The organism is Alicycliphilus denitrificans K601, assembly GCF_000204645.1.
Lineage (GTDB): Bacteria > Pseudomonadota > Gammaproteobacteria > Burkholderiales > Burkholderiaceae_C > Alicycliphilus > Alicycliphilus denitrificans.
Genome location: NC_015422.1, coordinates 56,636 through 109,550, shown reverse-complemented (window position 1 = coordinate 109,550; position 52,915 = coordinate 56,636). Strand labels below are relative to the sequence as shown.

At 69.5% G+C, this 52,915-nt stretch carries 59 protein-coding genes and 1 pseudogene (2 of these 60 cut by a window edge); 21 read left to right on the top strand and 39 right to left on the bottom strand.

The window, feature by feature from the left end:
* A protein-coding gene (locus ALIDE2_RS00520) for a hypothetical protein (RefSeq protein WP_013517036.1) crosses the window boundary here: on the bottom strand, positions 1-138 show its beginning. Its footprint begins 303 nt before the window's first position; only the first 138 of its 441 coding nucleotides appear in the window; the start codon lies at positions 136-138; its stop codon lies off the left edge, out of view.
* Between the two features lie 125 nt (positions 139-263).
* Here ALIDE2_RS00520 and ALIDE2_RS00515 point away from each other — a divergent pair, with 125 nt between their 5' ends.
* The 3 genes from ALIDE2_RS00515 to ALIDE2_RS00505 all read left to right on the top strand — a co-directional run bounded on the left by ALIDE2_RS00515 (position 264) and on the right by ALIDE2_RS00505 (position 2,634).
* Positions 264-1,235, top strand: a complete 972-nt coding sequence (locus ALIDE2_RS00515) for a LysR family transcriptional regulator (RefSeq protein ID WP_013517035.1) — start codon at positions 264-266, stop codon at positions 1,233-1,235.
* A 26-nt stretch (positions 1,236-1,261) separates the two neighbouring features.
* Positions 1,262-2,110, top strand: a complete 849-nt coding sequence (locus ALIDE2_RS00510) for a metallophosphoesterase (protein WP_013721160.1) — start codon at positions 1,262-1,264, stop codon at positions 2,108-2,110.
* Positions 2,111-2,211: 101 nt separating this feature from the next.
* Entirely contained in the window at positions 2,212-2,634 is a 423-nt protein-coding gene (locus ALIDE2_RS00505; protein ID WP_013517033.1) for a universal stress protein, read from the top strand.
* Here the strand turns inward: ALIDE2_RS00505 and ALIDE2_RS00500 are convergent.
* On the bottom strand, positions 2,582-3,238 hold the full coding sequence (locus tag ALIDE2_RS00500; protein ID WP_373279413.1) for a TetR/AcrR family transcriptional regulator: 657 nt from the start codon (positions 3,236-3,238) through the stop codon (positions 2,582-2,584). The genes ALIDE2_RS00505 and ALIDE2_RS00500 overlap by 53 nt on opposite strands.
* 82 nt (positions 3,239-3,320) lie before the next feature.
* The gene (locus ALIDE2_RS00495; protein WP_013517031.1) at positions 3,321-4,097 is read right to left on the bottom strand and encodes an alpha/beta fold hydrolase; all 777 of its coding nucleotides are present in this window, start codon (positions 4,095-4,097) and stop codon (positions 3,321-3,323) included.
* Between the two features lie 106 nt (positions 4,098-4,203).
* Between ALIDE2_RS00495 and ALIDE2_RS00490 the strand changes: the two genes are divergently transcribed.
* Positions 4,204-4,743 (top strand): flavin reductase family protein, encoded by a 540-nt coding sequence (locus tag ALIDE2_RS00490; RefSeq protein ID WP_013721159.1) that lies wholly within the window; start codon positions 4,204-4,206, stop codon positions 4,741-4,743.
* A gap of 17 nt (positions 4,744-4,760) precedes the next feature.
* Here the strand turns inward: ALIDE2_RS00490 and ALIDE2_RS00485 are convergent, their stop codons facing one another.
* On the bottom strand, positions 4,761-5,924 hold the full coding sequence (locus ALIDE2_RS00485) for a mandelate racemase/muconate lactonizing enzyme family protein (RefSeq protein ID WP_013721158.1): 1,164 nt from the start codon (positions 5,922-5,924) through the stop codon (positions 4,761-4,763).
* 27 nt (positions 5,925-5,951) lie between these two features.
* Positions 5,952-6,929 carry a Bug family tripartite tricarboxylate transporter substrate binding protein gene (locus ALIDE2_RS00480; RefSeq protein WP_013721157.1) on the bottom strand — a complete coding sequence of 326 codons (978 nt, stop codon included), beginning with the start codon at positions 6,927-6,929 and terminating at the stop codon, positions 5,952-5,954.
* Positions 6,930-7,042: 113 nt separating this feature from the next.
* Here ALIDE2_RS00480 and ALIDE2_RS00475 point away from each other — a divergent pair, with 113 nt between their 5' ends.
* Entirely contained in the window at positions 7,043-7,981 is a 939-nt protein-coding gene (locus tag ALIDE2_RS00475; RefSeq protein WP_013721156.1) for a LysR family transcriptional regulator, read from the top strand.
* Between the two features lie 10 nt (positions 7,982-7,991).
* On the opposite strand, the gene minE is transcribed toward ALIDE2_RS00475, so the two are convergent.
* The 13 genes and pseudogenes from minE to ALIDE2_RS00420 form a co-directional block, all read right to left on the bottom strand.
* The gene (minE, locus tag ALIDE2_RS00470; RefSeq protein ID WP_013517026.1) at positions 7,992-8,261 is read right to left on the bottom strand and encodes a cell division topological specificity factor MinE; all 270 of its coding nucleotides are present in this window, start codon (positions 8,259-8,261) and stop codon (positions 7,992-7,994) included.
* A gap of 6 nt (positions 8,262-8,267) precedes the next feature.
* On the bottom strand, positions 8,268-9,083 hold the full coding sequence (gene minD / locus ALIDE2_RS00465; RefSeq protein ID WP_013721155.1) for a septum site-determining protein MinD: 816 nt from the start codon (positions 9,081-9,083) through the stop codon (positions 8,268-8,270).
* A gap of 54 nt (positions 9,084-9,137) precedes the next feature.
* Positions 9,138-9,917: a septum site-determining protein MinC gene (gene minC, locus ALIDE2_RS00460; RefSeq protein ID WP_013721154.1), complete on the bottom strand. Its 780-nt coding sequence runs from the start codon at positions 9,915-9,917 to the stop codon at positions 9,138-9,140.
* A gap of 167 nt (positions 9,918-10,084) precedes the next feature.
* Entirely contained in the window at positions 10,085-10,300 is a 216-nt protein-coding gene (locus ALIDE2_RS00455; RefSeq protein WP_013721153.1) for a hypothetical protein, read from the bottom strand.
* Positions 10,297-10,752 (bottom strand): PepSY domain-containing protein, encoded by a 456-nt coding sequence (locus ALIDE2_RS24155; protein ID WP_238530078.1) that lies wholly within the window; start codon positions 10,750-10,752, stop codon positions 10,297-10,299. The genes ALIDE2_RS00455 and ALIDE2_RS24155 overlap by 4 nt, the downstream gene beginning before the upstream one ends.
* A gap of 121 nt (positions 10,753-10,873) precedes the next feature.
* Complete coding sequence (locus ALIDE2_RS25340; RefSeq protein WP_202945489.1) at positions 10,874-11,539, bottom strand: TonB-dependent receptor domain-containing protein; 666 nt, start codon at positions 11,537-11,539, stop codon at positions 10,874-10,876.
* A gap of 181 nt (positions 11,540-11,720) precedes the next feature.
* Positions 11,721-12,077 (bottom strand): hypothetical protein, encoded by a 357-nt coding sequence (locus tag ALIDE2_RS25375; RefSeq protein WP_049791307.1) that lies wholly within the window; start codon positions 12,075-12,077, stop codon positions 11,721-11,723.
* A 271-nt stretch (positions 12,078-12,348) separates the two neighbouring features.
* Positions 12,349-12,423: pseudogene (locus ALIDE2_RS25370) on the bottom strand (hypothetical protein); the annotation flags it as partial.
* A gap of 322 nt (positions 12,424-12,745) precedes the next feature.
* Positions 12,746-13,369, bottom strand: a complete 624-nt coding sequence (pssA, locus tag ALIDE2_RS00440) for a CDP-diacylglycerol--serine O-phosphatidyltransferase (RefSeq protein WP_013721152.1) — start codon at positions 13,367-13,369, stop codon at positions 12,746-12,748.
* 29 nt (positions 13,370-13,398) lie between these two features.
* Positions 13,399-14,187 (bottom strand): crotonase/enoyl-CoA hydratase family protein, encoded by a 789-nt coding sequence (locus tag ALIDE2_RS00435; RefSeq protein WP_013721151.1) that lies wholly within the window; start codon positions 14,185-14,187, stop codon positions 13,399-13,401.
* A 105-nt stretch (positions 14,188-14,292) separates the two neighbouring features.
* Entirely contained in the window at positions 14,293-15,318 is a 1,026-nt protein-coding gene (locus ALIDE2_RS00430) for an acyl-CoA dehydrogenase family protein (RefSeq protein WP_013721150.1), read from the bottom strand.
* 19 nt (positions 15,319-15,337) lie between these two features.
* The gene (locus ALIDE2_RS00425; RefSeq protein ID WP_013721149.1) at positions 15,338-16,495 is read right to left on the bottom strand and encodes an acyl-CoA dehydrogenase family protein; all 1,158 of its coding nucleotides are present in this window, start codon (positions 16,493-16,495) and stop codon (positions 15,338-15,340) included.
* A gap of 25 nt (positions 16,496-16,520) precedes the next feature.
* Positions 16,521-17,507 carry a Bug family tripartite tricarboxylate transporter substrate binding protein gene (locus tag ALIDE2_RS00420; RefSeq protein ID WP_013721148.1) on the bottom strand — a complete coding sequence of 329 codons (987 nt, stop codon included), beginning with the start codon at positions 17,505-17,507 and terminating at the stop codon, positions 16,521-16,523.
* Positions 17,508-17,622: 115 nt separating this feature from the next.
* On the opposite strand from ALIDE2_RS00420, the gene ALIDE2_RS00415 reads away from it, so the two are divergent.
* Positions 17,623-18,552: a LysR family transcriptional regulator gene (locus ALIDE2_RS00415; RefSeq protein ID WP_013517015.1), complete on the top strand. Its 930-nt coding sequence runs from the start codon at positions 17,623-17,625 to the stop codon at positions 18,550-18,552.
* A gap of 31 nt (positions 18,553-18,583) precedes the next feature.
* Here ALIDE2_RS00415 and ALIDE2_RS00410 read toward each other — a convergent pair whose 3' ends face one another.
* Complete coding sequence (locus ALIDE2_RS00410; protein WP_013517014.1) at positions 18,584-20,659, bottom strand: acetoacetate--CoA ligase; 2,076 nt, start codon at positions 20,657-20,659, stop codon at positions 18,584-18,586.
* A 169-nt stretch (positions 20,660-20,828) separates the two neighbouring features.
* Between ALIDE2_RS00410 and ubiM the strand changes: the two genes are divergently transcribed.
* Positions 20,829-22,097 (top strand): 5-demethoxyubiquinol-8 5-hydroxylase UbiM, encoded by a 1,269-nt coding sequence (gene ubiM, locus ALIDE2_RS00405; RefSeq protein WP_013517013.1) that lies wholly within the window; start codon positions 20,829-20,831, stop codon positions 22,095-22,097.
* Between the two features lie 126 nt (positions 22,098-22,223).
* On the opposite strand, the gene ALIDE2_RS00400 is transcribed toward ubiM, so the two are convergent.
* Positions 22,224-22,934 (bottom strand): FkbM family methyltransferase, encoded by a 711-nt coding sequence (locus tag ALIDE2_RS00400; RefSeq protein WP_013517012.1) that lies wholly within the window; start codon positions 22,932-22,934, stop codon positions 22,224-22,226.
* Positions 22,935-23,085: 151 nt separating this feature from the next.
* Between ALIDE2_RS00400 and ALIDE2_RS00395 the strand changes: the two genes are divergently transcribed.
* Entirely contained in the window at positions 23,086-24,372 is a 1,287-nt protein-coding gene (locus ALIDE2_RS00395; protein ID WP_013517011.1) for a solute carrier family 23 protein, read from the top strand.
* Positions 24,373-24,378: 6 nt separating this feature from the next.
* Here the strand turns inward: ALIDE2_RS00395 and ALIDE2_RS00390 are convergent, their stop codons facing one another.
* The 6 genes from ALIDE2_RS00390 to ALIDE2_RS00365 form a co-directional block, all read right to left on the bottom strand.
* Positions 24,379-24,894 carry a carboxymuconolactone decarboxylase family protein gene (locus tag ALIDE2_RS00390; RefSeq protein WP_013517010.1) on the bottom strand — a complete coding sequence of 172 codons (516 nt, stop codon included), beginning with the start codon at positions 24,892-24,894 and terminating at the stop codon, positions 24,379-24,381.
* Between the two features lie 31 nt (positions 24,895-24,925).
* Positions 24,926-25,687, bottom strand: a complete 762-nt coding sequence (locus ALIDE2_RS00385; RefSeq protein WP_013517009.1) for an SDR family NAD(P)-dependent oxidoreductase — start codon at positions 25,685-25,687, stop codon at positions 24,926-24,928.
* A gap of 1 nt (position 25,688) precedes the next feature.
* Positions 25,689-26,495, bottom strand: coding sequence for an SDR family NAD(P)-dependent oxidoreductase (locus ALIDE2_RS00380; RefSeq protein WP_013517008.1), 807 nt, complete (start codon positions 26,493-26,495; stop codon positions 25,689-25,691).
* A gap of 48 nt (positions 26,496-26,543) precedes the next feature.
* The gene (locus tag ALIDE2_RS00375) at positions 26,544-27,554 is read right to left on the bottom strand and encodes a tripartite tricarboxylate transporter substrate binding protein (protein ID WP_013517007.1); all 1,011 of its coding nucleotides are present in this window, start codon (positions 27,552-27,554) and stop codon (positions 26,544-26,546) included.
* Positions 27,555-27,678: 124 nt separating this feature from the next.
* Positions 27,679-28,593: a LysR family transcriptional regulator gene (locus ALIDE2_RS00370; protein ID WP_013721147.1), complete on the bottom strand. Its 915-nt coding sequence runs from the start codon at positions 28,591-28,593 to the stop codon at positions 27,679-27,681.
* A gap of 54 nt (positions 28,594-28,647) precedes the next feature.
* Positions 28,648-29,370 (bottom strand): TFIIB-type zinc ribbon-containing protein, encoded by a 723-nt coding sequence (locus tag ALIDE2_RS00365; RefSeq protein WP_013721146.1) that lies wholly within the window; start codon positions 29,368-29,370, stop codon positions 28,648-28,650.
* Between the two features lie 157 nt (positions 29,371-29,527).
* Between ALIDE2_RS00365 and ALIDE2_RS00360 the strand changes: the two genes are divergently transcribed.
* Together ALIDE2_RS00360 and ALIDE2_RS00355 are read left to right on the top strand one after the other, a co-directional pair.
* Positions 29,528-31,048: an acetyl-CoA hydrolase/transferase family protein gene (locus ALIDE2_RS00360; protein WP_258007444.1), complete on the top strand. Its 1,521-nt coding sequence runs from the start codon at positions 29,528-29,530 to the stop codon at positions 31,046-31,048.
* An 82-nt stretch (positions 31,049-31,130) separates the two neighbouring features.
* On the top strand, positions 31,131-31,553 hold the full coding sequence (locus ALIDE2_RS00355; protein WP_013517003.1) for a hotdog fold thioesterase: 423 nt from the start codon (positions 31,131-31,133) through the stop codon (positions 31,551-31,553).
* Between the two features lie 60 nt (positions 31,554-31,613).
* Here the strand turns inward: ALIDE2_RS00355 and ALIDE2_RS00350 are convergent, their stop codons facing one another.
* Positions 31,614-32,189, bottom strand: a complete 576-nt coding sequence (locus tag ALIDE2_RS00350) for a cob(I)yrinic acid a,c-diamide adenosyltransferase (protein ID WP_013517002.1) — start codon at positions 32,187-32,189, stop codon at positions 31,614-31,616.
* Between the two features lie 157 nt (positions 32,190-32,346).
* Here ALIDE2_RS00350 and ALIDE2_RS25365 point away from each other — a divergent pair, with 157 nt between their 5' ends.
* The 3 genes from ALIDE2_RS25365 to ALIDE2_RS00335 all read left to right on the top strand — a co-directional run bounded on the left by ALIDE2_RS25365 (position 32,347) and on the right by ALIDE2_RS00335 (position 35,109).
* A complete protein-coding gene (locus ALIDE2_RS25365; RefSeq protein WP_013721145.1) occupies positions 32,347-32,583 on the top strand; it encodes a hypothetical protein in 237 nt (78 codons plus the stop codon).
* 93 nt (positions 32,584-32,676) lie between these two features.
* Positions 32,677-34,101 (top strand): FAD-binding oxidoreductase, encoded by a 1,425-nt coding sequence (locus ALIDE2_RS00340; protein ID WP_013516987.1) that lies wholly within the window; start codon positions 32,677-32,679, stop codon positions 34,099-34,101.
* 198 nt (positions 34,102-34,299) lie between these two features.
* Positions 34,300-35,109, top strand: coding sequence for a mechanosensitive ion channel family protein (locus ALIDE2_RS00335; RefSeq protein WP_013516985.1), 810 nt, complete (start codon positions 34,300-34,302; stop codon positions 35,107-35,109).
* A gap of 1 nt (position 35,110) precedes the next feature.
* Here ALIDE2_RS00335 and ALIDE2_RS00330 read toward each other — a convergent pair whose 3' ends face one another.
* On the bottom strand, positions 35,111-36,376 hold the full coding sequence (locus ALIDE2_RS00330) for an MFS transporter (RefSeq protein ID WP_013516984.1): 1,266 nt from the start codon (positions 36,374-36,376) through the stop codon (positions 35,111-35,113).
* A 59-nt stretch (positions 36,377-36,435) separates the two neighbouring features.
* On the opposite strand from ALIDE2_RS00330, the gene ALIDE2_RS00325 reads away from it, so the two are divergent.
* Positions 36,436-37,341 (top strand): AraC family transcriptional regulator, encoded by a 906-nt coding sequence (locus ALIDE2_RS00325; RefSeq protein WP_013516983.1) that lies wholly within the window; start codon positions 36,436-36,438, stop codon positions 37,339-37,341.
* A gap of 79 nt (positions 37,342-37,420) precedes the next feature.
* On the opposite strand, the gene ALIDE2_RS00320 is transcribed toward ALIDE2_RS00325, so the two are convergent.
* From ALIDE2_RS00320 to mnmG, 9 genes are all read right to left on the bottom strand, one after another.
* The gene (locus ALIDE2_RS00320; RefSeq protein ID WP_013721143.1) at positions 37,421-38,461 is read right to left on the bottom strand and encodes a peptidoglycan-binding domain-containing protein; all 1,041 of its coding nucleotides are present in this window, start codon (positions 38,459-38,461) and stop codon (positions 37,421-37,423) included.
* 59 nt (positions 38,462-38,520) lie between these two features.
* Complete coding sequence (locus ALIDE2_RS00315; protein ID WP_013721142.1) at positions 38,521-39,300, bottom strand: class I SAM-dependent methyltransferase; 780 nt, start codon at positions 39,298-39,300, stop codon at positions 38,521-38,523.
* Positions 39,301-39,324: 24 nt separating this feature from the next.
* Complete coding sequence (locus ALIDE2_RS00310; RefSeq protein WP_013516980.1) at positions 39,325-40,242, bottom strand: ParB/RepB/Spo0J family partition protein; 918 nt, start codon at positions 40,240-40,242, stop codon at positions 39,325-39,327.
* Positions 40,243-40,247: 5 nt separating this feature from the next.
* Entirely contained in the window at positions 40,248-40,790 is a 543-nt protein-coding gene (locus ALIDE2_RS00305; protein WP_013721141.1) for an RBBP9/YdeN family alpha/beta hydrolase, read from the bottom strand.
* An 84-nt stretch (positions 40,791-40,874) separates the two neighbouring features.
* Entirely contained in the window at positions 40,875-41,645 is a 771-nt protein-coding gene (locus ALIDE2_RS00300) for a ParA family protein (RefSeq protein ID WP_013516978.1), read from the bottom strand.
* 8 nt (positions 41,646-41,653) lie between these two features.
* On the bottom strand, positions 41,654-42,268 hold the full coding sequence (locus tag ALIDE2_RS00295) for a LysE family translocator (RefSeq protein ID WP_013721140.1): 615 nt from the start codon (positions 42,266-42,268) through the stop codon (positions 41,654-41,656).
* A gap of 36 nt (positions 42,269-42,304) precedes the next feature.
* Positions 42,305-42,952 (bottom strand): 16S rRNA (guanine(527)-N(7))-methyltransferase RsmG, encoded by a 648-nt coding sequence (gene rsmG / locus ALIDE2_RS00290; RefSeq protein WP_013516976.1) that lies wholly within the window; start codon positions 42,950-42,952, stop codon positions 42,305-42,307.
* Positions 42,945-43,184, bottom strand: coding sequence for a hypothetical protein (locus tag ALIDE2_RS00285; protein ID WP_013516975.1), 240 nt, complete (start codon positions 43,182-43,184; stop codon positions 42,945-42,947). The genes rsmG and ALIDE2_RS00285 overlap by 8 nt, the downstream gene beginning before the upstream one ends.
* Positions 43,168-45,147 (bottom strand): tRNA uridine-5-carboxymethylaminomethyl(34) synthesis enzyme MnmG, encoded by a 1,980-nt coding sequence (gene mnmG, locus ALIDE2_RS00280; protein ID WP_013516974.1) that lies wholly within the window; start codon positions 45,145-45,147, stop codon positions 43,168-43,170. The genes ALIDE2_RS00285 and mnmG overlap by 17 nt, the downstream gene beginning before the upstream one ends.
* 131 nt (positions 45,148-45,278) lie before the next feature.
* Between mnmG and ALIDE2_RS00275 the strand changes: the two genes are divergently transcribed.
* The 4 genes from ALIDE2_RS00275 to ALIDE2_RS00260 all read left to right on the top strand — a co-directional run bounded on the left by ALIDE2_RS00275 (position 45,279) and on the right by ALIDE2_RS00260 (position 47,979).
* Positions 45,279-45,857: an NADPH-dependent FMN reductase gene (locus ALIDE2_RS00275; RefSeq protein ID WP_013516973.1), complete on the top strand. Its 579-nt coding sequence runs from the start codon at positions 45,279-45,281 to the stop codon at positions 45,855-45,857.
* 6 nt (positions 45,858-45,863) lie between these two features.
* Positions 45,864-46,160, top strand: a complete 297-nt coding sequence (locus tag ALIDE2_RS00270) for a YkgJ family cysteine cluster protein (RefSeq protein WP_013721138.1) — start codon at positions 45,864-45,866, stop codon at positions 46,158-46,160.
* A gap of 32 nt (positions 46,161-46,192) precedes the next feature.
* Positions 46,193-46,801 (top strand): glutathione transferase GstA, encoded by a 609-nt coding sequence (gstA, locus tag ALIDE2_RS00265; protein ID WP_013516971.1) that lies wholly within the window; start codon positions 46,193-46,195, stop codon positions 46,799-46,801.
* A gap of 62 nt (positions 46,802-46,863) precedes the next feature.
* Complete coding sequence (locus ALIDE2_RS00260) at positions 46,864-47,979, top strand: alkene reductase (protein ID WP_013516970.1); 1,116 nt, start codon at positions 46,864-46,866, stop codon at positions 47,977-47,979.
* 25 nt (positions 47,980-48,004) lie between these two features.
* Here the strand turns inward: ALIDE2_RS00260 and ALIDE2_RS00255 are convergent, their stop codons facing one another.
* The gene (locus ALIDE2_RS00255) at positions 48,005-49,432 is read right to left on the bottom strand and encodes a sensor histidine kinase (RefSeq protein WP_013721137.1); all 1,428 of its coding nucleotides are present in this window, start codon (positions 49,430-49,432) and stop codon (positions 48,005-48,007) included.
* Entirely contained in the window at positions 49,429-50,154 is a 726-nt protein-coding gene (locus tag ALIDE2_RS00250; RefSeq protein ID WP_013516968.1) for a response regulator transcription factor, read from the bottom strand. The genes ALIDE2_RS00255 and ALIDE2_RS00250 overlap by 4 nt, the downstream gene beginning before the upstream one ends.
* 87 nt (positions 50,155-50,241) lie before the next feature.
* Between ALIDE2_RS00250 and ALIDE2_RS00245 the strand changes: the two genes are divergently transcribed.
* The 3 genes in view from ALIDE2_RS00245 to ALIDE2_RS00235 are tightly spaced (at most 31 nt apart) and all read left to right on the top strand, a layout consistent with a single transcriptional unit that may run on beyond the window.
* Positions 50,242-51,528: a TolC family protein gene (locus ALIDE2_RS00245; protein ID WP_238530076.1), complete on the top strand. Its 1,287-nt coding sequence runs from the start codon at positions 50,242-50,244 to the stop codon at positions 51,526-51,528.
* 31 nt (positions 51,529-51,559) lie between these two features.
* Positions 51,560-52,801, top strand: a complete 1,242-nt coding sequence (locus ALIDE2_RS00240) for an efflux RND transporter periplasmic adaptor subunit (protein WP_013721136.1) — start codon at positions 51,560-51,562, stop codon at positions 52,799-52,801.
* Positions 52,798-52,915, top strand: partial view of an efflux RND transporter permease subunit gene (locus ALIDE2_RS00235; protein ID WP_013721135.1) — the start only. It continues 2,978 nt past the right edge of the window; only the first 118 of its 3,096 coding nucleotides appear in the window; the start codon lies at positions 52,798-52,800; its stop codon lies beyond the right edge, outside the window. The genes ALIDE2_RS00240 and ALIDE2_RS00235 overlap by 4 nt, the downstream gene beginning before the upstream one ends.

The window sequence follows — 52,915 nt, the reverse complement described above, 5'->3', positions numbered from 1 at the left end:
GGCCGCGAGCAGCAGGGAGGCTCCGTTGCGCGTCGGGTCGAAGCGGGTCGCGCTCCGGCGTAAATGGCTCACGGCGCCCTCGATGCGCGCCACGCCCTGATGCTGGCTGGGAAACTCGATAACAGCAAATTTCGTCATGATGTAAAACCTCGGTGCCGCTTGCGGCAAAACTGCCTGGCAACGGGAGAATACTAGGGTTAACCCTATATCATGTCCAATTAATATTTGTGATTGCCAACATTCATGTTCGTTATGGTTAGGACATGCCCTCGCTGAACTTCCGTACGCTGGACCTGAATCTGCTGCGCGTCTTCGACGAGGTCATGGCCGAGCGCAATCTCACGCGCGCGGCCGAGAAGCTGGCCATCACCCAGCCGGCGGTGAGCAATGCACTGCGCCGCCTTCGCGAGGCCGTGGGGGACGAGCTGCTCGTGCGCAGCGGCCATGGCGTGGAGCCCACGCCGCGGGCCCTGGCGCTGTGGCCCGCGGTGCGCCAGGCCCTGGGGCAGTTGCAGGAATCGCTGGCCCCCGGCGGCTTCGAGCCGGCCTCGGCCCAGGCCACGTTCGTGCTGGCCATGGCCGACGCCACCGGCGCCACCCTGATCCCGCCGCTCATCGAAATCACGGAGCGCGAGGCGCCCGGCATCTCGCTGCGCGTCATACCCCTGACCACGCGCGACCCGCGCCGCCTGCTCGACGACGGGACCATCGACATGGCCGTGGGCTATTTCCCGGCCGTGCTGGCCGACCTCACGGCCCGCGCCCAGGCCGACAACGTGGTGGCCCATGAGAGCGTGCGCCTGTACGCCAGCCAGTACGTGTGCGTGATGCGCGCCGGCCATCCGCTGGCGGATGCGCCGCTCTCGCTGGACCAGTACTGTGCCGCGCACCACCTGCTCGTGAGCTTCTCCGGCAAGCCCTACGGCTTCATCGACGAGGCGCTCGCCGCCCTGGGGCGCGAGCGGCGCATCGTGCTCACGGTGAACCAGTTCTTCACCGCCGGCCGCGTGGTGGCCACCACCGACCTGCTCACCGTGCTGCCGCTGCACTTCGTGGGCCTGGCCGACGTGGGCGGCGACCTGGTCTGGCGCCCGCTGCCCATGCCGCTGCCCACCGTGCACGTGGATGCGCTGTGGCACCGCCGGCGCCTATACGACCCGGCCCACCGCTGGCTGCGCGAGACCATCGCGCGCGCGGCCCGCAACACGCCGACACCCATCACGCTCCGCGACTGAATGCGATCCACACGCCACGCCAAGCCATGAAGCTGCAGCTGTTGTCCGACCTGCACCTCGAAGTCCACCCCCATTTCAGCCCCAGCCCCGCGCCCGGCGCCGACGTGCTGGTGCTGGCGGGCGACATAGGCTCGTACCAGCCCGGCTCGCAGCTCGCCGACGGCGACTTCGGCCTGGCGCGCTTCTCGCCGCTGCCGCAATACGCCGGCTGGCCCACGCCGGTGGTCTTCGTGCCGGGGAACCACGAGTATGACGGGCAGGACTTCGACACCGCGCACACGCGCCTGCGCCGCACCTGCGACCGCCTCGGGCTGATCTGGCTGGAGCGCGAGAGCGTGGTTCTGCAGGGCGTGCGCCTGGTAGGCACCACGCTGTGGAGCGACTTCGACGCGCTGGCCGGGCATGGCGCCGACGACGCCTCCCAGGGCCAGCGGCTCAAGCTGCGCGAGAAGGCCTTCCGCGCCGCCGACTTCTATCTGCGCAAGACCGGCGGCACGCGCCACGGCGAGCCGTTCCTGGCGGCGCAGCTGCGCGAGCAGGCGCTGGTGTGCCAGGCCTGGCTGCGCGAGGCCCTGGCCCGGCCATTCGACGGCGCGACAGTAGCAGTCACTCACTTCGCTCCCAGCCTGTGCAGCGCCGACCCGCGCTACGGCATGACGCCCGGCACCGCGGGCTTCTGCAATGCCCTGGACGACTGCCTGCCCCACGCCCGGCTGTGGCTGCACGGCCATCTGCACGCCCCAAGCGACTACTTGGCCAGCGGCACGCATGCCGACGGCAACTCCTGGAGCTGCCGCGTAGTGGCCAACCCGCTGGGCTATGCGCGCAAGGGCGAGCAGGCCGCATTCCAGTCCCACTGCGTGCTCACCGTATGATGCGCGGGGTCGCGAGACCCATTGGCGCGCGGCATGACAAAGGTCAAGACAACAGGTGCAGGCGCAGATTAGTCTGACAACCCGTTTACGGAGTACTACGAATGAACATCCTGCTTGCTGTCGACGGCAGCACTTACACCAAAAAGATGCTGGCCTACCTGGCCGCGCACGACGAGATGCTTGGCAGCTCGCATACGTACACGGCCATTACGGTGCAGCCACCGCTGCCCCCGCGCGCGCGCGCCGCACTGGGCAAGGAAACGGTGGACAGCTACTACGCCGACGAGGGCGAGAAGGTGCTCTCACCCGTGGTCAAGTTCATGGGCCGCCATGGCGTGCAGCCCAAGACCATGATCAAGGTCGGCCCGGCCGGCGAGACCATCGCCAAGGTGGCCGAATCGGGCAAGTACGACCTCGTCGTCATGGGCACGCACGGCCACGGCTCGCTGGGCAAGCTGGTCATGGGCTCGGTCAGCACCCAGGTGCTGGCCAACTGCACCGTTCCGGTGCTGCTGGTGCGCTGACCAAGCCACCGAGGCAGGTGGCGACGGCCCAGTCGAGGATCTGGGCGTCACCATGGCCACGCTCGCGCAGCATGGCCAGCATGGGGTCGGTCGAGCGCGCAAGCAGTGCGCACAGGATCACCTCGGGCGGCAGCTCGCGCCGCAGCTGCGCGGCGGCCTGGGCCTCGGCGATCCAGCCCAGGATGCGCGCATGCACCTCCTCCATGGACGCCCGGTAGGCATCGCAGGTACGCAGCGCCTGGGCCAGCGCGGAGTTGCGGCTGGGCAGCAGCGGCGTCTCGTCACCCAGCTGCAGCTCGAGCAGCCAGCGCAGCAGGGCCTGCAGGCGCTGCAGCGCCTGCAGGCCCTCGGGCAATTCGTCCAGGAAACGCTGCAGGCGCCCTACCACATGCACCATGGCGGCCGCGCATAGGTCGTCCTTGCCCGCGAAATGCTTGTACAGGCTGGCCTTGGCGATGCCCACTGCGCAGGCCACCTCGTCCACGGTCATGGTCTCGAAGCCCTTTTCGCCGAGCAGCCGGCAAGCGGCCTCGACGATGGCATCCTCGCGCGCGCGGTGCATCTGCTCCTTGAAGGAGGGCCTGGGCTGCGACAGCGTGTTCATGAAAGCCATGTTAGCCAGACTGGGATAACCCCAAAACCCCTGCGCCGCGGCAGACCATCCCGCGCCCCGGGATGGCTTCAATTCAATGGAGCCGGGCTGGCATGGCCAGGAATTCCAGCAGCGCGCCCTCGAAGCCATCGGGGTCTTCGAGCTGCGGCCAATGGCCCACGCCGGGCAGCAGCACGGCGCGCGCATCGGGCAGCACATGGGCCAGGGCCAGCAGCGCCTCGGGCGGGGTGCAGCGGTCCTGCTCGCCACCGATGAGCAGCGTGGGCACATGCAGCCGCGCCAGGTCCGGCGCGCGGCGCGCAAAGACGGTGAGCGCCTGCAGCGCGCGGCGGTAGGTGGCCGCATACACGCGGCCCATGGCGTGGCGCGCCAGCTGCAGCCCCTCGGGCAGGGCATCGGCGCCGGCGTCGCGCGCCACCAGGTCGGCCAGCCGGGCCATGTCCATGCCCTGCTCCAACGCCGCAAGGCGCGGCGCCACCCAGGCGGCGGTGGCCGCTGCATCGAGCGCCGGGCCGCCCGCGCACAGCACCAGCCGCCGCACCCGCATAGGGGCGCGCAGCGCGATCTCCAGCGCCAGCATGGCCCCGAAGCCGTGGCCGACCAGCGTGGCCTCGCCGCACCGCAGCGCGTCCAGCAGCAGCAGGCAGCGCTGGGCCAGTCCCTTGAAGCCGTAGGGCTCTACCGGCGCGCTGCGGCCATAACCCGGCATATCCCAGGCGACGGCGCGGTAGCCGGCGCTGGCCAGGGTTTCGAGCTGGGGCGCGAAGCTCAGGTGATCGCCGTCGGCGTCGTGCAGCAGCAGCACGGTGGGGCCGGAGCCCAGGAGGGAAAAGCCTGGCAGCAAAGACATGGTGCGAAGAAAGGAGAGCGCCGGCGGCGCTGCAAGCCGCAGCCTGCCGGTCGATAATAAGCTCCTCCACCGCCCGCCCCCGCGCACCACATGCGCCGCGCCCCTAGTGAACAGCACCCATCACCCCAGCCCTCCCGCCTTTTCGCCACGCGAATTCCGCGATGCACTGGGCATGTTCGCCACGGGCGTAACCATCGTCACGACGCGCGGCGCGGGCGGCGAACTGGTCGGCATGACGGTGAATTCGTTCAACTCGGTCTCGCTTGATCCACCGCTGGTGCTGTGGAGCCTGGCGCACAAGGCCTCTTCGCTGCAGGCCTTCGCCAGCGCGACGCACTACGCGATCAATGTGCTGACGGTGGAGCAGCGCGCCCTGGCCGAGCGCTTCGCCACGCGCGGCATCGACCGCTGGGCGGGCGTGGCGCACCACCCCGGCCTGCACGACATGCCGGTGATCGAAGGCGTGGCGGCGGTGTTCGAATGCACCAACCGCAGCCAGTACGCAGAGGGCGACCACACGATCTTCGTGGGACGCGTGGAGCGCTGCACGCACCTGCGCGGTGCGTCGCCGCTGCTCTACCACGGGGGGATGTTCTATACCGAGCATGCGCTGGGGCAGCTGGCAGACACCGTCATAGGCCCCTAGCCTCGCCCCCGGTACGGTTACTGATCGACGACGAAGCCGTCGAAATGCGGCCGCATCGAGATCGGCTTGACCAGCGGCGGGCGGATCTTCTGGGCATCCGGCAATAGATTCATGCCCAGGCCCGGGCCTGTCGGGATATCGACGAAGCCCGCATCGGGCAAGGGCACCTGATCGACGATGTCGCTGCCCAAGTGTTCGGGGCGCGATTCGAAGATGCCGGCCTCGAAGCCCGTTGCGTATTCCTGGATGGCGAAGTTCGGGATCGCGGCATCGAGCTGCAGGCAGGCGGCCAGGCCGATCGGCGACAGCGGGTTGTGCGGCACGACCTGCACATGGTGGGCCTCGGCGAGGGCCGCGACTTTCTTGGCTCCGGTGATGCCGCCGCACAGGCACAGGTCCACCCGCGCATATTCGACGCCGCCGCGCGCCATCAGCGTCTGGAACTCGTAGAGATTGGCGAAACGCTCGCCCGTGGCGATCGGAATGCCGATCTTCTCGGCGACGCGTGCCATGCCGTCCGGACCTTCGGGGCGGATCGGATCCTCGATGAACATGGGATGGGTGTCTTCGATGCCGCGGGCGAAGACAATAGCCTCGGCCGGGGTGAGCCGGCGGTGGATCTCGATCAGCAGATCGACGCGATCGCCCACAACCTCGCGCATGCGCCGGGTGTTGTCGATCGCGTCGCGCATCTTCTTGATGTGCGTCTTGAAATAGACCTGATCGTTCCCTTCGTCGAGGAAGGGGTTGAGGTGGCCGAAGGCGTTGAAGCCCGCCTCCATCTTGGCCTGGCATTCCACGAGCATCTTCTCGATGCTGTTCTCGTAGATATGGCCGTAGATACGCGCCTTGGTGCGCGCGGCGCCGCCGAGCAGTTCGTAGATGGGCACGTTGAGCGCCTTGCCCTTGATGTCCCAGAGGGCGATGTCGATGGCCGAGATGGCGGCGTTTTCCGCCAGGCCCGTGAAATAGCTGAAACGATGCATCACGTTCCAGTGGTGCTCGATGGCGAAGGCGTCCTTGCCTTCCAGATACTCCGCGAAGCGGCGGATGCAAACGCCCGCCGCCTCGATATGGCCCCAGGTGCCCGCCTCGCCATAGCCCACGGTACCGTCGTCCGTGGTGATGCGAACGAACATGAATTGCCCCACGTGCAGGGGTTCCACCTTGCGAATCTTCATGGATCTGCTTCTTGCGTTGGTAAAAAATCAGTCCAGCCGGATCTGCGCCTTGCGCACCAATTCGCCCCAGCGGCGCGCTTCGGTATTCACGTGCCGCGCGGCCTCGGCCGGCGTCATCGACACGGGCTCGGCGCCGGCGGCCAGGAGCTTGTCGCGCACGTCGGCTCTTTGAAGCACCTTCTGCACCTCCGCGTGCAGGTAGGCGACGACCTCGGCCGGCGTGCCCTTGGGTGCGGCCAGCCCGAACCAGTTGGCAATGCGGAAATCGGGAAACCCGGCCTCCGCTGCCGTCGGCACGTCGGGCAGCGAGGACAGGCGCCGCGGGTGCGCCACCGCCAGCGGGCGCATGCGGCCCGATCCCATCTGCGCGGTCACCGTGGGCGCCGCGGTGATGAGCACGTCCACCTGCCCGCCCAGAAGATCGGCCACGGCGGGGCCCGAGCCCTTGTAGGGCACGTGGGTCATGTCCACCCCAGCGACGGTCTTGAGCAGTTCACCGGCGATGTGCGGGCCGCTGCCGGCGCCGCCCGAGGCGAAGTTGAGCTTGCCCGGCTGCGCCTTCGCCAGATCCACCAGTTCGCGCAGATTCTTGGCCGGCACGCCGGAATTGACGACGAGCACATAGGGAGCCTCGGCGAACACCGTCACGGGCAGCAGATCCTTGATCGGATCGAAAGACAGCTTGGGGAACAGCCACGGGATGATGGTCTGCGTCATCTCGTTGGCCAGCAAGGTGTAGCCGTCCGGCGCGGCCTTGGCCACGGCGCCCGTGGCGATGGTGGTGCTGCCACCGCCCTTGTTCTCGGCAACGAAGGTCTTGCCCGTGCTGGCGGCCAGCGACTGTGCGATCAGCCGCGCGACGATGTCCGTGGTCCCCCCGGCGGAATAGGGAATCACCACGCTGACCGGTTTGGCGGGATAGGCCTGCGCATACCCTGCCAACGGCAGGAGGCTCAGCCCGAGGATGGTGGATCTGCGCGACAGCCGCAGGATTACATGGCTCACATTCGTCTCCTTCTGTTGCTCGCCACGGCGACGCGGCGTAGGCGGCAATGTACGAAGCGAATGGCATTTAATAATTTGTGGAAAATAAAACATTTTTTCAGTTGTATTGAACAATGCAGGAACTCGGCAACGCTTCGTCGGAGATGGCGTTCTTCCATCTGTTGGTGCGCTGCGGCAGCCTGTCCGCCACCGCACGCGAATTGGGGCTGACCACGCCGGCGGTGAGCCGCAGGCTTGCCCTGCTGGAGCAGCGGCTGGGCGTTCAATTGCTCAACCGCACCACCCGCCGCAACTCGCTCACGCCCGAAGGCGAGGAGTACCTGGTGCAAGCGCGGCGCATCCTGGCGGACATCGAAGACGTTGAGCACAACCTGCGCCGCTCGATGGCCGAACCGCTCGGCCTGCTGCGCGTGAACGCGACGCTGGGTTTCGGGCGCAGCCACATCGCACCGGTGATCTCGCGCTTTTGCAAGACCTATCCGCAGGTGCAGATCCAGTTCCACCTGTCGGTCACGCCTCCGCCGCTGACGGACGATGCCTTCGACGTCTGCATCCGCTTTGGCGAACCGCCGGACGCGCGCGTGATAGCCCGCAAGGTGGCGGCCAACCGGCGCCTGCTGTGCGCGGCCCCCGCATACCTGGAGCGCCATGGCACGCCGCGCGTGCCGGCCGACCTCGCGCGCCACCAATGCATCAGCATCCACCACGGCCAGGACGCCTACGGCATCTGGCGCCTGAGCGCCGGGCGGCGCACGGAGTCCGTCAAGGTGGCGGAAACGATGGTGACCAATGACGGCGACATCGCCGTGGCGTGGGCGCTGGACGGCCACGGCATCCTGATGCGCGCGGAATGGGACATCGACAAATACCTGCGCAGCGGGCGGCTGCGCCAGGTGCTGGAGCAGTATTCGACGCCTCCCGCCGACATCTACGCCGTCTACCCCTCACGGCACCAGAAGGCGCGGCGCGTTACCGCCTTCGTCGATTTCCTGTGCGCCGAACTCGGCCAGGCCACGCCCAAGGCCCGGGCCTCGCCTCGCCACCGGCGCTAGATCGTCGCGGCTACTTGCCGCCCGCCGCCTCGGGCAGCTCGATCTTCACTTCGAGCACTTCCAGGTCGTCCTGGCGCTCGAAGTGCACCTTGAGGTCGTCGGCGTTGATCTTCACGTACTTGGAGATCACCGCCACCAGTTCGCGCTGCAGCGCGGGCAGGTAGTCGGGCTTGCCGGCGTTGCGGCCGCTGCGCTCGTGCGCCAGGATGATCTGCAGGCGCTCCTTGGCGACCGCGGCGGTCTTCTTCTTCTCGCCAAGCAGAAAGGACAGCAGGGACATGGCCGCTTACCTCCCGCCGAAGATGCGCTTGAAGAAGCCGGGCTTGGCCGCGTCGGTGAAGCGCAGGGGCTTGTCCTCGCCGAGGAAGCGCGCGACCACGTCCTTGTAGGCCTCGGATACGTCGGTGCCGGCCAGGTGGATGGCCGGCAGGCCCTGGTTGGAGGCCTGCAGCACGCTCTCGGACTCGGGGACCACGCCGATGAGCTTGATGCGCAGGATGTCCTGGATGTCCTCCAGGCCCAGCATCTGGCCGTCCTGCACGCGGTTGGGGTTGTAGCGCGTGATCAGGAGGTGCTCCTTGATGGGGTCCTTGCCCTCGATGGCGCGCTTGGTCTTGCTGCCGAGCATGCCCAGGATGCGGTCGGAGTCGCGCACCGAGGACACCTCGGGGTTGGTCACCAGCAGCGCCTCGTCGGCGAAGTGCATGGCCATGAGGGCGCCGCTCTCAATGCCGGCGGGCGAGTCGCAGACGATGTAGTCGAAGCCCATGTCCGCCAGGTCCTTGAGCACCTTTTCCACGCCCTCCTGCGTGAGAGCGTCCTTGTCGCGCGTCTGGCTGGCGGCGAGCACGAACAGGTTCTCGCACTGCTTGTCCTTGATCAGCGCCTGGTTGAGGTTGGCCTCGCCCTGGATCACGTTGATCAGGTCGTACACCACGCGGCGCTCGCAGCCCATGATGAGGTCCAGGTTGCGCAGCCCGACGTCGAAGTCGATGACGGCGGTCTTGTGGCCGGCGAGCGCCAGGCCCGATGCAAAAGCGGCACTGGTGGTGGTCTTGCCCACGCCCCCCTTGCCGGAGGTCACGACGACGATTTTGGCCATGTTCTGAGAAGTCCTTGCGTTACTGCCTGTGGAGTGAGGGAGAGAAGACAGGGCTTACAGCGGCTCGATGAGCAGCTTTTCGCCGTCCAGCCGCACCTGGGCCGGCTTGCCGCGCACGTTGTCGGGCAGCTCGGTCTCGGTGGTGCGGTAGATGCCTGCCACGGAGACCAGCTGCGGCTCCAGGCAGGTGGTGAAGATGCGGGCGCTGGTGTCGCCGCGCGCGCCGGCGATGGCGCGTCCGCGCAGCGGCGCATAGACGTGGATGTTGCCATCGGCGATCACCTCGGCGCCGAAGCTGACCACGGCCATCACGACCAGGTCGGAGCCGCGCGCGTAGACCTGCTGCCCCGAGCGCAGCGGCTTGTCCACCACCAGCGCGCCGGGCGCGGGCGCCTGCACGGGCACTTCCACCTGCACGGGCACTTCCACCTGCACTTCGCGCACGACCTCGCGGACCACCTCGCGCACGGCACCGCTCTCGCGCGGCTGCGCGCGCGCCGCAGGCACGTCGGGCGCGGCGATCAGGCCGGCGGCATGGGCGGCGGCCATCTGCGCGGGGCTACCGCCGCGCACGGCCACGGGCTGGGTGCGGTGGCTGCGCAGCGCCTGCACCAGCGCGGCGAAGTCGATGGGCTGCTCCTCGCCCTGCACGGCCGACAGGTCGATCAGCACCGGGTCGTTGTCGAAGAACTCGGGGTCGTCGGCCCTGCGGGCGGCCAGTTCCGCGGCAACGGCGGAAACGTCGGCGGTCTTGAGCACCAGGGCCACCACGGACAGCTGGGCGCTCTTGAGGTCTAGATGGGTGCGGGCCTGGCCCGCCGTGTCAACGGCCATGAAGCGATGGGGGTGGAAAAAAGGCGCCGCGCGGCGGCTCCTCGAAGCCGCAAAGTGTACCCGGCAGCCGCGCCGGCGGCTGCATCAGGAAGTGTCTCGGAACGTGTCCGCGGCCTTTTCTCGGGGCACGCATGGCAGCCAAAGCCGCCCGTCGGGCGCGATCGCCGTCAGCGCGCGCGCCAGGCCCACGCCACGGCCGCTGGTGGCGTCGCGAGCGCGAGCGCGAGCCAGGACAGCGGATCCCACACGCCGTCGCCGACCAGCGCCGAGACGAGCCCGACCGCGGTCACCAGGCCGAGCAGGATGCGAACGCGGAAGATCTCCGCGGCGGACTGCGCCTCATCGGTGCGGGCGTCACGCCGCTGGCCTGAGGGCATCATCATGTCTTGGCCTCCATCGCCGCCAGGGGCGCCAGTTCCTCATCCGGCTCTGCTTCGGTGCCCGGCACGGGTGCCGCCTTGGGCTTGCGCAGCCACAGGTACAGGCCGCTGCCGAGCACGACGATGGCCGCGAGGTCGAGCAGCGTCCACAGAATCTTCAGCGGCAGCCCACCGTAGTCGCCGAAGTGCAGCGGCTGCGACAGGAACAGCGTCTTGACGTACCACGGCATGTCGTGCGAGGCGGTCAGCACGCCGGTCTGCGCGTCCACCAGCGCGGGCTTGAGCAGGCGCGAGGTGACCGGCGTGCCGCCCTTGAGTGTGCGGGGCGGGTGACCGGCGGCAGGCCCTCCTTGTAGGGCGCGGTCATCTCGGCCATCTGGTCCTGCTGCCAGATCGCCAGGATGATGCGGTCCAGCGTGTTGATGCTGCCCGTGATGCCGACCACCGTGAGCCACACCACGGTGGCGATGCCCAGCAGGTTGTGCCAGTCGAGCCACCGGATGCGGGCGCTGCGCCGCGTGCGCAGGGCGACGAAGCGCAGGCGGCGCATGTCGTGGAAGATCAGCGGCAGCCCCGTCAGGCACAGCAGCAGCGCGTCCAGCCCGCGACCTGCAGCGTGTTGACGGCGTCCGCGTAGGTCTTGGCGGTATGGACCATGCGGTCCGTGAGCGCGAGCCCCGGCGCGAAGCCCGCGTCCCACTCGGCGCCCAGGTTGAGCTGCGACCTGGGCACGCCGATGGCCCGCTTGCCCACGAGAGCGGCGGTGGCCGAGACGGCCGCGCTGGGCTTGGTCAGCTCGAACAGTCCCACCGTCGCCAGGAAGCCGCCATGGTCGAATTTCGCGCCGATCTCCTTCTGCTTGGAGCGGTACGGCGGCATCACCTCGCCCGGGTTGGCGATGGCCGCGCTCACGGGCGCGGTCTCGCCGCGCGACAGGCCCTCGACGTAGCTCGCGTACAGCGACCAGTTCGGCCGCAGCTTGAACACCGCGCCCGCCAGCGGCGTGGTGGCGCTCTTGTCGTAGAAGGGGCCGCTGGTGGCACCGGTCATGAAGTTGTAGCTCTGGCCCTGCACCTTCTGGTGGCGCAGGCCCAGGGTCACAAGCAACCGGTCGTCCAGCAGCGCTGGGGTGTCGGCCACCGCCACGCTGGTGAGCCGGCTCTCCTGGTACGAGCGCAGCGGGTTGCTGATGCCGGCGATGGACGGCGTGGGCAGCAGTCCGCCCGTGTAGAGGTTGGACATGCCGCCCGGAAAGCCCATGTAGAAGCCCAGGGCCTGGTCCTGGTCGAGGCGCGTGAACGCCAGCGCGGCGTTGTGGACGATGCCCCCGTCCTGAAGTTGGCACGCACGCCCGCCTCGGCCGACTTGGAGTCGACGCCCATGCGCTGCCAGCCGCCGAAGTACGAGTAGTCGCCCGCAGTGTTCAGGATGACGGGATTGCCCGCGATGGAGCCCCACCCCAGTTCAGCTTGCGCTGGCCCAGGCCCGCGTAGGCCGTCAGGGTGTCGCTGATGTCGTATCCGGCCTTGAAGAGGGCCGAGCCGTCATGGCCGTCCGTCCAGCCGTAGCCCGGGTAGGCGATGGAGTTGTCCGGAACGCGCGGGATGGCCGCCAGGCCCGGCGCGAGCTGGAACTTGCGCACCACGTTGTCGATGCGCTGTTCCTGCCACAGCAGGTCGAGCGAGGCGCGCAGCGCACTCTGGCGCAGGTCCAGCCCCAGCGAGGCGAGCGACTCGCGCGTGGGCTGGTGGTCGATGTTCGTGTCGCCCTGGCGCCACATGAGGTTGACGCGCGCGCCGAGCGCGCCGGTCCGTGCCGAAACGCCGGCCGACGTCCAGGTGCCCGCCCGCCACCGAGTCCGGCATCACGCCGGCCGTGAAGCGGGTGAGGGGCTGGGCGCCGGCCCGCTTGGATACGAGGTTGATCACGCCGCCCACGTTGCCGCCCGGCGCCATGCCGAACAGCGCCGCGGACGGCCCCTTGGGCACCGCGAAGCCGCGGATGGTGATGTCCTCGTTGATGTTCGAGCGCGCGCTGGCCATGCGCACCGAGGGGTCCATCGCGATCACGTCGGCCACGGAGCGCGCCTGCCCGTTCTCGATCGCCTGCGCCGTGTAGCTGGTCACGCTGAACGGCGTGTCCAGCACCGAGGCGTTGCCGAGGATACCCAGGCGTGCGCCGCTGCCGACCTGGCCCCCGGCGCAGGCCGGCGGACTGCGCGGCTGCAGGCACCGCCCCGGACAGGCTGGCGCCCCCCAGCATGACCTGGATGGGAACGGCGCAAGCGCCGAGGACAGAGGTAGGGGCGGACGAAGCCCGGGATGGCGTGCGATGCGGCATGATTTCCCTCGTCATGTAATGAAACCCATTGCCGTAATGCAGATTAATTTCATTTGCATGCCAAGATGCTCCACCGCGCACGCGGTGCAGGCTTCAGGGCCTGTTCACTTACAGCTTGGGGATACGGATGCGGCTGATCATCAGCGAGCCCGACAGCGCGAACAGCAGCACCAGCGGGTGCAGCGTGAAGCCGCCGATCATCATCCTGCCCAGCCACAGGTGCTCGCGCACCGCGCCCATGGAGGCGGCCAGCGCGAGCAGGCCCACGAGCACGATGGAGGTGGGGATGGGCGTGCCCTCGAAGTACTTGACTTTGCCCGAGGGGCCTTCGGCCAGGGTCTCGGCCGTGATGTTGAAGCGCGCCAGGCGCGAGACGCCGCAGGCCACGAAGAAGGCGAGCACGATGCGGTCGTACAGCCCCTGCATGCCGCAGGCGTAGGCGATGATGGCCGGCGCCACGCCGAAGGAGATCACGTCGGCCAGCGAGTCGAGCTCGCGCCCCATGGCCGAGCTCTTCTGCCGCCAGCGCGCGATGCGCCCGTCCAGCACGTCGAACACCAGCGCCGCGAGCACCAGCGCGCAGGCGAAGTAGACGTGGCGCAGGTCCGCTGTCTCCAGGTAGGTCATGCTGGAGAACAACGCCCCCACGCCGCACACCGCGTTGCCCAGCGTGAACCAGTCCGCGAGGTGGAACTCGCGGATCATCGAGAAGCGTTTGTGGGGAGAAGCCATGGGGCGATTATCGGCGCCCGCCCCACGCGTCACTGAAAGCGCGGCGCGCGCTTTTCGATGAAGGCGGTGACGGCCTCGCGGTGGTCGGCCGTCTTGTGGGCGATGGCCTGGCAGCCGGCCGACAGTTCCAGCAGCGAGTCCAGCGTGGCGAGCTGGCCCTCGCGCAGCAGGCGCTTGGTCATGCGCATCACGGCGCCGGGGTTGGCGGCTATTCTTCCGGCCAGGGCACGGGCCGTGGGCAGCAGCTCGCCGGCGGGCACCACGCGGCTCACGAGGCCGCAGGCCAGCGCTTCTTGTGCATTGATGGCCTCGCCGGTGAAGGCCATCTCGGCCGCCTTGGCCATGCCAACGGCGCGCGGCAGCAGCCAGGCGCCGCCGTCGCCAGGGACGATGCCCACGCGCACGAAGCTCTCGGCGAAGGTGGCCGTCTCCGCTGCGATGCGGATGTCGCACATACAGGTCAGGTCCAGCCCCGCGCCGATGGCCGGGCCGTTGACGGCGCAGATCACCGGCACGTCGAGGTTGTACAGCGCCTGCGGGATGCGCTGTATGCCCTGGCGGTATTCCTCGCGGATCAGGTCGGGCGTGAGCGCGTCGTCGAAGAAGCGCTTCATGTCCTTGACGTTGCCGCCCGAGCTGAAGATGGGGCCGGCGCCAGTGAGGATGATCACCTTCACGCCCGCGTCCTTGCGCACGTCGTCGCACAGCTGCACGAATTCCTGCACCGCCGTGTTGCCGGTGAGGGCGTTGCGCGTTTCGGGCTGGTTCATGGTGACGGTCAGGATGGCGCCGTCGCGCTCTAGGGTCAGGAAGGCCATGGGTTCTCCATTCAAAAAGAGGAGCTGCCAGCGCCTGTCATGCAAGGATTTCCATGTGTTTCCATTTGAAAACCCATTGCAGGCAAGCGGCAGCAGCTATCGGTTTCAAAGCACGCTTTCCACGTCCGTGATGCGGCGCACCACGTCCAGCGTCAGCCCCTGGTGCTCCAGCAGCGCCTGGCCGGCCACGTCGTGCCAGTAGGACTCGCTGCCCGCCGCCTGGCGCCAGGCGTGCAGGCGGCGCGTGAACAGCTGCAGGTCGTATTCGGCGGTGAAGCCGATGGCGCCGTGGATGGCGTGGGCGAGCTCGGCGACGGCCAGCGCCGCCTCGCTGCAGCGCGCCTTGGCCGTCGCCACGCGCAGGCGGTCGGGCCGCACGCCGGCGCCGCTGCAGCCCAGCTGCGCGGCCATGCGCGCGGCGAACACATGCTCGCTCATCACGGCCAGCTGGTGCTGTATGGCCTGGAACTTGCCGATGGGGCGGCCGAACTGCTGGCGCTCGTTGGCGTACTGCAGCGTGCGCTGGAAGACGTGCATCGCCGCGCCGGCCATCTGCGGCGCGAGCACGGCGGCCTGCAGGGTGCGCAGGTCGAGCGCGGCGTCCACGGCCACCGCGGGCGCGGCCTGCAGCTGCGCGGGCGTCCAGGCCAGCGCGGCGTCGAGCGCCAGCGCCTGGGGCGCCTCCTGCGCGCCGGCCACGCCCAGCAGGTGCCAGGCGTCGCCGGCCTGCGCCAGCACCGCATGCGCCACGCGGCCGCCGCGCACCAGGGCGCAGCGCAGGCCGCCCTCCGGCGTGCGCTCGCCGCGCGCCAGCGCGATGCCGCCCGCGGGCCGGTCCACGCCAGCGGCCGCAAGCAGCGCGCGCGCCACCATGGTCTCGCCCAGCGGCAGCGGCAGCGCGTGCGCGCCGCATTGCTCCAGCACGCCGAAGACCTGCGACAGCGCAAGGCCCGCGCCGCCCTGGCTTTCGGGCAGCAGCGCGTCGGCCAGGCCCGTGGCCTCCAGCTGCGCCCAGAGCGCGGCGGCCTCGGGCGCGGCGCGGCCGCCGGCCTCGATGGCGCGCACCACCGCAGGCGTGCATTGATCGGCCAGCACCTGGCGGGCCGCGTCGGCAAACAGATCGTTGTCCATTCCCATTCCTTCAGAACGTTCAGCGCAGCCCGAGGCCGCGCGCGATCATGCCGCGCAGGATGTCGCGCGTGCCGCCGCGCAGCGAGAACGAGGGCGATGCCTCGGTCACGTACTTCAGCGTCATCAAGAGTTCCACGGGCACGTCCTCCGCCTCGCGGGCGAACAGGTCGTCGGCGATGGCCGCAGGGATGAACTGCTCCAGCGTGGTGCCCAGCTCCTTGACGAGCGCGGCCTCGACGATGGGGCTTTCGCCGCGCACCAGCTTTTCCTGGATCGCCACCGACATGGCGCGCAGCGGCGCGAGCTGCGTGAGCACCTTGCCCGCGAGCCTTTGCGCCGGCTCCGTGCGGCCCCGGGGCGTGCGCACCCAGTCGAGCCACTGGTCGAACAGCACGATGCTGGAGAACAGCCGCTCGGGCCCGCTGCGCTCGAAGGCGAGCTCGGCCGTGACCTGTTCCCAGCCCTGGCCCTCGGCGCCGATGAGCGCGTCGGGCGCGAGCTGCACGTTGTCGAAGAACACCTCGCAGAAATGGCTGTCGCCCGACAAGTCCTCGATGGGGCGCACGGTGACGCCGGGGAGCTGCAGGTCCACGATGACCTGCGACAGCCCCTTGTGCCGGTCCTCGGGCGCGCCCGAGGTGCGCACCAGCGCGATCATGTACTGGCAGTGGTGGGCGTTGGTGGTCCAGATCTTCTGGCCGTTGAGCAGAAAACCCTTGTCGTTGGGCACGGCGCGGGTCTTGACGCTGGCGAGGTCCGAGCCCGAATTGGGCTCGCTCATGCCGATGCAGAAAAACGCCTCGCCGCGGCACACGCGCGGGATGTAGAAGCGCTTTTGCGCCTCGGTGCCGTACTTCAGGATCAGCGGCGCGCTCTGGCGGTCGGCGATCCAGTGCGAGCCCACGGGCGCGCCGCAGTTCAGGTATTCCTCCACGAGCACGTAGCGCGTGAACGCGCTGCGCCCGCCGCCGCCGTATTCCCTGGGCAGCGTCACGCCGATCCAGCCGCGCTCGCCGAGCTTGCGGCTCAGCTCCGTGCTGTAGCCGCCCCAGGAACGGGCGCGCACGTGCGCGGGCAGGGTTTTGATGGCCTCGGCGAGGAAGGCGCGCACCTCGGCGCGCAGGGCCTCGTCCTCGGGCGGTATGCGCGTGAGCGCAAGCGAATCCAGGGTGCTCATCCCCGTCCTTCTCGTGAATCCATTCCTATTGCAGCGGCACCTTGGCCTGGGTGACGATGCGCTTCCACAGCGCGATCTCCTTGCGCTGGAAATCGTGCATCTGCGCGGGCCCGCCCGTCATGGGCGCGGCGCCCAGGCGCTCGTAGAAGGCGCGCGTCTCGTCCATCTTCGAGATGGCGGTGAACAGCTCGGCCAGCCGGGCCGTCTCGGCCGCGGGCGTCCTGGCGGGCACCATGGCGCCCACCCAGGTGTAGGCCTCGAAGCCGCTCAATCCCGCCTCGCCCATGGTCGGTACCTCGGGCGCGTTGCCCACGCGTTTGTCGGCCGCCACGGCCAGTATCTTCAGGCGCCCGCCCCTGGCCAGCTCCAGCACGGCCGTGACCTCGGCGAACGCATAGTCCACCGTGCCCGAGGCCACGGCGGTCATGGTCTCGCCCGCGCTCTTGAAGGGCACGTGCACGGTCTGCACGCCGGCCATGTCGTTGAGCAGCTCGCCCATGAGCTGGTAGCCGGCCGACCCGGCGCCGAAGTTCACCTTGCCCGGGTTCGCCCGGGCGTGCGCCAGCAGGCCCTTGAGGTCGCCATAGGGTGCGGCCGGCGGCACCACCAGCATGGCGGGCGAGCGCATCATCATGGTCAGGGGCGAGAAATCCTTCACCGGGTCGTAGGGCAGCTCCTTGAACAGCGCCGCGTTCACGGCCAGCGTGGAGTTGCTGCCGATGAACACGGTGTAGCCGTCGGCCGGCGCGGCAAGCACCTGCTTGACCGCCAGGAAGCCGTTGGCGCCGGGCTTGTTCTCCACCACCACGGCCTGGCCCGTGAGGTCCTGCAGCTTCTTGGCGAAGTAGCGCGCCGAGGTGTCGGTGCCGCTGCCGGGCCCGAAGGGCACGACGAACTTGATGGTCCTGGACGGAAAGGCCTGCGCCCGGGCGGCCGGCGCCGTGGCGGCGCCCAGGGCCGCGAGGCCGGAACCCAGCAGGGCGCGCAGGGCGGTTCTGCGGTGCAATGACATTGGTCTTGTCTCCTTGACGGTCGGTTCGGCCGCCGGTCAGGGGCACCACTGTAGGCAGTGCGGCAAGCTGTGTCTAATATTAAAAAATTCGATTTCAATATTCATCAGGTATCAAATGAACCTGCGACAGCTGAGCCAGTTCGTCACGCTGGCGGAGACGGGCAACTTTCACCGCGCGGCCGAGCGGCTGCACATGGCGCAGCCGCCGCTGTCGGTCTCCATCCGCAAGCTGGAGGAAGAGCTGGGCAGCGCGCTGTTCGCGCGCACGCGCACGGGCGTCGCGCTCACCCCCGCGGGCCAGGCCATGCTGGACGACGCGCGCCGCACGCTGCTGCACGCCCAGCAATGCCGCCAGGCGGTGCTGGACACGCGCGAGGGCACGGGCGGGCGGCTGCGCCTGGGCATCATCGGCTCGGCCACCTATGCGCTGCTGCCGCGGCTCATCCCATCGCTGCGCGCGCGCTACCCGCAGATAACGCTGGAGCTGTCCGAGGCCACCTCGTCCGAGATCCTGGAGGGCCTGGTCTCGCGCCGCTTCGATGCCGGCCTGCTGCGCTTTCCCCTGCTCGACGCCAGCGGCTTCGACCTGACGCCGCTGGACCGCGACGACTTCGTGCTGGCCGTGGCAGAGACCAGCCCGCTGGCCCGGCGCGAGGCCATCGCCCTGCACGAGGCCGCGCACGAGCCCTTCATCATGTACCCGCGCAGCAAGGTGCCCGGCCTGCTGGCCCTGGCCATGATGCGCTGCCAGTTCTCTGGCTTCGCGCCGCAGGTGGCGCAGGAGGCCGCGCAGGTACAGACCATCATGAGCCTGGTGGCCTCGGGCCTGGGCGTGGGCCTGGTGGCCGGCGTGGCGCGCCAGGTGGTGCCGCGCGGCGTGAAATGCCTGCGGCTGACCGACAACCCGCCGGGCTTTCACGTCAGCATCGCGCTGGCCAGGCTGGCGGGCAACACCAGCCGCGTGGTGCAGCGCTTTGCCGAGCATGCGCTGGAATGCGCCGGAGCGCCGCACGTGGAGGGCGGGGGTGGGGGCGGACCGGGCTGAAATACCCGGCCGGCAACCACCAGAAACCGTTTTATGCAGCCGCCGCGGCGCCACGGCGGGCGGCGAAATCCACGTACCAATCCAGGCAGCCGGGGTTGGCCATGGCGTCCCTGTTGACCACCTTGGCGAGGGGCTGGCCCAGCAGCAGCTTCTTGATGGGCAGTTCCTGCTTCTTGCCGCTCAGGGTGCGCGGCACTTCGGCCACGGCGAAGATGTCGTCGGGCACGAAGCGCGGCGACAGCGCAGCGCGGATGGCGTCATCGATGCGCCCGCGCAGCGCGTCGTCCAGCGCCACGCCCTCGCGCAGCACCACGAAGAGCGGCATCCAGCTCTCACGGCCCAGGTACTCCAGATCGACGACGAGGCTGTCGAGCACCTCGGGCAGGGCCTCCACCGCGCTGTAGATCTCGCTCGTGCCCATGCGCAGGCCGTGGCGGTTGATGGTGGCGTCGCTGCGGCCGTAGATCAGGCAGCCGGGATGGGCTGCGGATCCGATCTCTATCCAGTCGCCATGGCGCCAGACGGCGCCGGCCTCGGGCCCCAGGTCGCCGCCACCGGGCCGCCGGCCATGGCCCGGCGGGTACATGTCGAAGTAGCTGGCGCGGTAGCGCGCGCCGTCCGCGTCGCCCCACAGGTACAGGGGCATGGACGGTATGGGCTGGGTGCAGACCAGCTCGCCCACGGCGTCCAGCACGGGGCGGCCCTGCTCGTCCCAGGCCTCGACGGCCGCGCCCAGCATGCGGCATTGCATGCGCCCGGGCGTCTGCGGCAGCTCGCGGTGGCCGCCGAGGAAGGCGCCCGCGAAGTCCGTGCCGCCGGAGATGTTGGCCCACCAGACCCGCGGCACGCCCGCAACCGCCATGAAATCCGATCCCCATTGCTGCACCTCGGCGGGCAGCGGCGATCCGGTGCTGCCCAGCGCGCGGATCGCCGACAGGTCGCCGCATTGCGCCGGCGTGATGCCGGCCTTCATGCAGTTGCCGTAGAACGCGGCGCCGGCGCCAAAGAAGGTCACGCCGGTTTCGGCCGCCATGCGCCACAGCACGCCCCAGTCGGGACGCTCCTTGCTGCCGCCCGGGTTGCCGTCGTACAGCACGCAGGTGGTGCCGCCCAGCAGGCCGCCGACCTGGGCGTTCCACATGATCCAGCCCGTGGAGCTGTACCAGTGGAAGCGCTCGCCGAAGGAGTTGGGGGCGTAGCTGCAGCCGATGTCGTTGTGCAGCACGGCCAGCTGCAGCATCACCAGCAGCATGCCGCCATGGCCGTGCACGATGGGCTTCGGCATTCCCGTGGTGCCGCTGGAGTACACGATCCACAGCGGGTGGTCGAAGGGCAGCCACAGCGGCTCGAAGGCCGCGGTTTCAGCATCTTTTCTGGCTGTAATGCTTGCGTAACAAGCGGTATCAGCTATTGTTTTTGTGGCATCGAGGTTGTTCACCAGCACCACGTGCCGCAGCGTGGGCAGCTGCGCGCGCAGCTCGGCCAGCACGGCGCAGCGGTCGTGGTCGCGCCCGCCGTAGCTCACGCCATCCACGGCGAACAGCACCTTGGGCTCGATCTGGCGGAAGCGGTCCAGCACGGCGTTCGTTCCCATGTCGGGCGCGCACACGCTCCACACGGCGCCGATACTGGCGCAGGCCAGGAAGGCCACGATGGTCTCGGGAATGTTGGGCAGGTAGGCCGCCACGCGGTCGCCGGGCCCTACGCCCTGGGCCTTGAGGTGCAGCGCCAGCGCCGCCACCTGCCGGCGCAGCGCGGGCCAGGACAGTTCGCGGTGCTGGCCGCGTTCATTGCGCGCGACGAGGGCCGGCTGGCCGGCCGCGTGCGCCGCATCCACGTGGCGCAGCACCTGGCGCGCGTAGTTCACCTGCGCGCCGGGGAACCACCGCGCGCCGGGCATCACGTTCCTGGCGAGCACGGCATCGTGCGGCGTAGGCGACTGCAGGTCGAAGTAGTCCCACACGCTTTGCCAGAAGGCATCCAGCTCGGTCACGGACCAGCGCCACAGCGCGTCGTAGCCGTCGAACCGCAGGCCGCGCCGGGCCTGCAGCCAGTCCTGGTACAGGCGGATCTGCGGAACGTAAGGTGGGGGGGAATCGGTTTCCATGCGGGCAGCGTAGCGCCGCACGCGCCCCGCGTCACTCCGGGTCGGCCCCGTCGGGGCCTGCCCGGATACACACCGTGTTGACCCAATTCAAGCGCCACCCGCGCAACCGTCCGACAATCGGCGCTTCGCCCACTGGGCGCTTTGTCCTTTCACCGGAACGAGCACGCGCATGCCACCGCAACAGACGAATACCCACAGCAGCAGTGATGTCCTCATCGTCGGCGCCGGCCCGGCCGGGCTGTCGCTGGCGGCCTCGCTGGCGCAGGCCGGCATGCAGGTCACGGTGCTGGAGCAGCAGCCCGCGTCCGTGCTCGCCGCCCCGCCGCCCGACGGGCGCGAGATCGCCCTCACCCACCCCAGCGTGGCCACGCTGCAGCGCCTGGGCAGCTGGCAGCGCCTGGCCGCGCACGAGGTCGGCCTGCTGCGCGAGGCCCAGGTGCACGACGGCCCCGTGGGCCGGCGCGGCGCCATGCAGCTGCACGCGGGAGGCAGCGGCGTGGACCACCTGGGCTGGATCGTGCCCAATTACGCGCTGCGCCGCACGGCCTACGAGGTCGCGGCCCAGCAGCCGGACGTGCGCATCGTGACCGAGGCGCGCGTCGCGCGCGTGGCCGTCACGCCCGCCCATGCCGAGCTCGAATACACCGACGCGCGCCAGGGCGGCCAGGGCGCGGAGCGCCTGCAGGCCCCGCTGCTGGTGGCGGCCGACAGCCGCTTTTCCGCCACGCGGCGCCAGCTGGGCATAGGCGCGGCCATGCACGACTTCGGCCGCACCGTAATCGTCTGCCGCCTGCGCCACGAGCTGCCGCACCATGAGGTCGCACACGAATGCTTCGGCTACGAGCAGACGCTGGCCATACTGCCGCTGCCGAACGACCCCATCGACGGCGCGCCCATGTGCTCGGCCGTGGTCACGACCGGCGCTGCGCAGGCCCAGCAGCTCATGGCCCTGCCGCCCGAGGAATACGCCGCGCGCGTGCAGGCGCAGTTCCAGAACCGCCTGGGCGCCATGCGCCTCGTGGGCGAGCGCCACGCCTACCCCCTGGTGGCCGTGTACGCCCACCGCTTCGCCGGCCCGCGCTGCGCGCTGCTGGGCGACGCCGCCGTGGGCATGCACCCGGTGACGGCGCATGGCTACAACCTGGGCCTGGCGGGCGTGGAGGGCCTCACGCGGGCCGTGGCCGGAGCATGGGCGCGCGGCGCGGACATAGGCGCCGCCAGCGTGCTCGCCCCCTACGCGCGCGAACACCACCGTCACGCCTGGCCGCTGTACCAGGGCACGAACGCCATCGTGCGCCTGTACACCGACGACCGCCCCCTGCCGCGCCTGCTGCGCCAGGCCGTGCTGGCCGGCTCCAACCGGCTGCCTCCGCTCAAGGGCCTGATCGTCAGCCAGCTCACGGGGCGGCGGCCGGCCTGGCCGACGGCGGCGCCGTGACCGTGCCGGCCACCTATGCTCCTATGGAACCGCCCGCGCGGCTCACACGCCCATACAGGCTTGCAGCCGAAGTGAGCGCCGTCTGCCGGATCGACACAGTCATCGCTTTGATGGCGAAGCCGTGTATCAGCGGGGCAGGTTGCGGTTGACGCACAGGCAGTCGAACTCCTGGACACGGCCCAGGGAGTCGCGCGACACGGGGAACATGCCTATGACGTCGAAACCCAGCTCCTTCAGGCTGGCAATGGCCTCGTCGAACGCCGGCATGCCCTGGTAGATGGGCAGGAACGAAACCTCCGACTGAATGAGCGCCGCCTGGCGCAGCACGTTCCGGCCGCCCGACATCACCTTGACGTCGTGGCCCTGGGTGTCGATCTTCACGAAGGTACGGGACCAGTCTATCGGCAGGTCCAGCCCGTCGAGCGTGACCGTCTCGACGTCCTCCGTACCGGTCTCGGTCATCTTGCGGCTGGACTCCCGGAGGGACAGAAAGGAGTTCAGCTCGCTGCCCACCATGGTGTGGATCTGCGCGGTGCCGGACCGGTCGCTGGCCGCCTTCTGGTAAACATGCCAGCGCGGGTCGCCGGCAGCCTTGCGCGCCAACTCGCCGAATGGCTGCGAACAGGGTTCGAAGGAATGAATGTCCCCGGCAAACCCCACCCTGCGCAGCAACTCGCCGTAACCGCCGATATTGGCGCCTATGTCGATCACGGCCTGTATCCCGTGCCCTTTCAGGGCGCCAGGGAGAAAACGGTCGTAGATGTAATCCCGGCTGTAGGCGAGGGACATCACATCAAGGCCGGCGCGATGCGCCAAGGCTTTGATCAGGGCTTTCATTAGCTGGACTCCTCGGGCGCGGTTTTTTGCAGGAAGTAGGCCCGTGGGCGTGCCAAAGCATATACCGAAGCCCCCCCGATAAGCCACGCGCACACAAGCTGCCGCCCCCAAACCCTCTACCATCGCCCCACCCAACAACAGGAGCGAATAAATGGGGATGTTTCAATGGAATGAGCGCCCGGCCGAGGTGCTGCAGGGCGGCGGCGTGATCGGGCCGGACGAGCGCCTGCCCTGGGGGCAGACGGGCCTGATGGGGATTCAGCACGTGATCGCCATGTTCGGCTCGACGGTGCTCGCGCCCATCCTGATGGGGTTCGACCCCAACCTGGCGGTGTTCATGAGCGGCATAGGCACGCTCATCTTCTTCCTCGTCACCGGCGGCAAGGTGCCCAGCTACCTGGGCTCGTCGTTCGCCTTCATCGGCGTGGTGATCGCCGCCACGGCCTACGCGGGCAAGGGGGCGAATGCCAACATCGGCGTGGCGCTGGGCGGCATCATCGCCTGCGGCGCGGTGTACGCGGCCGTCGGCGTGGTGGTGCACCTGGTCGGCACCGGCTGGATCGAGCGCTTCATGCCGCCCGTGGTGACGGGCGCGGTGGTGGCCGTCATCGGCCTGAACCTGGCCGCGATCCCGATCAAGAACATGGCGGCCAGCAACTTCGACAGCTGGATGCAGGCCCTGACCTTCGTCTGCGTGGCGCTAGTGGCCGTGTTCACGCGCGGCATGGTGCAGCGCCTGTTGATCCTCGTGGGGCTGATCCTGGCGAGCATCGCCTACGCCCTGTTCACCAACGGCATGGGCCTGGGCAAGCCCGTGGATCTGTCGGGCGTGATGGCCGCGCCCTGGTTCGGCGTGCCGCAGTTCCACGCGCCGGTGTTCAGCGCGCCGGCCATGCTGCTCATCGTGCCCGTGGTCATCATCCTGGTGGCCGAGAACCTGGGCCACATCAAGGCCGTGACGGCCATGACCGGCAAGAACCTGGACCAATACATGGGCCGCGCCTTCATCGGCGACGGCGTGGCCACCATGGTCAGCGGCGTGGCCGGCGGCACGGGCGTGACGACCTACGCCGAAAACATTGGCGTGATGGCTGCCACGCGCATCTACTCCACGGCCGTGTTCCTGGTGGCGGCGCTGATCGCCGTGCTGCTGGGCTTCTCGCCGAAGTTCGGCGCGCTGATCCAGGCCATTCCGCTGCCGGTGATGGGTGGCGTGTCCATAGTGGTTTTCGGCCTGATCGCCATCGCGGGCGCCAAGATCTGGGTGGACAACCGGGTGGACTTCTCGCAGAACAAGAACCTGATCGTGGCCGCCATCACGCTCATCTTGGGCACGGGCGAGTTCACGCTCAAGTTCGGCGACTTCGCCCTGGGCGGCATCGGCACGGCCACCTTCGGCGCCATCGTGCTGTATGCGCTGCTGAACCGCGGGCGCTGATCCAGTTCAATGGCCGATCTGCACGGCTTCCAGGAACCGCGACACCATGTTGTATGCGCCGATCGTCACCATGGCATCCACCATCTGCTGCTGCGTGTAGTACGCCGCCGCTTGCGCATACAGCGCATCCGGCACGTCGATCCGCGACGTCATCGCATCCGCCAGTTCCACCAGGGCGCGCAGGCCGCCCTGCACGGACGCGCCGATCGCGTCTGCGCCCGAGACGTCGGCAATCATCTGGCTGCTGGCACCGGCCTGCAGGGCGATGGGCACATGCGCCTCGTACTCGAAGCGCGCGTGGTTCAGAACGGCCACCCGCACGATGAGCAACTCGCGATCGAGGTCGGGCAAGCTGTTGTGCCGGCGCACGGCCGTAAGCATCTGCTCCCAGCCATGGGCCATGGCCGGGCTATTGAGCAGCACCTGGTAGAGCGGCGAAACGCGGCCGCGCTGCCGGGTGATGGTGGCTTCCAGTTCGGCCAGTTCAGGACGTGTTCCGGGTGTTATGGGTGCGATTCGCATGGGGTTTACCGATGGGTTGCAGGTGCAAGCGTCACACCACGGTGGGCAACGCAACGCCATCCATGGCGATCACGGCACCGCTGACGTAGCTTGCGCGAGGAGAGGCAAGGAACACCGCGAGCGCGGCAATTTCCTCGGGCTCGGCGGGCCGCCCCAGTGGCGGCTCCGCCAACGGCGCGCCGCCAGCCGCCGCCTGGGCATCACGCTGGGCCTGCAGCCGCTCCGTGCGCACTTGCCCGGGGTTGATGGTGTTGATGCGGACTCCGCTCGGTGCGTATGCAGCGGCCAGGCCCGTGCCTGCCAGCATCAACGCCGCATTGGCGGCGCCACCGGCCAGATGCACGGGATTGGCCCTCTTGCCGCCGGCGCCCACCACGTTGACCACAGCACCCGCACCCCGCCCCGCCATGCGCTGCACGACGGGAGTCAGGACGTGCATGTAGGAGTAGAACTTGGCCTGCATCCCGGCATGCCAGTCTGCAGGCTGCAACTGCGCAAAGGGCGTTCGCTTGGCGGCACCGGCGCAGTTCACGAGCACCTGTATCGGGCCGCCCTGGGCTTCGATGCGCCGGACGGCCTCTTGTGCCTGCGCGGCATCCTGCAGGTCCGCGCAGAAGACGCGCAGGCGGTCGCCTGCCTGCATCTGCGCAGCCATGGCCTCCAGCGTCTGCTGCGTGCGCGCCAGCGCGCTCACCGTGGCGCCCTCGTCTAGGAAAGCGCGTACGCAGGCCTTGCCGATGCCGCGGCTTGCCCCCGTCACCAGCACATGGCTGCCTTGCAGTCGCAGATTCATGCTAGCCCCGCTTGCAGACCAGCCCGCCGTCCACGGGCAGCAGCACGCCCGTGACGTAGCGCGACTCGTCCGACGCGAGGAATACCGCGGCATGGGCGACATCCCACGCCGTTCCCATGCGCTTCATGGGCACCATGGCCTCGCGCTCCGCACGCACGATCTCGCGCGAGACCCCGCGCTCCCGGGCTCGCCGCTCGATGGCCATGGGGGTATCGATCAGGCCCGGCAGGATGGCGTTGGCGCGCACGCCATGGGCGGCATTCTCGTAGGCCAGGTGCTGGGTGAAGGTGTTGACCGCCCCCTTGCTGGTCTTGTAGGCCACCGTGGGCCGCGCAGACAGCGATGACGTGGACGATATGTTGATGATGCTGCCCTCTTTCTGCGCGATCATCTGCGGCAGCACGTGTTTGCAGGTCATGAACATGCCCTTGAGGTTCATGGCCATGATCTCATCCCACATGTCCGCGCCCAGCTCCACGGTGGACTTGTCCCCCTTGGAGCGCCCCACGTTGTTGTGCAGGACGTCGATGCGCCCGAACGTGGCCACGCATTGCGCCGCGATGCGTGCGCAGTCGTCTTCGCGGGTGATGTCCGCCAGCACGCTGGCGACTTCCGCGCCCATGGAGCGCAGCTTGTCTTCCGTGTCCTTGAGCGATTCCGGCTGGATGTCCACCAGAAGCAGGCGGGCGCCTTCTTCCGCAAAGCGTTCGGCAACGGCACGGCCGTTGCCGACGGTCTCGCCAGGCTGCTGGCCTGCGCCGACGATGATGGCCACCTTGCCTGCAAGGCGCTGCGATGTAGTTGTCATATCAGGGTTCCGGGTTGTCGAGAATGCATGTACGGCAGGCACTGTCCGTCAATCGACGCTGACCTTGCCCTCCACCACGACCTTGCGCCAGCGTGCCTCCTCGGCGCGCATGAACCGGGTCATTTCGGCAGGAGAGTTCACCGCTACGGTCAGCCCTTCATTGCTCAGGCGCTGCTTGTAGGCAGGCGCATTCGCGGCTTTCGCGAGGGCGGCATTGAGTTTGGCGATCACGTCGGGCGGCGTGCCGGCGGGAGCGAAGATGCCGTACCAGACGTCGGCGGCATAGCCCGGCAAGGTCTCGGCGACGGTGGGAATGTCTTTGTAGGCGGATGTACGTTTTTCGGAAGTCACGGCAATCGCGCGCATCTTGCCGGCCTCGACCAGCTTGGCCACGCCGCCCGCGGTTCCGACGACGAAGTCGATCTGCCCTCCCATGAGGTCGGTATAGGCAGGCCCTGCGCCGCGGTAGGGGACATGCGTGATGTCCACCTGGGCCATGAGCTTGAACAGCTCGGCCGCCAAATGCACCGAGGAGCCATTGCCGGAGGAGCCATAGGTCAGGCGGCCAGGACGCGCCTTGGCCGCCTGGATCAGGTCGGCGACCGAACGGTAGGGGCTTTCGGGACGCACGACGAACACGTTCGGCCCCGTGCATATCAACCCCACTTCGGTGATGTCCCTGGCCGTCTTGTAAGGCAGCTTGGGAACCAGCGAATCGTTGATGGCCAGCGCCGACGTCGTGAGCAGCAGGGTGTAGCCGTCCGCCGGCGCCTTGGCCACGAGGTCGGAGCCGATGACGGTACCGCCGCCGGGCTTGTTGTCCACGATGATGGCCTGACCCAGCTCGCGCGACAGCGCCTCCATCAGTGCCCGGCCCACCACGTCGGTTCCTCCGCCGGGCGTGAAAGGCACCACCACCCGGATCGCCCGCGACGGGTAGCCGTCCGGCGATTGCGCCCATGCCCAATGGGGCGTCAAGGCCGAGCCGAAGGCTGCGGCCGAAATGGCCCCAGCTGTCGTGCTTTGGAAAAACTTGCGGCGGTTTGCACGTCCAAACATTACAGGCCTCCTCGGATTCCCCATTGCAGGTGGGAGAGTTCATTCGTTTCCGAGGAGGAAGTCTATGAACGCATGAGCGGCCAGTTATGACGATTGGGAAAACCTTGCTTGCTGTTTGGTTCAATCAGGAGGATGCGCTGTCCGCCTCCCCGGAATGCTCCAGGAAGAAATGCCACAGCAGCGCGGCTTCTGGCGGCAGCTGCGCAGGCTGACGTGCGCATACCCACAGCTGGCGCGTGGCCCATTCGTCCGTCAAGGTCAGAATCGACAAACCCAGCAACCGTGCGTAGTTGCGCGCAATGCCCAAAGGCACGATGGCCAGCCCCAGTCCTTCGCGCACCATTGCGCACCGGGCCCCTGGATTCGATACCTGGGCGCGTACGCGTATCGGCCGCGTCAGCGTATTGCCGGCAAGCGCGAGGAATTCCGACAGGCTGTGGCGCGGAAAGTAGCCCAGGAAGTCATACTCCAGCGCATCTTCCAGCGGCAGTTGCCCGCGCGCCTCCAGCGGATGCCCGGCGGGCACGACCAGCGCCACCCTGTCCCGGCGATAGGGCCGCGACAACACGCCCGGAGCGGGATAGGCCGCGTGATAGATGCCCACGTCGGCATCCCCGTCGGCAACCAGGCGCGGCACGTCGTAGCTGAAGGCTTCGGTCAGGTCCACGCGCACCGCAGGCTCGCGGCGAGAGAACGCGCCGATTTCCGAAGGCAGGAATTGCTGGATGGCCGAGGCATTGGCCGCCAGCCGCACGTGCGGCACGTGCGGCACGCCGCTGGCCGCATATTCACGCAACGCCCCGCGCGCCTGCGCGATCTGCCTCAGGATGGACTTGGCCCGCTGGTACAGCATGGCCCCTGCAGGCGTGGGCACCACGCCCCGGCCATGACGCCGCAGCAATACGGTGGCTTCTCGCCGCTCCAGCTCCGCAATGCGCTTGCTGGCCGCCGACGTCACCATGTGCATGCGCTCTGCCGCGGCAGACAGGCTTTTCTCCTCGATGGCCGCTACCAGCACTTCCAGCGATATCAGATCCATGGCCTGTAGTTCCTCATTGCATCCGGGTGCGCATCGGTGCGGCCCCGGGCTGCATCAGCGCCGCAGCAGCGACCACACGAACTCAATGCCCGCCGCGACCAGGTCGAACTGGTCGCTCTGGCGCCCTTCGAGCCGTTCGCGTTGGCGCTCGCGCTCCTCGCGGGAACGGTTGCGCTCCAGGGCGATGAGGGCGTCGGGCGAGCGCTCGTCGGCCTGCTCGGCGGACTGCTGCGCGGCGCGGCCGTGGCGCGCGAGGGCCTTGTCCACGGCCTGCGGGTCGAGCAGCGACAGCGCCGAGCGGCAGTAGGGGCAGGCGTGGTCGTTGCGTATATCCACTGCGCCGCCGCAGCTGGTGCAGGTGATGGTGCCCACGCGCCGGGCCAGGGCCTCGATCTCCAGCTTGGACAGGTGGCGCACGAAGCCCTTTTCCACCATGAACGCGCCGAAGGTGGAAAAGCGCCCGTGGCGCGCCGCGCAGCGGTAGGTGACGTAGCGCCCGCCCTGGGCCACGTCGTAGCCCTTGACCAGGGCCGTGGCGCAGCGCGGGCACTGCAGGCGGTCGGACAGGGGGCGGTGGGCGTCGCCGCGGCGATCGTGCAGCAGCTCGAACAGCTGCAGCACGGCGGCGGGGGCCAGGCGCGTGTTTTCCTGCGGGTCGAACCACATGCCCTGACATGCGAAGCACAGGTCCAGCTCCAGCGTGCCGCCGCCGGTCGCGGCAAAGCGGCGGACGTCGGCGGGCTGGCGGCAGGAGGGGCAGAGCGGCGTGAAGGGCATGGTGGTGGCGATCGTACCGCCGGCCTGCGGCCGCCCAGCAGCCGGCCGCAGGGTAAGGGTTATCCCTAAACCGACTGCTAAGATTTGCGCTCTTCCCCATGCCTCACGCCGGCCTCCCAGCGGGCCTGCGCGGGGCGCTTTTTCGTCTGGAGTTTGTGTGTCCCCATCGTCGTCTCCCCGTATCCAGCACCCGGGCCTGGCCCAGAAGACCATGAGCGCGGCCGAGGCCGCGGCCCTGATCCCCGCCGGCGCCAACGTCGGCATGAGCGGGTTCACCGGATCCGGCCACCCGAAGCTGGTGCCCCAGGCGCTGGCGACCCGCATCGAAGCCGAGCATGCCGCGGGCCGGCCGTTCCAAGTCAACGTGTGGACGGGCGCCTCCACGGCGCCCGAGCTCGACGGCGCGCTGGCCAGGGTGGGCGGCATGCGCCAGCGCCTGCCGTTCCAATCCGACCCCGTCTGCCGCGACAGGATCAACGCGGGCGAGGTGGATTACCTCGACATCCACCTGTCGCACGTGGCCCAGCAGGCCTGGTTCGGCTTCCTGGGCCCCCTGCATGTGGCGGTGATCGAGGTGCTGGGCATCCTGCCCGACGGGCGGCTGATCCCGTCGGCCGCCGTGGGTAACAACAAGACCTGGCTGGACATCGCCGACAAGGTGATCCTGGAGGTCAATTCCCTGCCCCCCGCCGAGATGGAGGGCATGCACGACATCTACTACGGCACGGCCATTCCGCCGCGCCGCCTGCCCATCAACCTGACGCAGCCCATCGAGCGCATCGGCGAGCCCTACCTGCGCGTTGATCCGGCGAAGGTCATCGCCGTGGTGCCGACGCACCATGGCGACCGCGACACGGCGTTCGCCCAACCCGACGCGGTGTCCAACCAGATCGCGGCGCACATCATCGACTTCCTGGCCCATGAGGTGAAGGTGGGCCGCCTGCCCAGGAACATGCTGCCGCTGCAGTCGGGCGTGGGCAATGTGGCCAACGCCGTGCTGGCGGGGCTGCTGGACGGCCCGTTCGACGACCTGTTGGGCTTCACCGAGGTGCTGCAGGACGGCATGTTGGAGCTCATCAAGCGCGGCAAGATGGCGGCCGCGTCGGCCACAGCCATCTCGCTGAGCCGCCCGGCCCTCCAGGAGTTCACCGACAACATCGCCTTCTACCGCGAACGCATCGTGCTGCGCCCGCAGGAGATCAGCAACCACCCCGAGCTGGTGCGGCGCCTGGGCGTGATCGCCATGAACGCCATGATTGAGGCCGACATCTACGGCAACATCAACTCCACCCACCTCATGGGGTCGGGCATGATGAACGGCATAGGCGGCTCGGGCGACTTCGCGCGCAACGGCTACCTGTCGTTCTTCGTCACGCCCTCGGTGGCCAAGGGCGGCGCCGTCAGCTGCATCGTGCCCATGGTCTCGCACGTGGACCATACCGAGCACGACACGCAGATCATCGTCACCGAGCAGGGCCTGGCCGACCTGCGCGGCCTGTCGCCGCGCCAGCGCGCGCAGGTGATCATCGACAAATGCGCCCACCCCGACTGGCGCCCCCTGCTGCAGGACTACTTCGACCGCGCGCGCAGCCAGGGCGCGCAGCACACGCCGCACCTGCTGGGCGAGGCATTGAGCTGGCACCAGCGCTGCCTGGAGACGGGCAGCATGCGCGCGTGATGCGGCGCTGTCGCCCACGCGCTGCACGCGCGGGCGACAGCGGGCATGATGGCGGCTTCGCCGTCATCGCCGTTCGCAAGCCATGTCCATCTGGAAGACACCCATCTCACTGGCGTCCGTCAACGCCCACACCGCCCACACCGCCATCAGCCACCTGGGCATAGAGTTCCTGGAGGTGGGCGACGATTTCCTGCGCGCCCGCGTGCCCGTGGACGAGCGCACGCGCCAGCCCTACGGCATCCTGCACGGCGGCGTGAGCGTGGTGCTGGCCGAGACGCTGGGCTCCATGGGCGCCGCCAACGCCTGCCCGCCGGACCACCGCGTCGTGGGCCTGGACATCAACGCCAACCACATACGCGCCACCAGCAGCGGCTGGGTCACGGGCACGGCGCGGCCGGTGCATATCGGAAAGTCCACGCAGGTGTGGCAGATCGACATGGTCAATGACGAGGGCCAGCTGACCTGCGTCTCGCGCATCACCATGGCGGTGCTGCAGCCGAGGTAGGCAGGTCCTTTTCAAGCCATTTCGGGCCTCGGCGCTTGCTCAGCAAGCGCCAGAAGCTATCTATTCAGTAGCATCATCCGCCTGCCGCGCCAGGCGCTCGCTCTTCCAGTACACCTCGTTGCCGCCGTCCATGCGGTTGAGCACGCGCGAGAGCACGAACAGCAGGTCGGACAGGCGGTTCAGGTACTGGCGCGGCGCGGCGCGCATGGTCTCGGCCTGCTGCAGAGCGACCACGGCGCGCTCGGCGCGGCGCGCCACCGTGCGGCACACATGGGCCTGGCAGGCCGCGCGCGTGCCCGCGGGCAGGATGAACTCCTGCAGCCGCGGCAGCTCGGCGTTGTAGCGCGCCAGCGCGTTGTCCAGCTGCAGCAGCGCATCGTCCTTGAGCAGCTCGTAGCCGGGCATGCACAGCTCGCCGCCCAGGTTGAACAGCTGGTGCTGCACGTCGATCAGCAGTTCGCGCACGTCCTGCGGCATGGGCTCGCACAGCAGCAGGCCGATGTGGGAGTTGAGCTCGTCCACGTCGCCCATGGCATGCGGGCGGCCGCTGGCCTTGGACACGCGCGTGTTGTCGCCCAGGCCGGTGGTGCCGTCGTCGCCGGTGCGCGTTGCGATCTGTGTCAGTCTGTTTCCCATAGCGCATTCCTCCTGATTCGGGGCCGGGGCGACGATTGTGCGTTACATCCGCGGCGCAATTGTTGAGCAGGGCAACAGCGGGCAAAAGTGCTGGCCCACGCGGCGCCTGCTGCGGTGCAATGCACGCCTGTTCCACTTCTTCACGGAGACCGAATCGATGCCCCAAACACAGCAACGACGCCCCCTCTCCTCGTTCGATGCCCGCAGCGTGATGCTGTTCGCCGCGCTGACCGTGGGCGGCGCACTGGCGCAGGCCCAGACCTCCTCGCCCTCCCCTGCCGCGCAGGCGAGATACCAGGCCGGCCCCAGCCGCACCCCGCCCGAACCCAACGCCGCCCCGGGCGGCAGCGCCAGGCCCGCCGCCGCCAGGCACGCTGCCGGCACCCGGTCCTGATCCACACTGGCTGCGCTACTGGCGCGGGCCCGGCACCCACGGCTGCGGGCGGACTTCTAGAATGGTCGCCCTGCCACGACCGGAGAAGCCCCCATGAACGCCCCTGCCCACGCCGCCCAGTTGCAGCCCCGGATAGACCCGCGCCCCGTGCCCCAGGCCCTGCTGGACGCGCTGTCCCAGCGGTTCGGCGCGCAGTTATCCACGGCCCAGGCCGTGCGCGAGCAGCACGGGCGCGACGAGGGTTCGATCCAGGCGCCGCCGCCCGCGGCCGTGGTGTTCGCCGAGAGCACGCAGGACGTGCAGGACGCCATGCGCCTGGCCGCGCAGCACGAGGTGCCGGTGATCGCCTACGGCGCGGGCTCCTCGCTCGAAGGCCACCTGCTGGCCGTGCAGGGTGGCATCAGCATCGACGTGGGCCGCATGAACAAGGTGCTGTCCATCGACGCCGACGACCTCACCGTCACCGTGCAGCCCGGCATCACGCGCAAGGCGCTGAACGAGGCCATCAAGGACACGGGCCTGTTCTTCCCCATCGACCCCGGCGCCGACGCCAGCATCGGCGGCATGGCCGCCACGCGCGCCAGCGGCACCAACGCCGTGCGCTACGGCACCATGCGCGAGAACGTGCTGGCGCTCGAAGTCGTCACCGCCAACGGTGACGTGATCCGCACCGGCACGCGCGCCAAGAAAAGCAGCGCCGGCTACGACCTGACGCGCCTGATGGTGGGCAGCGAAGGCACGCTGGGCATCTTCACCGAGGTCACCGTGCGCCTGTACCCGCTGCCCGAGGCGGTGAGCGCGGCCATCTGCTCGTTCCCCAGCATCGAGGCCGCCGTGCGCACCGTCATTCAGACCATACAGCTGGGCGTGCCCATCGCGCGCGTGGAGCTCATCGACGCCAACAGCGTGCGCATGGTCAACGCGCACAGCAGGCTGGCCTTGCGCGAGGAGCCCATGCTGCTCATGGAGTTCCACGGCTCGGCCGCCAGCGTGCAGGAGCAGGCCGAGACGGTGCAGGGCATCGCCAGCGAGTTCGGCGGCCAGGCCTTCGAGTGGGCCAGCACGCCCGAGGAGCGCACGCGCCTGTGGACCGCGCGGCACAACGCCTACTTCGCCGCCGTGCAGAGCCGCCCGGGCTGCAAGGCCATCAGCACCGACACCTGCGTGCCCATCAGCCGCCTGGCCGACTGCCTGCTCGCCTCGGTAGACGAGGCCGACGCCAGCGGCATCCCCTACTTCCTCGTCGGCCACGTGGGCGACGGCAACTTCCACTTCGGCTACCTGATCAACCCCGCCGTGCCCGAGGAGCGCGAGCGCGCCGAACAGCTCAACCACCGGCTCGTGGCGCGCGCCCTGTCCATGGGCGGCACCTGCACGGGCGAGCACGGCGTGGGCGTGCACAAGATGGGCTTCCTGGTGGACGAAACGGGCGCGGGCGCAGTGGACATGATGCGCGCCATCAAGCGGGCGCTGGACCCGAAGAACATCCTGAACCCGGGGAAGATCTTCGCGCTGTGAGTCGGCGCCGGGAAAGCTACCAATTCAGTAGCTTATAGCGCCCATGCACAGGGCGTTGGAGGCCTTTTCTTGCAAAACCGTGCGCCGCGTAGCCGCGGGCCCGGACATGGGCACGGCCATCGCGGCTCACGATGATTCACATTGCGGTTCCCGGGGATTGCGTTACTCTGAAACGGTTTCACATTCCCCGGAGCGACCATGAACACCACCGACATCTGGCACTTCCTGAGCACACAGGGCACCGATTTCGCGATCAAGCTGGCCACCGCCATCGCTGCCTGGATCATCGGTCGATGGCTGATCAGCCTGGCCGTCAGCCTGATGGGCAAGCTGCTGCAACGCGGCGGCAAGATCGACACGACGCTGGCGCACTACCTGAAGTCCATCACCGGCGTGCTGCTGAACATCATCCTGATCCTGGCGATCCTGGACATCTTCGGCGTCAAGACGACTTCGTTCGCCGCGCTGCTGGCGGGCGCCGGCCTGGCCATCGGCGCGGCCTGGAGCGGCATGCTGGGCAACTTTGCCGCGGGCGTCTTCATGCAGGTGCTGCGGCCCTACAAGGTGGGCGACTTCATCAGCGCCGGCGGCATGGTGGGCACGGTGACGGAGCTAGGCCTGTTCGCCACAACGCTGACCACGCCCGACAACGTGATGACCGTGGTGGGCAACGGCAAGATCTTCGGAGACAACATCCAGAACTTCAGTGCCCTGCCGGTGCGCCGCGTGGACTGCGTGGCCAAAGTGGCCAACAGCGTGAGCCCGCTGGACGCCATAGCGCGCCTCAAGCCGGTGATCTCCGCCATCCCCAACGTGGCGACCGAGCCGGCGCCGGACATCGAGATCCTGGAATTCACCCCCGAAGGCCCCAAGCTGTGCGTGCGCCCCTACACCCACACCGACCACTACTGGCAGGTGTACTTCGACACGAACAAGGCCATCGTCGAGACCTTCGGCGCCGCCGGCTATCCCGTGCCCGAGACGCCGATGGCCTACCGGAACGCCTGAGTCACGCCGCCGACTGCGCGACGGCCTGCATCCGCCGCGCAGCCACGCCCACCCCCACGAAACCCGCCGACACCACGCTGAGCACCAGTGCCAGGGCCGAGCCGTAGAAGATGCCGGCGTTCATCTGCGCGTCCAGCATCGCGCCGAAGACCGGGGCGGCCAGGCTGAAGCCCAGGTCCAGCCCCGAATACACCGTGCCGTACACGCGCCCCGTGGCGCCGGGCGGCGCGGCGCGCTTGATGAGCATGTCGCGCGAGGGGCCGGCGATGCCGATGCCCATGCCCGCGAGCGACGCCACGGCCAGCGCCACCATGCCCGGCAGCACGCCCAACCCCACCAGCGTGAGCAGCGTGGCCGACGCCAGCAGGCACACGCTGATGGTCTTCTCCAGCCGCTCCACGCGACCCACGAGGAAGCCACCCAGCACCATGCCCATGGCGCCGCACAGCATGTAGCCGGTGACGACCATGGTCGTGAGCGACAGCGGCATGTCGTACATGCGCTGCAGCGACGGGGCGGCAAAGCTCTGGATGGCGCTGAGCGAGCAGGTGCTCCAGAAGAAGAACGAGAAGCACAGCCACACGGCAGGCAGCCTGAGGAAGGCCATGGGGTGCTCCTGCACGGCCGCGGCGCCAACAGCGCCCTTGGCCGCCTGGTGCGCCCAGGCGCCCTGGCGGTCGTCGAGCGCGTCGCGGTTCCACACCATGATGGCCAGCACCAGCAGCGCCAGCGCGGCGCCGCCCAGGCAGGCCATGCGCCAGGAGCCCGTGGCCGTGGCGATACCGGCCATGAACACGGGCGCCGTGGCCCAGCCCAGGTTGCCCGAGATGCCATGCACCGAAAAGCCGTGGCCCAGGCGCTGGGGCGACACGCGCTTGTTGAGGATGGTGAAGTCCACCGGGTGGAACGGCGCATTGCCCAGCCCCGCCAGCACGGCCGCCAGCACCAGGCCCGCATAGCCGCCGGCGCTGCCCGCCACCAGGCCCGCCGCGGCGAAGCTGGACAGCGCGGCGAACAGCACCGGGCGGGCGCCCACCTTATCCACCAGGAAGCCCGACAGCGCCTGCCCCGTGCCCGAGACCACGAAGAACACCGACAGCAGCAGGCCCAGCTCGGAATAGCTGTAGCCGAAGTCCTTGATCAGGAACGGGAACAACGGCGGCAGCAGCATGTGGAAGAAATGCGAGGAGCCATGCGCGAGGCCTATGAGGCCGATGGTGCGCACGTCCTGGCGCAGGGAGGGGGTGGCGGCGGTCGTCATGGGCATGATGTTAGGCAAGGCGCGCAAGACCGATATACGATAGACAGCCAATTACTGTCGTGATCATGCCAATTCACGCCGCCCCGCCACCCGGCCACGCCGATGCGCAGGCCGCCCCTGCCCATGCGCCGCGGGCGGCGCGCGTGCTGTCGTACGTGGAGTCGCTCACGCCCCATCTGTTCGTGCCCAGCCGCGCGCGACCCGTGCGCGCCAAGCACCGCGAGCTGCGCGCCGACACGCAGGTGCGGCCGCACAGCCACCCCTGGGCGCAGGTGGCCATCTCCACCACGGGCGTGCTGCGCCTGACGGTACCGGACGGTGCCTACATCGTGCCACCCTCGCGCGCGCTGTGGATCCCGCCCGGCGTGGAGCACGCCGTGACCATGGTGGAGGACGCCGACCTGCGCACGCTGTACTTCCACCAGCCGCCCGGGCGCTGCGGCCCGGGCGTGGCGCGCGCGCAGGAGGAACCCTGGCGCCAGTGCCGCGTGCTGGAGGTGTCCGACCTGCTGCGCGCCCTGGTGCGCGAGATGCCCTCCGAGCCCGACGACGCCCCGCCGCTGCCACCCGAGCTGCTCCACCGCGAGCGCCACCTGAGCGCGCTGATCCTCGACGAGCTGCGCCGCGCCAGCAGCGTGCGCCTGGGCGTGGACCTGCCGCGCGACAAGCGCCTGCGCCACCTGTGCGAGGCGGTGATCGCCGACCCCACGCGCCACGAGACGTTGGCCGACTGGGCGCGCGACACGGGCGCGAGCCCGCGCACGGTGGCGCGCCTGTTCCGCCAGGAGCTCTCCAGCACCTTCACGCAGTGGCGCCAGCAGGTCATCCTGGCGCGCGCCGTGGCTCTGGCCGCGGGCCGCCGGCCCATCAACCAGATCGCGGCCGAGCTGGGCTACAACAGCCCCAGTGCCTTCAGCGCCATGGTGCGCCGCACCGTGGGACTGGCGCCGGGGCGGTTCCTGGGGGCATGAACCACGGGCGGCCGGCGGCGCACAAGCAAAAAGCGGCCCGGGGGCCGCTTTTGCCTCGCATGCGGGAAATGATCCCGGTTCAGCGCGACAGCGCGCCGGCTGTGGCCGCGTCCAGACGGCCCGTCACGGGCAGGCCCTGCTGCTGCTGGAACTCGCGCAGCGCGCGGGCCGTCTTCGGGCCAGCGGAGCCGTCGGGCGTACCCACGTTGTAGCCCAGGGCGTTCAGGCGCTCCTGCGCCTCGCGCACGGACATGGCCGCGCCGGCCTTGGTCTGCGACGGTGCGGCACCACCGTCCACGCCCAGCTTGCCGCCGCCGCCCAGGCCCTGGCCCTGCACGCTCTGCGCCTTGTAGTTGCGCAGCGCCACGACCATCTGGTTGTAGGCGTCCATGAACGCAGCCGTGATCACCTTGCCCTGGGCCGTGTTCTGGTAGCCGCCCAGGCCGCCGCCGGCGCTGCCGCCGAAGATGCCGCCGAAGCCGGCGAAGTCGCTCTTGGAGGCGCTGCCCTCGGAGGCCGCCACCTGCACGCCCGAACGGTTGTCCACCAGAGTCAGCATGGCGCTGGCCTCGCGCGTCTTGAGGCTGCCGCCGATGGCCGCCAGCGCACGCCCCCTGCCGCCGCCGATCAGGCCGCCCAGCGCACCGCCCACGCCACCGGCATCGTTGTTGCTGAAGATGATTTCGGGCGACAGGCCATAGTCGGAGGCCACCATCTGGCCCTTGCCGAAATTGCTGCCGCCGCGCATCTCACCCGAGCCCATGAGCTGGCGCTCGCGGTCCATGGCGCGCATGCCGGCCGCGCCGCGCTCCACCACGACGAAGCAGTTGGACTGCTGGATCAGCAGGCGCAGCAGGTTGGCCGTGGGCGGCAGCTTGTATTCGTTGCGCAGGATGGTGTACCAGCCGGCGTCCTGGTTCTCGACCAGCGACACCGTGCCCAGCGGCGACTGGCAGCGTTCGAGCTGGCTGCTCTCATTGGCGGCGCTGCCTCCCGCAGCCGCGCCGGTGGCCACGGTCTTGGCATCCTGGCTCCCCATCTTCATATTGGTGGTTTCGCATCCGGCAAGGGCGACGACGGCGCAGGCGGCCGCCAGCAGGGACAGGGTTTTGCGGGACATGGTTTCCTTCCTCTCTATCACGGTGAATGGTTCGATAAGCGCGGTTGAATTGCGTGAAATCATAGCGTTACATCTGCAGATGCCCCGCATTCTTTTGTTGCTCCGCGCGGCGCGGCGGCGCTGGCGCCCATACGGTAGATCCACACTCCCTGCCCGGCAAACCCGGGCAGCCGGGCGCAGGCAGCCAGGCCCGGCACCTCGAACGCCAGGCTGACCAGCCAGCTTCCCGGCGCCATCTCGGCCAGCGCCTTGGCCGCCGCGCGCGCCATGCTTTCGGGCCTCTGGAACACGTACACCAGCTGGTAATCGCCCCAGCCGGCCGCCCAGATGTCCCCGCGCCGCACATGCGCCCAGGGGCAGCGCAGGCGGCACAGCAGAGCGAGTGGCCAACTCCATTCCAGCCCGTGCAGCCGCGCCCGGGGATAGGCGGCGCGCAGCGCCAGCAACCCGTCGCCCAGGCCACAGCCCGCGTCGAGCACGGCCGCGCCCGGCGGCAGCGGCGCCAGGGCGTCGAGCCCGTGCAGCGCGCCGCGCGGCGTGGGGAACAGAGGCGCGTCGCGCCATGCATTCAGGGGGTAGACCAGCAGCAGCACGGCCAGCGGCAGCAGCCATGCCCAGGCCGGCAACCCTGCCGCGCCCGTGAGCGCGAGCGACAGCGGAAAGCCCAGCGCGATCAACGCCCTGCGCCACCAGCTCTGCCCCCACAGGCTGGCCAGCACGCCGACGCCGGTGGCGCCCAGCAACGACGCCAGGGTGCCCAGGCGCGGCTGCAGCACGGCGTGCAGCAGCCACGCCACGCCCCAGGCAAGCAAGGCGGGCAGCGGCCAGGACAGGCGCATCGGCAGGGGGCAGAAGGCGCCGGGTCAGCCGCGCAGGCGCTCGATGAGGCCGTTGAGCGCCTCCAGCGAGCCGAACGCGATGGCCAGCTCGCCCATCTCCTCGGTGCGGCTGCCGCGCTTGACGCGCTTCTTCACGCGCACCTCGACCTCGGCCATGAGCAGGTCGGACAGCTCTTCCTCGATGCGCTTCATGTCGCGCGACTTGTCCTTCTTGGGCTTTTGCGGCGTGAGGTTGAACTCGGCGCCCAGCTTCTTGACCAGGCCCTCGGCCTCGCGCACCGACAGCTTCCTGGCCGCGATCTGGTTGCCCGCCGTGATCTGCGTGGCACGGTCCAGTGCCAGCAGCGCGCGCGCATGGCCCATGTCGATGTCGCCGGCCATGAGCATGGTCTGCACCGGCTCGGCCAGGTTCAGCAGGCGCAGCAGGTTGCTGGCCGCGCTGCGCGAGCGGCCCACGGCCTGGGCCGCCTGCTCGTGCGTGAGGCCGAACTCGCGGATGAGGCGCTGCAGGCCCTGGGCCTCCTCCAGCGGGTTCAGGTCCTCGCGCTGGATGTTCTCGATGAGCGCCATGGCGGCGGCGGCCTCATCGGGCACGTCGCGCACGAGCACGGGCACCTCGTTCAGGCCCGCGAGCCTGGAAGCGCGGAAGCGCCGCTCGCCGGCGATGATCTCGTACTTGCCGACGTTCTCGCCATTGCCCAGCCGGCGCACGAGGATGGGCTGCATCACCCCCTGGGCCCTGATGCTCTCGGCCAGCTCGTACAGCGCGCCCTCGTCCATGCGCGTGCGCGGCTGGTAGACGCCGGGCACGAGCTGGTCGAGCGCCAGCGTGCTGGGCAGGCCCTGCGCCTCGGCCTGGGCCTGCTCGGCCTTGTCAGCGACCTTGGGGCCCAGCAGTGCTTCCAGGCCGCGGCCCAGGCCCTTGGGTTTCTTGGTGACCATGTTCTTCAGTCCTTGTTTATCAGTGTTTGCAGCAGCGCATGGCCCTCGGGCCAGTCGCCCAGCCCCGATTCGGCGTTGACGTGCCCGCGCGCGCCCAGGTCGACGAAGCGCGCGCCCCAGTCCTGCGCCATGGCGCGCGCACGCTCGAAGGCGCAGTACGGGTCGTCGCGGCTGCCCGCCAGCACGGCGGGAAAGGGCAGCGGCCGGCGCGCGATGGGCGCCCAGCCGCGGATCTGCGCGGCCAGGTCGGGCCGTTGCACGTCGCCCGGCGCCACCAGCAGCGCGCCGTGCACCTTGCGCGCGTGGCGCGTGTGCGCAGCCCACCACGCGGCGAGTATGCAACCCAGGCTGTGCGCGGCCAGCAGCACCTCGCCCGGGGCGTCGGCCACCACCTCCTCCAGGCGCGCGCTCCAGTCGCCGCGCAGCGGGCGCGTCCAGTCGTGCTGCTGCACGCGCCGGTAGCCGTGCAGGCGCTCCCACTCGGTTTGCCAGTGGCCAGGGCCGGAGTCCTGCCAGCCGGGCAGAAGGAGTACCTGGAAAGGATGCATGCGGTATTACTATTTTTTATATAGCATCTAGCGCTTGCCTGATAAGCCATGGAGGCATTTTCCGCTTGAAACCCATGGATAGGATCACATGCGCTGGATGCGCTGCACCATCTCGCGCGCGAAGTCCACGAACGCCTGGCTGCCCTTGGCCACCGGGTCGAACACCACGCCCGGCAGGCCGTAGCTGGGCGCCTCGGCCAGGCGCACGTTGCGCGGGATCACCGTGTCGAACACCTTGTCGCCGAAGTGGTCCTTGAGCTGGGCGCTGACCTGGCTCTGCAGCGTGATGCGCGGGTCGAACATGACGCGCAGCAGGCCGATGATCTGCAGGTCGCGGTTCAGGTTGGCATGCACCTGCTTGATGGTGTTGACGAGGTCCGTCAGGCCTTCGAGCGCGAAGTACTCGCACTGCATGGGCACGATGACGCCGTGCGCGCTGCACAGGCCGTTGAGCGTGAGCATGGAGAGCGACGGCGGGCAGTCGATGAGCACGAAGTCGTAGTCCTGGTCCACCTCGGCCAGCGCGGCCTTCAGGCGGCGCTCGCGGTGCTCCAGCGCAACGAGCTCGACCTCGGCGCCGGCCAGCTCGCGGTTGGCGCCCAGCACGTGGTAGCCGCATTGCTCGGCCGGCACGGCGGCCTCCTTGATGGAGCTCGATTCGAGCAGCACGTCGTACACGCTGAGCGCGAGCTGGCGCTTGTCCACGCCCGAACCCATCGTGGCATTGCCCTGCGGATCCAGGTCCACGAGCAGCACGCGCTGGCCTATCTTGGCCAGGCCCGCGGCGAGGTTGACGGAGGTGGTGGTCTTGCCCACGCCACCCTTCTGGTTGGCAATGCAGAAGATCTTGGCCATGCCGGTCTTTATTTCGAAATGGCCAGCTTGATGCCGAAGCCGATAAGGAAGGTGCCCGCGGTCTTTTCCAGCACGCGCACCACCATGGGGTTCGCGCGCATGCGCTCGGCCAGGTGATGCGTGAGCAGCACCACGACCAGGCTGTACAGGAAGGTGAGCGCCGCGATGGTGGCCGCCATGGCCGCGAAGGTGGCCAGGCCGCGGTGCGTGGCCGGGTTCACGAACAGCGGGAAAAAGGCCATGTAGAACACGATGGCCTTGGGATTGAGCAGCGTGATGACGGCGCCCTGACGGAAATAGTGGCGCGGCTCTATGCGCAGCACCGGCGCATCGCCCGGCCTGGCCGTGAGCATCTTGTAGCCCATCCAGCCCAGGTAGACGGCGCCCAGCCACTGCACGGCATGGAAGGCCGCCGGGTAGGCCGCCAGCAGGCCGGCCACGCCCGCCACGGCCGCCCACATGAGGACCTGGTCGGCCGCGATCACGCCCAGGCATGCGGCCAGACCGGCGCGCACGCCGCCCTTGCCGGTGGAGGTGATGAGCGCCAGGTTGCCCGGCCCGGGAATGGCCAGGAACAACACGATGGCGGCGACGAATGCGCCGTAGTCTGCAATGCCGAACATGTGGGAGCGCCTAGCAGCGGGGAGAGGAGCCCGAGTTTAAGCCACGGGCCGCATCCAGACGATGCAGCGCTCGGCATCCAGCCCCGGCACGGCGAGTTGTTCCACGTGAAACACCTGCACGCCTACGGGCAGCGCGGCGATCTCGTCCTGCGGGTGCCTGCCCTTCATGGCCAGCCACACGGCGTGCGGCGCCAGCACCTGGCGCGACCAGTTCACGAAATCCGGCAGCGAGGCGAAGGCTCGGCAGCTCACCACGTCGAACGGGCCGGCCAGCGTTTCCACGCGCGCGTGGATGCCATGCAGGTTCCTGAGGCCCAGCGCGGCCGCCGCCTGCTGGATGAATGCCGCCTTCTTGGCCACGGTGTCCACGCAGCTCACGTCCAGATCGGGACAGCAGATGGCGAACACCACGCCCGGCAGGCCGCCGCCGCTGCCCACGTCCAGCAGGCGCCGCCCCGCCCCGCCCTGCTGCGCCAAGTGGCGCCGCAGGGGCGCCACGGCAGCCAGGCTGTCGAGCAGGTGGTGCGTGAGCATCTCCTGCGGGTCACGCACGGCCGTGAGGTTGTAGACCTTGTTCCACTTCTGCAGCAGGGCCAGGAAGTCGAGCAGGCGGGCGATCTGTTCTTCCGTCAAGTCCAGGCCGAGGGCCTGCACGCCCTGGCGCAGCGGCGCAGCATCAACCATGGCGGCTCCGGGCCAGCGCCAGCGCGGCGTCGATGGCGGCGCGCGCCTGGGAGCTGTTCTTCCAGCAGCTCGATCCCGTCAACCTGGCACCCGCCGCCAGAATGTCCGGGGTATTGGCCTTGGCCAGGTGCGCCAGGGATCCGTAGCCCATCTGCTCCAGGCGGGCCACCACCGCCGCCCCCACGCCCTTGCAGGCCAGCAGCGCCCTTCTTTCTTCAAGCGGAAACGACATGGCCCTCCCCCGTGGGCGCCGGCTGCGCGAAGCCCTTGAACCCGCCCTTCTTCAGGTGCACGAGCAGCAGCGAGATGGCCGCCGGCGTCACACCCGAGATGCGCGAGGCCTGGCCCAGGGTCTCGGGCCGGTGCTTCTGCAGCTTCTGCCGCACCTCGATGGACAGGGCCGACACCTGCATGTAGTCCAGCTCGGGCGGCAGGCGCAACTGCTCGTAGTGCGCGGCGCGCTGCACCTCGTCCTTCTGGCGGTCGATATAGCCCGCGTACTTGGCCGCGATCTCCACCTGCTCGATCACCGGCTCGCTCAAGGCGCCCAGGGTTTCACGTGAAACATCGCCACTGGCGTACTTGCCGCCATCCAGGCTCATGAGGCGTGCATAGTCCACGTCCGGGCGACGCAGCAGGTCGAACAGGTTGTATTCGTGGTCGATGGCCTTGCCCAGCACGCGCTCGGCCTCGGCCGCAGCAAGGATGCGCGGGTTCACCCAGGTGCTCTTGAGACGCTCTGTTTCACGTGAAACCGCGTCGCGCTTGGCCGCGAAGGCGTCCCAGCGCGCGTCATCGACCAGCCCCATGCGGCGCCCCGCCTCGGTCAGGCGCATGTCGGCGTTGTCCTCGCGCAGCTGCAGGCGGAACTCGGCGCGGCTGGTGAACATGCGATAAGGCTCAGTCACGCCCTTGGTCACCAAGTCGTCCACCAGCACGCCCAGGTAGGCCTCGTCCCTGCGCGGCAGCCAGGGCGCCTCGCCCCGGCACTGCAGGGCCGCGTTCAGGCCAGCGAACAGGCCCTGGGCGGCGGCCTCCTCGTAGCCCGTGGTGCCGTTGATCTGCCCGGCGAAGAAGAGCCCCTGGATCTGCCGCGTCTCGAAGCTGCTCTTGAGCGAACGCGGGTCGAAGTAGTCGTACTCGATGGCGTAGCCGGGACGCAGGATGTGGGCGTTCTCCAGGCCGCGCATGGAGCGCACCAGCGCGTACTGAATGTCGAACGGCAGGCTGGTGGAGATGCCGTTGGGGTAGAACTCGTGCGTGGTCAAGCCCTCGGGTTCCAGGAAGATCTGGTGGCTTTCCTTGTCGGCGAAGCGATTGATCTTATCCTCCACGCTGGGGCAGTAGCGCGGGCCCACGCCCTCGATCTTGCCCGTGAACATGGGGCTGCGGTCGAAGCCGCTGCGGATGATCTCGTGCGTGCGCGCGTTGGTGTGCGTGATCCAGCACGGCACCTGGCGCGGGTGCATCACCGTGCTTCCCATGAAGCTGAACACGGGCAGCACACCCTCGTTCACGCCGCCGGGCATGCCGTCGCCGGGCTGCTCCTCGCACTGCGAGAAGTCGATGCTGCGCCCGTCGATGCGCGGCGGCGTGCCGGTCTTCAGGCGCCCCTGCGGCAGCTTCAGCTCCTTGAGCCGGGCCGACAGGCTCACGGCCGGCGGATCGCCCGCGCGGCCGGCCGCGTAGTTGTTCAGGCCCACATGGATCCTGCCGTCCAGGAAGGTGCCGGCCGTGAGCACCACGGCGCGCGCGCGAAAGCGCAGACCGATCTGGGTGACGGCGCCCGCCACGCGGTCGCCCTCCACCATCAGGTCGTCCACGGCCTGCTGGAACAGCCACAGATTGGGCTGGTTCTCCAGCATGCGGCGGATGGCGGCCTTGTAGAGGATGCGGTCGGCCTGCGCCCTGGTGGCGCGCACGGCCGGACCCTTGCTGCTGTTGAGGATGCGGAACTGGATGCCGCCCTCGTCGGTCGCCAGCGCCATGGCGCCGCCCAGCGCATCCACCTCCTTCACGAGGTGGCCCTTGCCGATGCCGCCGATGCTGGGGTTGCAGCTCATCTGCCCCAGGGTCTCTATGTTGTGGGTCAGTAGCAAGGTCCGGCAGCCCATGCGCGCCGCAGCCAGCGCGGCCTCAGTACCGGCATGGCCGCCGCCGACGACGATGACATCAAATTCCTGGGGGTAGAGCATGGGACGAAACGGGCACGGCAAGGGAAAGCTCGCAATTTTCCCATCTTTGTCCATCTGCGTTGCTCCTGCCCGTGTTTCACGTGAAACCATTGCAGGATTCCGGCGCCGGGTCTGTGCTTCAATCCGGCCCCATGAAACTCCTCGTCTTCGCGGGCAGCACCCGCCAACAATCGTTCAACCGGCGCCTGGCCCGCATCGCCGCCCGCATGGGCCGCGACGCCGGCGCCGAGGTCACGCTGCTGGAGCTGTCGGACCTGGACATCCCGATGTACAACGCTGACCTGGAGGCGCGCGGCACGCCGCCCGACGTGATCCGGCTCAAGGAAATCCTGGATGCCCACCCCGCCTGGATCATCTGCTCGCCCGAATACAACGGCAGCTACACCGGCCTGCTCAAGAACACCATCGATTGGGCCTCCAGCCCCGTCGCCGGGCATCCGGTCTGGACCGACGTGACACGCCCCTTCGCCGGCAAGGTGGTGGGCGTGCTCAGCGCGTCCAACGGCGCGCTGGGCGGCCTGCGCTCGCAGAGCCATCTGGCGCCGCTGCTCGTCAACCTGGGCTGCTGGCTGGCGCCGCGCAACTACGCCCTGGCACGTGCCGCCAGCGCCTTCGATGCCGGCGACGACCTGGCCGACGAGGCGCAGCGCCAGCAAGTGCGCGCCGTGGTCGATCAGGTGCTGTGGGCTGCGCAGCGCCTCTGCGCCTGACACCGGATGGACTACCGCCCCGGCTGCGGCGCCTGCTGCACCGCGCCGTCCATCTCCAGCCCCATCCCGGGGAGGCCCGGCGGAAAGCCGGCAGGCGTGCGGTGCGTGCAGCTGGACGACGACGCGCGCTGCCGCATCTTCGGCCACCCCGGGCGCCCGCCGGTATGCGCATCGCTGCAGCCCCACCCCGCCATGTGCGGCGGCTCGCGCCAGGAGGCCGAATCCATTCTGTCGCGGCTGGAACGCCTGACGCAGCCCGGCGCCCCGTACACTTCGGCTGCAAAGGCCATGCGCAAGGCATAGCATTGAAGCCTTCGTCAACTAGGACTCTCACCATGAAGCTGTACTACTCCCCTGGCGCCTGCTCGCTCTCGCCCCACATCGTGCTGCACGAAGCCGGCCTAGCCTACGAGCCCGTGCTGGCCAGCACCAAGACGCACAAGCTGGCCGACGGCACCGACTTCTACAGCATCAACCCCCTGGGCTACGTGCCGGTGCTGGAGCTGGACGACGGCACGCGCCTGCGCGAGGGCCCGGCCATCGTGCAGTACCTGGCCGACCAGGCGCCGCAGAAGAACCTGGCCCCTGCCCCCGGCACGCTGGCGCGTTACCGCCTGCAGGAATGGCTGTCCTTCATCGGCACCGAGGTGCACAAGGGCTTCGGGCCGCTGTTCGCACCCGGCACGCCGGAGGAGTACAAGCCCCAGCTCAAGCAGCGCCTGCTGTCCCGGCTGCAGTGGGTCGACGGCGAACTCGCGGGCAAGCAGTACCTGATGGGCGATCATTTCACCGTGGCAGACGCCTACCTGTTCACCGTGACCAACTGGGCGCAATTCGTCGGCCTGGACATCTCGCAACTGAAGAACCTGGCCGCCTACCGCGAACGCATCGGCGCCCGCCCCGCAGTACAGGCCGCCATGAAGGCGGAGGGTCTGCTCAAGTAACCGCCCCGCCCGCCCCTGTTCCACGTGGAACAGGGGCTCCTCCACCCTGACCCGCTTCGCGCATGACCTCCCTGTTCGACCCCATTCAGGCCGGTGACCTGCACCTGGCCAACCGCATCGCCATGGCACCGCTGACGCGCAACCGCTCGCCCCAGGCCGTGCCGCGGAACATCACCGCCACCTACTACGCGCAGCGCGCCAGCGCCGGCCTCCTGATCACCGAGGGCACGGCCATCAGCGCGCAGGGCCAGGGCTATTCCGACGTGCCGGGCCTGTACGGCAGCGACCAGCTCGACGGCTGGAAGAAGGTCACCCAGGCCGTGCACGCGCGCGGAGGCAAGATCGTCACGCAGCTGTGGCACGTGGGCCGCGTGTCGCACAGCCTGCTGCAGCCGGGCCGAGCCGCACCGGTGGCGCCCTCGGCCGTGCAGGCCAACGCCAAGACCTACGTGGTGGACCCGGAAACGGGCCGGGGCGAGTTCATGCACACCTGCACGCCGCGCGCGCTCACGGCAGAGGAATTGCCCGACATCGTCCACACCTACGCCGCGGCCGCGCGCAACGCGGTGCGTTCGGCGGGCTTCGACGGCGTGGAGATCCACGGCGCCAACGGCTACCTGCTCGACCAGTTCCTCAAGGACGGCGCCAACCGCCGCACCGACGACTACGGCGGCGGCATCGCGCGCCGCGCGCGGCTGATGCTGGAAGTGACCCGCGCCGTGGCCGATGCCATAGGGGGCGGCCGCGTGGGCCTGCGCCTGTCGCCCGTCACACCCGCCAACGACATCCACGACAGCAACCCCCAGCCGCTGTTCGAGCATCTGGCGCGCCAGCTCGCGCCGCTCTCCCTGGCCTACATCCACGTGATCGAGGGCGCCACCGGCGGGCCGCGCGAGGTCGAGGGCCGCCCATTCGACTACGCGGCCTTCAAGGCCGCCTACCGCGACGCCGGGGGGCGCGGCGCCTGGATGGTCAACAACGGCTACGACCGCGACATGGCCCTGCAGGCCGTGGCCAGCGGCCACGCCGACATGGTGGCCTTCGGCAGGGCCTTCATCTCCAACCCCGACCTGGTCGAGCGCCTGCGCCGCAACGCGCCGCTCAACGAGTGGGACAGGCCCACCTTCTACGGCGGCGGCGAGAAGGGCTACATCGACTACCCGGCCATGGCGGACTAGGGTCGCTCCGCTATCTTGATGCAGGTCAATTTTCGCCGCCTGGCGTGCTGGCCAATGGTGCGAACACCAGCCGCGCGCACAACCCCCTGCCCTGCGGCCCGGGGGTGAATTCCAGGCGCGCGCCCAGCAGCTCGGCGTAGCGCGCCACTATCCCCAGGCCCAGCCCCGCGCCCTGGCCCAGGCGCTCGCCGTCGCGCCCTTGCACCCAGCGCTGTTGCAGCTGCTGGCGCTGCACCGGCGCGATGCCGGGGCCGTTGTCGAGCACCGAGAGCACCACGGAGCCCTCCTCGCGCGCCAGCTCCACCGTCACCTGCGGCGCCTCGCCCGCGGGCGGCACGCCGTAGCGCAGGGCGTTGTCGATCAGGTTGCTCAGCACGCCCTCAATGAGCAGCGGCTGGCCCTGCATGGTGACAGCCTGCTCCAGCCCCAGCGCGCCCAGGTCCACGCCTGCGGCGTCGGCACGGGGCAAGAAGCGCAGCACGGTGTCGCGCACCAGCTGGTCGAGCGGCACCGGCCGCAGCGGCATGGAGCCGCGCGCCTCGTCGGCCAGCGCCAGCGCCAGCAGCTGGTCTACGAGGTGGCTGGCGCGCGCCTCGCTTTGAACGATGCCGGTCAGCTGCTCGCGCCACACGGCCGGCTCCTTCTGCGCCAGGCCGTAGCTGGCCAGCGCGCGTATGCCGGCCAGCGGCGTGCGCAGCTCATGCGCCACGTTGCCGGCGAACTCGCGCTGCGCCTGCACGCCCTGGGCCACGCGCGCGAGCAGGTCGTTCACGGCACGGCCCAGGCGCTGCAGGTCGCGCGTGGACGCCTCGACGCGCATGGGCGCGAGGTCGCGCGCGTCGCGCTGGTCCAGCGCCTGCTGGAACATGGCCAGGGGCCGCAGCTCCTGCCGTATGGCGCGGCCCAACCACAGGGCCAGCACCACGAGCAGCAGCACCTGCGAGGCCAGCGAGTACAGCAGCGCGCTGCGCAGCATGACGCTGCGGCTGTGCACGGTCTGCGCCGTGATGACCTCGAAGGGCGCCGGCGTGGTCAGCTGCAGCCGCACGGCACGCAGCGCGCGGCCGTGAAAGCGCATGTCGGAGAAACGGTAGACCTGCCCTTCGTGCGGCGGCGGCGCGGGCAAGCTGGCGTTGCCGGCCAGCAGCGTGCCGTCTTCCCGCAGCACGGCGAAGTACACGGTCTCCACCTGGTCGAACAGCACGGCCTTGACCTCGCGCGAGCTCAAGGGAAACTCCAGCCCGTCCGGCTCCTCACGCACATTGGCCGCGATGGCGTAGGCATCGTCGAGCAGCGAGCGGTCGAAGGCGCGCTGCGTGAAGCTGTTGGCCAGCAGCGCCGAGGCCACCGTACCCACGAGCCAGGTCAGCGCCAGGGGCCCCAGCACGTGGCGCAGCAGCCGCGTGCGCAGCGAGGGCGGCGGCGCGGGCGGGGCCTGCGGCGGCGTGCTCATGGCATGCCGTCGGCGGGCGGCGCGGCCTGCGCCTCCAGCATGTAGCCCAGGCCGCGCAGCGTGCGAATGCCCGCGCCGCTGCCCGCCAGCTTCTTGCGCAGGCGCGAGATGAAGGCCTCCAGCGCATTGTCGCCCAGGGTCTCGTCGAAGTCGGAAAGCTTTTCCGACAGGGTGCGCTTGTTCACCACGCGGCCCGGCGGGGTCATGAGCTCCCACAGCACCTCGAACTCGCGCGCGGGCAGCTCCAGTGGCAGGCCGTGCAGCGTGAAACGGCGCACATGCCGGTCCAGCACCAGGGCGCCGGCCACGGTGCGGTCCTGCGTGCCCCGGCTGCGGCGCACCAGGGCGCGCAGCCGCGCCTCGACCTCGGCCAGGTCGTAGGGCTTGCCCAGGTAGTCGTCGGCCCCGGCGTCCAGCCCCGCGATGCGCTCGTGCGTGCGGTCGCGCGCCGTGAGCACCAGCACGGGCGTGCGGTCGCCGCGCGCGCGCGCCGCGCGCAGCACCGCCAGGCCGCTGCCGAGCTGCGCGCCGCCGGCGCCTTCGTCGACCCCGTCCAGCGGCAGGTTCAGGTCCAGCAGCACGGCGTCGAACGGCTGCACGCACCAGAAATGGTGGGCCTCGGCAACGCTGGCGGCGACGTCCACGCGGTGGCCCGCATCGGCAAGGCTGCGCTGCATGACGCCGCGCAGCACGGAGTCGTCCTCGACGATCAGGATTCGCATGGGAGGGTGGTGAACGGGGAAGTACGCATTTTTACGCAGTGCCCTGGTCAGGCTGCGGTCAGGCACGGCCGACGATAAACGGCGTGTATGAGCATACGACAGTTGTATCTTTTTTCCGCCCTGGCCTGGGCCATGGGCCAAGCCCCGGCCGGCTGGGCGCAGACCCCGCCCGCAGCATCCGGCACACCCACGCTCACGCTCGCGCAGGCCCTCGCGGCCGCGCGCGACAACAGCGACGTGGCCCTGGCCCGCCATGCCCTGGCGGGAGCGCGCGCCGACGTGCTCGCGGCCGACCATGCGCCCGCCCCCGTGCTGAGCACGAAGGCAGCCTCCATCGACCTGCAGAACGGCGTGGGCGGCGGCAACGTCGTCACGCGCAAGCGCATCGACAAGTCCATAGGCATCGACTGGACCTGGGAGCGCGGCGACAAGCGCGCCCTGCGCACGCTGGCCGCGCAGCGCGCGCTCGACGCCGCGCAGTCCGACGTGCAGGACATGCAGACCCAGCAGCTGCAGGCCGCGCTCTCCGCCTACTACGACCTGCTGGCTGCGCAGGAGCGGCTGCGCGAGACGCGCGAGATCGAGCGCGGCATGGCCGAGCTCGACCGCGTGGCCAACCTGCGCCTGAAGGCTGGCGACCTGGCCCGCCAGGACGCCGCGCGCACGCGCATCGAGTCCGAGCGCGCACGCTCGGACTCCGAACTGGCCGAGCTCGCGCGCACGCAGGCGGCCGTGGCGCTGGCCCAGCTCACCGCGCGCGGCCCGGGCCTGCAGGCCTGCGCCTGCGACTGGCCCGCGCAGGTGGCCGGCCCGGCGCCGGGCGGCGACCTGCTCACCTGGGCCGAGTCGCGCGCCGACGTACGGGCAGCCCTGGCGCGCGTGCAGGCCGCGCAGGCAGAACTGGACAGCGCCATGGCGCTGCGCAAGGCCGACGTGACCATAGGCGCCTCCTACGACCACTATCCCGGCACATCAAACCGGCTCGTGGAGCTGCGCGCGCAGATACCGCTGCAATGGGGCTACCGCTTCGAGGGCGAAATCGGCCGCGCCCAGGCCATGCTGAGCGCGGCCCAGGAAGCCCTGGACAAGACACGCCGCCTGGCGCTGCTGGACCTGCAGTCGCTGCAGCAGCAGGCCGCCAGCGCCGCGCAGCGCGCCGCCGGCTACGAAAACGGCATCCTGCCGCGCGCGCGCGAGGTCGCGCAGAGCGCCGAGCTCGCCTACGCCAAGGGAGCCATACCGCTCACCGACCTGCTCGATGCGCGCCGCACGCTGCGCGCCACCGCGCTCGAGGCCCTGGCCGCGCGCGCCGACTACGCCAAGGCGCAAGGCAACTGGCTGCTGCGCACAGAGCCCCAGCTGCTGCTGCCCTGACTCTCCCCCTTCCTCGACTCCCGAACCCACCATGGTGCATTCCATCTCCTCGCGCGTGCGCGCAAGCCGCACGACACGCCGGCCCGGCCGCGGCCTGCTGGCCCTGGCCCTGTGCGCGGCCGCAGTGCTGCAAGGCTGCCACAAGGCCCCCACCGAACCCGCCGCCCCGGAGGCGGCGCCGCCCATACTGCAGTCGGGCCAGCTGCGCTTTCCGCCCGGCCATCCCCAGCTCGCGCTGCTCGCCGTGACCGAGGTGCAGCCCGCCAGGGAGCTGGTCGTGGACCTGCCCGCTCGGCTGGTCTGGAACGAGGAGCGCACGCAGCGCGTGTACCCGGCGTTCGCGGGCCGCGTGTCGGCCATACGCGCCGACCTGGGCCAGAACGTGAAGGCCGGCGCGCCACTGGCGCTGCTGGCCTCGCCCGATTTCGGCCAGGCCCAGGCCGACACGGCCAAGGCCCGGGCCGACCAGGCGCTGGCGCAGCAGGCCCTGGCGCGCCAGCGCGAGCTGTTCGAGGCCGGCGTCGTGGCCCGCAAGGACCTGGAGCAGGCCGAGGCCGAGGCCGCGCGCGCACGGGCCGAGGCGGCGCGCGCCGCCGCGCGCACCAGCCTCTACGGTGGCGGCGGCGCGGTGGACCAACAGCTCGCGATCACGGCCGGCATGGGCGGCGTGGTGGTCGAGCGCAACCTCAACCCAGGCCAGGAAGTGCGGCCCGATCAGTCCGGCCCCGGCACGCCCGCGCTGTTCGTGGTGACCGACCCTTCCTCGCTGTGGGTGCTGATCGATGCGCGCGAGAGCGATCTGGCCTCGCTGCGCCCCGGCGACGCTTTCGCGCTGCAGGTGCCCGCCTACCCCGGCGAAACCTTCACGGGCCGCGTGACGGCCACGGCCGACGCGATCGACCCCGTCGCGCGCACGCTCAAGGTGCGCGGCCTCGTGCCCAACGCCGACCGGCGCCTGAAGGCCGAGATGCTGGCTACCGCGCGCGTGAGCGAGAGCCGCAGCACCGGCTTCGTGGTTCCCGCCGCGGCGCTGACGCTCAACGGCACCACGCACATGGTCTACGTGCAGCGCGAGAGCGGGGTCTTCGAGCCGCGCACCGTCGTGCTGGGCCATGAGGGCCCGAAGAACGTGGAGGTCGTCCAGGGCCTTTCCGCGGGTGAAAAGGTGGTGACGCAGAACGTGCTGCTGCTGGCACGCCAGTTCCGCCTTGCCCAGGAGGCCAGCTCCACCGGCTCCGAGGCCAAGGCGCAGCCCGCCAAGGAAACGCCATGAAGCGGCTGATCCACTATGCGCTGCACCAGCCGCTCTTCGTCGTGCTGGGTACGCTGCTGTTCGCCATGGCGGGCGTCATCGCGTTCAAGAACCTGTCCGTGGAAGCCTTTCCCG

Excerpts from the sequence above, each read along its gene's own strand:
- ALIDE2_RS00515 (WP_013517035.1), top strand. The coding sequence starts at position 264 with ATGCCCTCGCTGAACTTCCGTACGCTGGACCTGAATCTGCTGCGCGTC.
- ALIDE2_RS00510 (WP_013721160.1), top strand. The coding sequence starts at position 1,262 with ATGAAGCTGCAGCTGTTGTCCGACCTGCACCTCGAAGTCCACCCCCAT.
- ALIDE2_RS00505 (WP_013517033.1), top strand. The coding sequence starts at position 2,212 with ATGAACATCCTGCTTGCTGTCGACGGCAGCACTTACACCAAAAAGATG.
- ALIDE2_RS00500 (WP_373279413.1), bottom strand. The coding sequence starts at position 3,238 with ATGAACACGCTGTCGCAGCCCAGGCCCTCCTTCAAGGAGCAGATGCAC.
- ALIDE2_RS00495 (WP_013517031.1), bottom strand. The coding sequence starts at position 4,097 with ATGTCTTTGCTGCCAGGCTTTTCCCTCCTGGGCTCCGGCCCCACCGTG.
- ALIDE2_RS00485 (WP_013721158.1), bottom strand. The coding sequence starts at position 5,924 with ATGAAGATTCGCAAGGTGGAACCCCTGCACGTGGGGCAATTCATGTTC.
- ALIDE2_RS00475 (WP_013721156.1), top strand. The coding sequence starts at position 7,043 with ATGCAGGAACTCGGCAACGCTTCGTCGGAGATGGCGTTCTTCCATCTG.
- minE (WP_013517026.1), bottom strand. The coding sequence starts at position 8,261 with ATGTCCCTGCTGTCCTTTCTGCTTGGCGAGAAGAAGAAGACCGCCGCG.
- minD (WP_013721155.1), bottom strand. The coding sequence starts at position 9,083 with ATGGCCAAAATCGTCGTCGTGACCTCCGGCAAGGGGGGCGTGGGCAAG.
- minC (WP_013721154.1), bottom strand. The coding sequence starts at position 9,917 with ATGGCCGTTGACACGGCGGGCCAGGCCCGCACCCATCTAGACCTCAAG.
- ALIDE2_RS00455 (WP_013721153.1), bottom strand. The coding sequence starts at position 10,300 with ATGATGATGCCCTCAGGCCAGCGGCGTGACGCCCGCACCGATGAGGCG.
- ALIDE2_RS25340 (WP_202945489.1), bottom strand. The coding sequence starts at position 11,539 with ATGTCCAACCTCTACACGGGCGGACTGCTGCCCACGCCGTCCATCGCC.
- ALIDE2_RS25375 (WP_049791307.1), bottom strand. The coding sequence starts at position 12,077 with ATGTGGCGCCAGGGCGACACGAACATCGACCACCAGCCCACGCGCGAG.
- pssA (WP_013721152.1), bottom strand. The coding sequence starts at position 13,369 with ATGGCTTCTCCCCACAAACGCTTCTCGATGATCCGCGAGTTCCACCTC.
- ALIDE2_RS00435 (WP_013721151.1), bottom strand. The coding sequence starts at position 14,187 with ATGGCCTTCCTGACCCTAGAGCGCGACGGCGCCATCCTGACCGTCACC.
- ALIDE2_RS00430 (WP_013721150.1), bottom strand. The coding sequence starts at position 15,318 with ATGGACAACGATCTGTTTGCCGACGCGGCCCGCCAGGTGCTGGCCGAT.
- ALIDE2_RS00425 (WP_013721149.1), bottom strand. The coding sequence starts at position 16,495 with ATGAGCACCCTGGATTCGCTTGCGCTCACGCGCATACCGCCCGAGGAC.
- ALIDE2_RS00420 (WP_013721148.1), bottom strand. The coding sequence starts at position 17,507 with ATGTCATTGCACCGCAGAACCGCCCTGCGCGCCCTGCTGGGTTCCGGC.
- ALIDE2_RS00415 (WP_013517015.1), top strand. The coding sequence starts at position 17,623 with ATGAACCTGCGACAGCTGAGCCAGTTCGTCACGCTGGCGGAGACGGGC.
- ALIDE2_RS00410 (WP_013517014.1), bottom strand. The coding sequence starts at position 20,659 with ATGGAAACCGATTCCCCCCCACCTTACGTTCCGCAGATCCGCCTGTAC.
- ubiM (WP_013517013.1), top strand. The coding sequence starts at position 20,829 with ATGCCACCGCAACAGACGAATACCCACAGCAGCAGTGATGTCCTCATC.
- ALIDE2_RS00400 (WP_013517012.1), bottom strand. The coding sequence starts at position 22,934 with ATGAAAGCCCTGATCAAAGCCTTGGCGCATCGCGCCGGCCTTGATGTG.
- ALIDE2_RS00395 (WP_013517011.1), top strand. The coding sequence starts at position 23,086 with ATGGGGATGTTTCAATGGAATGAGCGCCCGGCCGAGGTGCTGCAGGGC.
- ALIDE2_RS00390 (WP_013517010.1), bottom strand. The coding sequence starts at position 24,894 with ATGCGAATCGCACCCATAACACCCGGAACACGTCCTGAACTGGCCGAA.
- ALIDE2_RS00385 (WP_013517009.1), bottom strand. The coding sequence starts at position 25,687 with ATGAATCTGCGACTGCAAGGCAGCCATGTGCTGGTGACGGGGGCAAGC.
- ALIDE2_RS00380 (WP_013517008.1), bottom strand. The coding sequence starts at position 26,495 with ATGACAACTACATCGCAGCGCCTTGCAGGCAAGGTGGCCATCATCGTC.
- ALIDE2_RS00375 (WP_013517007.1), bottom strand. The coding sequence starts at position 27,554 with ATGTTTGGACGTGCAAACCGCCGCAAGTTTTTCCAAAGCACGACAGCT.
- ALIDE2_RS00370 (WP_013721147.1), bottom strand. The coding sequence starts at position 28,593 with ATGGATCTGATATCGCTGGAAGTGCTGGTAGCGGCCATCGAGGAGAAA.
- ALIDE2_RS00365 (WP_013721146.1), bottom strand. The coding sequence starts at position 29,370 with ATGCCCTTCACGCCGCTCTGCCCCTCCTGCCGCCAGCCCGCCGACGTC.
- ALIDE2_RS00355 (WP_013517003.1), top strand. The coding sequence starts at position 31,131 with ATGTCCATCTGGAAGACACCCATCTCACTGGCGTCCGTCAACGCCCAC.
- ALIDE2_RS00350 (WP_013517002.1), bottom strand. The coding sequence starts at position 32,189 with ATGGGAAACAGACTGACACAGATCGCAACGCGCACCGGCGACGACGGC.
- ALIDE2_RS25365 (WP_013721145.1), top strand. The coding sequence starts at position 32,347 with ATGCCCCAAACACAGCAACGACGCCCCCTCTCCTCGTTCGATGCCCGC.
- ALIDE2_RS00340 (WP_013516987.1), top strand. The coding sequence starts at position 32,677 with ATGAACGCCCCTGCCCACGCCGCCCAGTTGCAGCCCCGGATAGACCCG.
- ALIDE2_RS00335 (WP_013516985.1), top strand. The coding sequence starts at position 34,300 with ATGAACACCACCGACATCTGGCACTTCCTGAGCACACAGGGCACCGAT.
- ALIDE2_RS00330 (WP_013516984.1), bottom strand. The coding sequence starts at position 36,376 with ATGCCCATGACGACCGCCGCCACCCCCTCCCTGCGCCAGGACGTGCGC.
- ALIDE2_RS00325 (WP_013516983.1), top strand. The coding sequence starts at position 36,436 with ATGCCAATTCACGCCGCCCCGCCACCCGGCCACGCCGATGCGCAGGCC.
- ALIDE2_RS00320 (WP_013721143.1), bottom strand. The coding sequence starts at position 38,461 with ATGTCCCGCAAAACCCTGTCCCTGCTGGCGGCCGCCTGCGCCGTCGTC.
- ALIDE2_RS00315 (WP_013721142.1), bottom strand. The coding sequence starts at position 39,300 with ATGCGCCTGTCCTGGCCGCTGCCCGCCTTGCTTGCCTGGGGCGTGGCG.
- ALIDE2_RS00310 (WP_013516980.1), bottom strand. The coding sequence starts at position 40,242 with ATGGTCACCAAGAAACCCAAGGGCCTGGGCCGCGGCCTGGAAGCACTG.
- ALIDE2_RS00305 (WP_013721141.1), bottom strand. The coding sequence starts at position 40,790 with ATGCATCCTTTCCAGGTACTCCTTCTGCCCGGCTGGCAGGACTCCGGC.
- ALIDE2_RS00300 (WP_013516978.1), bottom strand. The coding sequence starts at position 41,645 with ATGGCCAAGATCTTCTGCATTGCCAACCAGAAGGGTGGCGTGGGCAAG.
- ALIDE2_RS00295 (WP_013721140.1), bottom strand. The coding sequence starts at position 42,268 with ATGTTCGGCATTGCAGACTACGGCGCATTCGTCGCCGCCATCGTGTTG.
- rsmG (WP_013516976.1), bottom strand. The coding sequence starts at position 42,952 with ATGGTTGATGCTGCGCCGCTGCGCCAGGGCGTGCAGGCCCTCGGCCTG.
- ALIDE2_RS00285 (WP_013516975.1), bottom strand. The coding sequence starts at position 43,184 with ATGTCGTTTCCGCTTGAAGAAAGAAGGGCGCTGCTGGCCTGCAAGGGC.
- mnmG (WP_013516974.1), bottom strand. The coding sequence starts at position 45,147 with ATGCTCTACCCCCAGGAATTTGATGTCATCGTCGTCGGCGGCGGCCAT.
- ALIDE2_RS00275 (WP_013516973.1), top strand. The coding sequence starts at position 45,279 with ATGAAACTCCTCGTCTTCGCGGGCAGCACCCGCCAACAATCGTTCAAC.
- ALIDE2_RS00270 (WP_013721138.1), top strand. The coding sequence starts at position 45,864 with ATGGACTACCGCCCCGGCTGCGGCGCCTGCTGCACCGCGCCGTCCATC.
- gstA (WP_013516971.1), top strand. The coding sequence starts at position 46,193 with ATGAAGCTGTACTACTCCCCTGGCGCCTGCTCGCTCTCGCCCCACATC.
- ALIDE2_RS00260 (WP_013516970.1), top strand. The coding sequence starts at position 46,864 with ATGACCTCCCTGTTCGACCCCATTCAGGCCGGTGACCTGCACCTGGCC.
- ALIDE2_RS00255 (WP_013721137.1), bottom strand. The coding sequence starts at position 49,432 with ATGAGCACGCCGCCGCAGGCCCCGCCCGCGCCGCCGCCCTCGCTGCGC.
- ALIDE2_RS00250 (WP_013516968.1), bottom strand. The coding sequence starts at position 50,154 with ATGCGAATCCTGATCGTCGAGGACGACTCCGTGCTGCGCGGCGTCATG.
- ALIDE2_RS00245 (WP_238530076.1), top strand. The coding sequence starts at position 50,242 with ATGAGCATACGACAGTTGTATCTTTTTTCCGCCCTGGCCTGGGCCATG.
- ALIDE2_RS00240 (WP_013721136.1), top strand. The coding sequence starts at position 51,560 with ATGGTGCATTCCATCTCCTCGCGCGTGCGCGCAAGCCGCACGACACGC.